General features: G+C 60.4%; 50 protein-coding genes, 2 tRNA genes, 1 rRNA gene and 1 pseudogene (1 of these 54 running past the window's edge). 33 read left to right on the forward strand and 21 right to left on the reverse strand.

The annotated features are described in order from the left end of the window. On the forward strand, nucleotides 1–261 hold a 261-nt coding region (locus WYS_RS16240; RefSeq protein WP_162137712.1), incomplete at its 5' end, for a hypothetical protein. On the opposite strand, the gene WYS_RS06785 is transcribed toward WYS_RS16240, so the two are convergent. Beyond that, on the reverse strand, nucleotides 258–830 hold the full coding sequence (locus tag WYS_RS06785; protein ID WP_019177416.1) for an endonuclease dU: 573 nt from the start codon (nucleotides 828–830) through the stop codon (nucleotides 258–260). The two genes, WYS_RS16240 and WYS_RS06785, sit on opposite strands and share 4 nt — an antisense overlap. A gap of 3 nt (nucleotides 831–833) precedes the next feature. Next, entirely contained in the window at nucleotides 834–1,193 is a 360-nt protein-coding gene (pth2, locus tag WYS_RS06790; RefSeq protein ID WP_019177417.1) for a peptidyl-tRNA hydrolase Pth2, read from the reverse strand. A 185-nt stretch (nucleotides 1,194–1,378) separates the two neighbouring features. Here pth2 and WYS_RS06795 point away from each other — a divergent pair, with 185 nt between their 5' ends. Then, nucleotides 1,379–2,857 (forward strand): hypothetical protein, encoded by a 1,479-nt coding sequence (locus tag WYS_RS06795; RefSeq protein ID WP_147654343.1) that lies wholly within the window; start codon nucleotides 1,379–1,381, stop codon nucleotides 2,855–2,857. Nucleotides 2,858–2,953: 96 nt separating this feature from the next. Beyond that, a complete protein-coding gene (locus WYS_RS06800) occupies nucleotides 2,954–3,268 on the forward strand; it encodes a hypothetical protein (RefSeq protein WP_019177419.1) in 315 nt (104 codons plus the stop codon). Nucleotides 3,269–3,438: 170 nt separating this feature from the next. Here WYS_RS06800 and WYS_RS06805 read toward each other — a convergent pair whose 3' ends face one another. From WYS_RS06805 to WYS_RS06820, 4 genes are all read right to left on the reverse strand, one after another. Continuing rightward, on the reverse strand, nucleotides 3,439–4,089 hold the full coding sequence (locus WYS_RS06805) for an ABC transporter permease (protein ID WP_019177420.1): 651 nt from the start codon (nucleotides 4,087–4,089) through the stop codon (nucleotides 3,439–3,441). Next, a complete protein-coding gene (locus WYS_RS14640) occupies nucleotides 4,086–5,018 on the reverse strand; it encodes an ABC transporter ATP-binding protein (protein WP_019177421.1) in 933 nt (310 codons plus the stop codon). The genes WYS_RS06805 and WYS_RS14640 overlap by 4 nt, the downstream gene beginning before the upstream one ends. A gap of 147 nt (nucleotides 5,019–5,165) precedes the next feature. After that, a complete protein-coding gene (locus tag WYS_RS06815) occupies nucleotides 5,166–6,065 on the reverse strand; it encodes an AsnC family transcriptional regulator (protein ID WP_019177422.1) in 900 nt (299 codons plus the stop codon). Nucleotides 6,066–6,122: 57 nt separating this feature from the next. After that, nucleotides 6,123–6,743 (reverse strand): class I SAM-dependent methyltransferase, encoded by a 621-nt coding sequence (locus WYS_RS06820; protein WP_019177423.1) that lies wholly within the window; start codon nucleotides 6,741–6,743, stop codon nucleotides 6,123–6,125. A gap of 343 nt (nucleotides 6,744–7,086) precedes the next feature. Between WYS_RS06820 and tgtA the strand changes: the two genes are divergently transcribed. After that, nucleotides 7,087–9,042 (forward strand): tRNA guanosine(15) transglycosylase TgtA, encoded by a 1,956-nt coding sequence (gene tgtA, locus WYS_RS06825; RefSeq protein WP_019177424.1) that lies wholly within the window; start codon nucleotides 7,087–7,089, stop codon nucleotides 9,040–9,042. Here the strand turns inward: tgtA and WYS_RS06830 are convergent, their stop codons facing one another. After that, entirely contained in the window at nucleotides 9,043–9,291 is a 249-nt protein-coding gene (locus tag WYS_RS06830; RefSeq protein ID WP_019177425.1) for a KEOPS complex subunit Pcc1, read from the reverse strand. An 83-nt stretch (nucleotides 9,292–9,374) separates the two neighbouring features. Here WYS_RS06830 and WYS_RS06835 point away from each other — a divergent pair, with 83 nt between their 5' ends. Together WYS_RS06835 and WYS_RS16645 are read left to right on the forward strand one after the other, a co-directional pair. Then, entirely contained in the window at nucleotides 9,375–9,881 is a 507-nt protein-coding gene (locus WYS_RS06835; RefSeq protein ID WP_019177426.1) for a nitroreductase family protein, read from the forward strand. Nucleotides 9,882–10,040: 159 nt separating this feature from the next. Next, nucleotides 10,041–10,112, forward strand: a pseudogene (locus WYS_RS16645) (hypothetical protein); the annotation flags it as partial. A gap of 145 nt (nucleotides 10,113–10,257) precedes the next feature. Here WYS_RS16645 and WYS_RS06840 read toward each other — a convergent pair. After that, nucleotides 10,258–10,330: transfer RNA gene (locus WYS_RS06840), tRNA-Gln, on the reverse strand. Between the two features lie 141 nt (nucleotides 10,331–10,471). Between WYS_RS06840 and WYS_RS06845 the strand changes: the two genes are divergently transcribed. Beyond that, nucleotides 10,472–11,461 carry an NAD(P)-dependent alcohol dehydrogenase gene (locus WYS_RS06845; protein ID WP_019177427.1) on the forward strand — a complete coding sequence of 330 codons (990 nt, stop codon included), beginning with the start codon at nucleotides 10,472–10,474 and terminating at the stop codon, nucleotides 11,459–11,461. Between the two features lie 10 nt (nucleotides 11,462–11,471). Here WYS_RS06845 and WYS_RS06850 read toward each other — a convergent pair whose 3' ends face one another. Both WYS_RS06850 and WYS_RS06855 read right to left on the reverse strand, forming a co-directional pair. Continuing rightward, the gene (locus WYS_RS06850) at nucleotides 11,472–12,710 is read right to left on the reverse strand and encodes a tRNA (N(6)-L-threonylcarbamoyladenosine(37)-C(2))-methylthiotransferase (protein ID WP_026068893.1); all 1,239 of its coding nucleotides are present in this window, start codon (nucleotides 12,708–12,710) and stop codon (nucleotides 11,472–11,474) included. 126 nt (nucleotides 12,711–12,836) lie between these two features. Continuing rightward, nucleotides 12,837–17,222, reverse strand: a complete 4,386-nt coding sequence (locus WYS_RS06855) for a carboxypeptidase regulatory-like domain-containing protein (protein ID WP_162137713.1) — start codon at nucleotides 17,220–17,222, stop codon at nucleotides 12,837–12,839. Between the two features lie 281 nt (nucleotides 17,223–17,503). Between WYS_RS06855 and WYS_RS14645 the strand changes: the two genes are divergently transcribed. Both WYS_RS14645 and WYS_RS06865 read left to right on the forward strand, forming a co-directional pair. Continuing rightward, complete coding sequence (locus WYS_RS14645) at nucleotides 17,504–19,771, forward strand: PAS domain-containing protein (RefSeq protein WP_019177430.1); 2,268 nt, start codon at nucleotides 17,504–17,506, stop codon at nucleotides 19,769–19,771. Between the two features lie 406 nt (nucleotides 19,772–20,177). Beyond that, nucleotides 20,178–20,624: a hypothetical protein gene (locus WYS_RS06865; protein WP_019177431.1), complete on the forward strand. Its 447-nt coding sequence runs from the start codon at nucleotides 20,178–20,180 to the stop codon at nucleotides 20,622–20,624. Between the two features lie 117 nt (nucleotides 20,625–20,741). Here the strand turns inward: WYS_RS06865 and WYS_RS06870 are convergent, their stop codons facing one another. Further along, nucleotides 20,742–21,359 carry a methyltransferase family protein gene (locus WYS_RS06870; RefSeq protein WP_201798831.1) on the reverse strand — a complete coding sequence of 206 codons (618 nt, stop codon included), beginning with the start codon at nucleotides 21,357–21,359 and terminating at the stop codon, nucleotides 20,742–20,744. A gap of 278 nt (nucleotides 21,360–21,637) precedes the next feature. Continuing rightward, complete coding sequence (locus WYS_RS14650; protein WP_019177434.1) at nucleotides 21,638–22,612, reverse strand: Lrp/AsnC family transcriptional regulator; 975 nt, start codon at nucleotides 22,610–22,612, stop codon at nucleotides 21,638–21,640. 276 nt (nucleotides 22,613–22,888) lie between these two features. Here WYS_RS14650 and WYS_RS06885 point away from each other — a divergent pair, with 276 nt between their 5' ends. Beyond that, complete coding sequence (locus tag WYS_RS06885) at nucleotides 22,889–23,905, forward strand: uroporphyrinogen decarboxylase family protein (protein ID WP_272898439.1); 1,017 nt, start codon at nucleotides 22,889–22,891, stop codon at nucleotides 23,903–23,905. A 289-nt stretch (nucleotides 23,906–24,194) separates the two neighbouring features. After that, nucleotides 24,195–25,202: a radical SAM protein gene (locus WYS_RS14655; RefSeq protein ID WP_019177436.1), complete on the forward strand. Its 1,008-nt coding sequence runs from the start codon at nucleotides 24,195–24,197 to the stop codon at nucleotides 25,200–25,202. A 637-nt stretch (nucleotides 25,203–25,839) separates the two neighbouring features. Here WYS_RS14655 and WYS_RS06905 read toward each other — a convergent pair. Beyond that, a tRNA-Ser gene (locus tag WYS_RS06905) sits at nucleotides 25,840–25,926 on the reverse strand. Between the two features lie 255 nt (nucleotides 25,927–26,181). On the opposite strand from WYS_RS06905, the gene WYS_RS06910 reads away from it, so the two are divergent. The 7 genes from WYS_RS06910 (at nucleotide 26,182) to WYS_RS06940 (ending at nucleotide 36,558) form a co-directional block, all read left to right on the forward strand. Then, a complete protein-coding gene (locus tag WYS_RS06910; protein ID WP_026068894.1) occupies nucleotides 26,182–26,985 on the forward strand; it encodes a ZIP family metal transporter in 804 nt (267 codons plus the stop codon). A gap of 765 nt (nucleotides 26,986–27,750) precedes the next feature. Beyond that, a 16S ribosomal RNA gene (locus tag WYS_RS06915) occupies nucleotides 27,751–29,218 on the forward strand. A gap of 228 nt (nucleotides 29,219–29,446) precedes the next feature. After that, nucleotides 29,447–31,075: a glutamine hydrolyzing CTP synthase gene (pyrG, locus tag WYS_RS06920; protein ID WP_026068895.1), complete on the forward strand. Its 1,629-nt coding sequence runs from the start codon at nucleotides 29,447–29,449 to the stop codon at nucleotides 31,073–31,075. Between the two features lie 236 nt (nucleotides 31,076–31,311). Next, nucleotides 31,312–32,415, forward strand: a complete 1,104-nt coding sequence (locus WYS_RS06925; RefSeq protein ID WP_026068896.1) for an MtaA/CmuA family methyltransferase — start codon at nucleotides 31,312–31,314, stop codon at nucleotides 32,413–32,415. Continuing rightward, nucleotides 32,412–33,245 (forward strand): cobalamin-dependent protein, encoded by an 834-nt coding sequence (locus tag WYS_RS06930; protein WP_019177442.1) that lies wholly within the window; start codon nucleotides 32,412–32,414, stop codon nucleotides 33,243–33,245. Before WYS_RS06925 ends, WYS_RS06930 begins: the two co-directional genes overlap by 4 nt. 45 nt (nucleotides 33,246–33,290) lie before the next feature. After that, nucleotides 33,291–34,841, forward strand: coding sequence for a hydantoinase/oxoprolinase family protein (locus WYS_RS06935; RefSeq protein WP_272898440.1), 1,551 nt, complete (start codon nucleotides 33,291–33,293; stop codon nucleotides 34,839–34,841). Nucleotides 34,842–34,983: 142 nt separating this feature from the next. Continuing rightward, on the forward strand, nucleotides 34,984–36,558 hold the full coding sequence (locus WYS_RS06940) for a methylamine methyltransferase corrinoid protein reductive activase (RefSeq protein ID WP_026068898.1): 1,575 nt from the start codon (nucleotides 34,984–34,986) through the stop codon (nucleotides 36,556–36,558). A 31-nt stretch (nucleotides 36,559–36,589) separates the two neighbouring features. Here WYS_RS06940 and WYS_RS06945 read toward each other — a convergent pair whose 3' ends face one another. Next, nucleotides 36,590–37,906: a carboxylate--amine ligase gene (locus WYS_RS06945; RefSeq protein ID WP_147654344.1), complete on the reverse strand. Its 1,317-nt coding sequence runs from the start codon at nucleotides 37,904–37,906 to the stop codon at nucleotides 36,590–36,592. Between the two features lie 139 nt (nucleotides 37,907–38,045). Between WYS_RS06945 and WYS_RS06955 the strand changes: the two genes are divergently transcribed. After that, nucleotides 38,046–38,678 (forward strand): translation initiation factor IF-2 subunit beta, encoded by a 633-nt coding sequence (locus tag WYS_RS06955; protein ID WP_019177445.1) that lies wholly within the window; start codon nucleotides 38,046–38,048, stop codon nucleotides 38,676–38,678. A gap of 71 nt (nucleotides 38,679–38,749) precedes the next feature. On the opposite strand, the gene WYS_RS06960 is transcribed toward WYS_RS06955, so the two are convergent. Beyond that, nucleotides 38,750–39,271 (reverse strand): hypothetical protein, encoded by a 522-nt coding sequence (locus tag WYS_RS06960; protein WP_019177446.1) that lies wholly within the window; start codon nucleotides 39,269–39,271, stop codon nucleotides 38,750–38,752. Between the two features lie 89 nt (nucleotides 39,272–39,360). Here WYS_RS06960 and WYS_RS14660 point away from each other — a divergent pair, with 89 nt between their 5' ends. From WYS_RS14660 to WYS_RS06980, 4 genes are all read left to right on the forward strand, one after another. Continuing rightward, nucleotides 39,361–40,281 (forward strand): presenilin family intramembrane aspartyl protease PSH, encoded by a 921-nt coding sequence (locus WYS_RS14660; RefSeq protein ID WP_019177447.1) that lies wholly within the window; start codon nucleotides 39,361–39,363, stop codon nucleotides 40,279–40,281. An 18-nt stretch (nucleotides 40,282–40,299) separates the two neighbouring features. After that, nucleotides 40,300–40,944, forward strand: coding sequence for a metallophosphoesterase family protein (locus WYS_RS06970; RefSeq protein WP_019177448.1), 645 nt, complete (start codon nucleotides 40,300–40,302; stop codon nucleotides 40,942–40,944). A 66-nt stretch (nucleotides 40,945–41,010) separates the two neighbouring features. Continuing rightward, a complete protein-coding gene (locus WYS_RS06975; RefSeq protein WP_026068900.1) occupies nucleotides 41,011–41,394 on the forward strand; it encodes a 30S ribosomal protein S8e in 384 nt (127 codons plus the stop codon). Between the two features lie 33 nt (nucleotides 41,395–41,427). Further along, nucleotides 41,428–41,730, forward strand: a complete 303-nt coding sequence (locus WYS_RS06980; RefSeq protein ID WP_019177450.1) for a signal recognition particle subunit SRP19/SEC65 family protein — start codon at nucleotides 41,428–41,430, stop codon at nucleotides 41,728–41,730. Between the two features lie 166 nt (nucleotides 41,731–41,896). Here WYS_RS06980 and WYS_RS06985 read toward each other — a convergent pair whose 3' ends face one another. Continuing rightward, a complete protein-coding gene (locus tag WYS_RS06985; RefSeq protein ID WP_026068901.1) occupies nucleotides 41,897–42,187 on the reverse strand; it encodes a DUF211 domain-containing protein in 291 nt (96 codons plus the stop codon). 795 nt (nucleotides 42,188–42,982) lie between these two features. On the opposite strand from WYS_RS06985, the gene WYS_RS06995 reads away from it, so the two are divergent. Genes WYS_RS06995 through WYS_RS07005 form a run of 3 tightly spaced genes read left to right on the forward strand, consistent with a single transcriptional unit; the run spans nucleotide 42,983 to nucleotide 45,981 of the window. Further along, on the forward strand, nucleotides 42,983–44,416 hold the full coding sequence (locus WYS_RS06995; protein ID WP_019177453.1) for a bifunctional ADP-dependent NAD(P)H-hydrate dehydratase/NAD(P)H-hydrate epimerase: 1,434 nt from the start codon (nucleotides 42,983–42,985) through the stop codon (nucleotides 44,414–44,416). 33 nt (nucleotides 44,417–44,449) lie between these two features. Then, entirely contained in the window at nucleotides 44,450–45,127 is a 678-nt protein-coding gene (locus WYS_RS07000) for a metallophosphoesterase family protein (protein WP_019177454.1), read from the forward strand. 50 nt (nucleotides 45,128–45,177) lie between these two features. Further along, a complete protein-coding gene (locus WYS_RS07005) occupies nucleotides 45,178–45,981 on the forward strand; it encodes a metallophosphoesterase (protein ID WP_019177455.1) in 804 nt (267 codons plus the stop codon). Here WYS_RS07005 and WYS_RS07010 read toward each other — a convergent pair. From WYS_RS07010 to WYS_RS07030, 5 genes are all read right to left on the reverse strand, one after another. Continuing rightward, entirely contained in the window at nucleotides 45,978–46,589 is a 612-nt protein-coding gene (locus tag WYS_RS07010) for a GyrI-like domain-containing protein (protein ID WP_026068903.1), read from the reverse strand. The genes WYS_RS07005 and WYS_RS07010 overlap by 4 nt on opposite strands. Nucleotides 46,590–46,683: 94 nt before the next feature. After that, the gene (locus WYS_RS07015; RefSeq protein ID WP_019177457.1) at nucleotides 46,684–48,198 is read right to left on the reverse strand and encodes a Ni/Fe hydrogenase subunit alpha; all 1,515 of its coding nucleotides are present in this window, start codon (nucleotides 48,196–48,198) and stop codon (nucleotides 46,684–46,686) included. Continuing rightward, complete coding sequence (locus tag WYS_RS07020) at nucleotides 48,195–49,205, reverse strand: NADH-quinone oxidoreductase subunit B family protein (RefSeq protein WP_026068904.1); 1,011 nt, start codon at nucleotides 49,203–49,205, stop codon at nucleotides 48,195–48,197. The genes WYS_RS07015 and WYS_RS07020 overlap by 4 nt, the downstream gene beginning before the upstream one ends. Before the next feature lie 19 nt (nucleotides 49,206–49,224). Continuing rightward, the gene (locus tag WYS_RS07025; RefSeq protein WP_019177459.1) at nucleotides 49,225–49,725 is read right to left on the reverse strand and encodes a hydrogenase iron-sulfur subunit; all 501 of its coding nucleotides are present in this window, start codon (nucleotides 49,723–49,725) and stop codon (nucleotides 49,225–49,227) included. A gap of 3 nt (nucleotides 49,726–49,728) precedes the next feature. After that, nucleotides 49,729–52,752 carry a CoB--CoM heterodisulfide reductase iron-sulfur subunit A family protein gene (locus WYS_RS07030; RefSeq protein WP_026068905.1) on the reverse strand — a complete coding sequence of 1,008 codons (3,024 nt, stop codon included), beginning with the start codon at nucleotides 52,750–52,752 and terminating at the stop codon, nucleotides 49,729–49,731. Between the two features lie 470 nt (nucleotides 52,753–53,222). Here WYS_RS07030 and WYS_RS07035 point away from each other — a divergent pair, with 470 nt between their 5' ends. From WYS_RS07035 to rrp42, 7 genes are all read left to right on the forward strand, one after another. Then, a complete protein-coding gene (locus WYS_RS07035) occupies nucleotides 53,223–53,987 on the forward strand; it encodes a double zinc ribbon domain-containing protein (protein ID WP_019177461.1) in 765 nt (254 codons plus the stop codon). A 69-nt stretch (nucleotides 53,988–54,056) separates the two neighbouring features. Further along, nucleotides 54,057–54,374 (forward strand): hypothetical protein, encoded by a 318-nt coding sequence (locus tag WYS_RS07040; protein WP_019177462.1) that lies wholly within the window; start codon nucleotides 54,057–54,059, stop codon nucleotides 54,372–54,374. Between the two features lie 115 nt (nucleotides 54,375–54,489). Further along, a complete protein-coding gene (gene psmA / locus WYS_RS07045; protein ID WP_026068906.1) occupies nucleotides 54,490–55,212 on the forward strand; it encodes an archaeal proteasome endopeptidase complex subunit alpha in 723 nt (240 codons plus the stop codon). 23 nt (nucleotides 55,213–55,235) lie between these two features. Further along, a complete protein-coding gene (locus WYS_RS07050; RefSeq protein ID WP_019177464.1) occupies nucleotides 55,236–55,940 on the forward strand; it encodes a ribosome assembly factor SBDS in 705 nt (234 codons plus the stop codon). 147 nt (nucleotides 55,941–56,087) lie between these two features. Continuing rightward, on the forward strand, nucleotides 56,088–56,750 hold the full coding sequence (gene rrp4, locus WYS_RS07055; RefSeq protein WP_236993868.1) for an exosome complex RNA-binding protein Rrp4: 663 nt from the start codon (nucleotides 56,088–56,090) through the stop codon (nucleotides 56,748–56,750). 10 nt (nucleotides 56,751–56,760) lie between these two features. Beyond that, nucleotides 56,761–57,534, forward strand: coding sequence for an exosome complex exonuclease Rrp41 (gene rrp41 / locus WYS_RS14665; protein WP_147654345.1), 774 nt, complete (start codon nucleotides 56,761–56,763; stop codon nucleotides 57,532–57,534). Nucleotides 57,535–57,536: 2 nt separating this feature from the next. Continuing rightward, nucleotides 57,537–57,671, forward strand: partial view of an exosome complex protein Rrp42 gene (rrp42, locus tag WYS_RS07065; RefSeq protein WP_026068908.1) — the beginning only. It continues 639 nt past the right edge of the window; only the first 135 of its 774 coding nucleotides appear in the window; its start codon is at nucleotides 57,537–57,539; its stop codon lies beyond the right edge, outside the window.

A 57,671-nucleotide genomic window follows, 5' to 3' on the forward strand; every position in this document is an offset into this window, starting at 1 on the left:
TTCGAGCACATGGACATCCGCTTCTATCACCGGCCCCGCGAGCGAACGGTGTCCGAGGTCCAGGGGTTCCTGGGCTCGCGGTCCGAGGGGTACGAGCTGAAGGAGGCCGGCAGGCGGACCACCGTGGTCCTGGCCAGGGCCAAGGTCACCATCACCGTGACCGCGCAGCCGGGGGGCGATTCCGAGGTCATCATCGAGTGCCTCGAGCCGGCCGGGACGGAGCTGTGCGACGAGCTGAAGAAGTGCCTGGACCGCCGTTAGGCCCGGCCGTGCGATTCCCCCAACACCATGGCGCCGGAGATCAGGTGGGCGATGCGCAGCGGCTCCGGCAGCGCGCCCTGCACCGTGCATTCCCTGATGATGTCATCGAGGGTGTCGCCGTCGATGCCCACCGCGGTCGCGTACAGCGACCTGTTCTTCGCGCCGACCCGGAACAGGGGGTTGCGCTTTATGACGGCGAGCCGGTCCCGCCAGTCCGGGAAATGAGCGCGGAGCGCGTCCTCCATCTTGAGGAAGTCGGGCATTTCCCGGGTCACGGTAGCGCACGGCACCCCGATGGCCTTGTGGATGCTGTCGATGTCGATCACGTTGAACCCGCCCACGGCCACGCCGTCGAACATGATGAGCTTCAGCTGCTCGGTGTACCGGGACCGCTCAAGCATGGCGATGACGGCGTCGTTGGCGTCACAGCCGTCCACGGCCACCTCGGTGCGCATGATGCCCTCGATGTACACGGGGAGGCGGGCCACCACCCCCACCACCAGGGCGCGCTCGGCGCGGAAAGAGAAGGGTGAATCGTCGATCCCGAGCACCCGCACCTGCTTTTTCATCGCCTACACCAGTTTGAGGTGGCCGGTCACCCTGTCCACGACGTCGTTCGGCCCGGGACCGATGCCCAGGCAGGTCACGGTGTTCGGGGGTATCTCGGTCATGCCCGCGTCCACTATCAGCGAGGTGGTTAGGCGAAGGTCCTCGGCTGACACCTTAAGCTCGAACAGCTCCTCCAGGTTCGGCACTTTCACCACCACCTTCCTCTGCCCCTCCGAGTACCACCGGTCGAACCACTCAGGGGTCTTCTTCTTGGCCGCCAGGGCGCAGTTGACCGCTGCGTGCGCGACCTGGGCCGCCATCTTGCCGGCGGACAGCCTTAGGTCCCACCGGACCGCTATGACCATCTTGTACGAGAAATCCATAATGATACCTGGATGGGGAAGGGACGGCTTTTCATGATTTAAAAGATGATGGATTGCATCCACGCTTCGGTCGGCGAGAACACGGCAATCGACGTGGGCGTTGATAATCAGCCCCAATAATCGGGACCATACCTACTATCACCCCTAAGAACGGTCCCCGTTCGACCCCGGAAGGGGCAAGCTATTTGGAGGGATGCATAATCGTAAGTAAAAAAATACCCAAGATAGCTGTAGCGCTGTCGGCACTGGCACTATTGCTGCCAGGGGTCTTCCTGGTGGGAGGCCCCGATACTGCCGCAGCGGCAACGTCAGCATCCGCCTATGGCCGGATATCGGTATCCGGCTCCGACATAACCGTCGATGGCGACGCGTCGGCGCAATTCTTCGGAGTGGTGGATACAACCGCCCTGCAGTTCGCGATCCTTGCGTACGTAGAGGGCGAGACCCAGTATGCGGGAAAGACCTCGGTGTTCAACGGCCCCGACACCTCTGACCAGGGCTACATATCGCAGAACGCCAACGCGGAGGAGTTCTGGAGCCAGTACTTCGCCTTGCTGGAATACTACGATTGCAACCTGGTCCGGATCGGCGCGGGGGACTCGTGGGGCAGCCAAATAGAGTACCGGGCATGGACCCAACACCACGATGCGTACCTATCCCTGCTGGAGACCATGCTGGAGCAGGCCGAGGCCCACAACGTGTGGGTAGTGCTGGTCCTGGCCGGATCGCAGGAATATCCCACCTACACATATGGCGGGAGCGGTTCGGTGTTCGACACCGGCTCGACGGCCTACGCGAACTACGTCGAGTACTGCAACGAGGTGATGGCGGCGCTGGAGGACTATGACGGCCTCGGGTGGTACGATCTCTTCAACGAGCCGGACCACAACAACTGCTACGCCAACTACTGGAGCTCCCACGGCGGCAAGACCGCGTTCCATGCCTGGGCCAGCGCGGTCGCCGCCGACACGGCGGACGCATCCACGCACCCCCGCAGCATGGGAGTGGCAGGCTATGGCAACATGTTCGGGTGGAGCCAGTCCGACTTCGACCTCGCCACCGGTACGGTGGGCTTTGAGATCGCCTCTCGGCACTACTATGCCTCGGCGAGCGACGCCAGCCTGTTCTCTACCCCCGAGCAGTGGGCCGAGAACGATAATATACCCCTGTTCTGGGGAGAACTGGCGTACAACGCGGTGTACCCCCTGACCAGGTGGACCTTTGGCGAGGAGGCCATCTACGCCAACGGCGGGCAGGCCATTGCATCGATGGTGCTGACCGGCACCTCTGGGTACCCGTACACTGGAGGGACCATAGTCGGCACCGGCGATGACGCCGATGACAGCGCCGACGACGGTACGACCGGGCCCGTGGACGAAACCCCCAGCGGCAACGACAGCTCCGTTCTTCCGACCGACAACGGGACGGGGAACGTCACCGGACCGACCGAGGGCACCCCCGGCGGCAATGAGACGGAGGGGCCCGGTCCCTCTGAGGGCAACGGCACCGCTCCGATAGGCGGGCCGTGCCAAGAGAGGCCGGACCGCTCGCCCCACCATGGCGATGCCTGGCATCACCATGGTAAGCGCTGGCACCACTTCGGAGCGCTTGACCGCTGGAGCGAGGGGGCATGGCATCAGGCCGGGAGGGCGCCCCGCTGCTGAGGCCAGAGCATCCCATCGGACCGACCCAAACCCATCCCTTTTTTATGCCGACCGTTCAGGGGGCTTGACGCATGAAACGATGAGAGGTGAACACACATGACCATGTTGATAGAGGAGCACACCTACATGCTGGGCGTTAGGGGAAAGACCGTAGAGAGGCTGAAAGCCGTCGACATCGAGACCCTGGAGGACCTGGCCGACGCGCCCATCGACCTCATTGTCAAGAACCTCCGGTGCACCGTCGAGCGGGCCAGGGTTTTGATCAACCGGGCCAAGAGGGCCGTCCGCATGAAGATGCCTGCCCGGCCTGCGGGCCGGGAGGATGGAACGAAAGCGCAGCGGACCGGCCGGGGCCGCGGTCCCCGGGAACGGGACGAGGAGCGGCCCGTGTTTTATGTGCGCGGCCCATAGACGGACCTGATCCGACAGCTCGCATGATGGGGCGTCCACTGAGGACTGTTCGGACACCGGAACGGCCGCCGTACCGAGCCGACGCGGTTGGGGCACTGCCGCAAAAAGCAGCCGAGAAAAAGTTCGAAGGCCGCCTCCGCGTGCCGTAGAGGCGGCCTCTGGCCCGGGGTTCACGAGCTCAGGCGGCGGTTGAAGATCGTTGTCGCCAGCCCGAGGATGACGATGGACAGTCCGATGCCGAGGGCCGCGGTGGCCTCCAGAGAGAACATGTTCTCCAGAGCTGGCAGGACCACGACGGCGGAGAGCTGGTTCCCGCCGTAGAGGGTCAAGATGACCCCGACCAGCACGGACCTGACCAAGCTGCCGAACAGCACCGCCGCGGCGGAGCAAAGGCAGGCCATGGTCAGGGTGACAAGCATCGGGCCCCGCAGCGCTCCAAGGTCCACCGTTCCGCTGACATACCAGTCATAGCCGTTCGCCAGCACCAGGGCGAGCGCGGCGGCCAGGACCACGCACGTCAGCACCGCGAGGTACTTCGCCAGCAGCAGATGCGACCGCTTCACCGGCCGCACCAGGAACAGGTCGAAGGCCCCCTGCGAGCGCTCGTTAATGATGCTGACCGCCAGCGTGGTCGAGGCCAGGAGGCCGGCGGTCGAGGATACCAACAAAGCGGTGAACGCGCCCAGGGGCATGCCCCCGAGATCCGGGGAGAGAATGTACATCAGCACTGCTATCGCAGGCAGCCCGACGAACAGGATGGCCATGACCTTGGAGCGGTAGAATCCGTTCAGCTCATCCTTGATGAGCAAGGCGAGGCTCATGCCGTACCCTCCACGCAGGCCATGTAGATATCCTCAAGCTTAGGGTCATGACGGTTAAAGGAGCGGACGTTGCACCCCGCTTTCATAAGCGCCTCGATGAGCCGGGGGGCCACGACATCCCATTGTCCCGGGTCGTTGATATGCGCCACCAGCAGGCCGGCGGACGGCTGCCTAAGGTCGATCCCGGGCATGTTGATGGACTTCCACTCTCCCTTGTCGTCGGCGAGCTCCACCACTAGCTCAGAGCGCAGGGAGACCAGCTTCTCCAGCCCCCTGATCGGCCCAGCATAGCGTACCTTCCCGCCCTGCAGCAGGCCGACCGAATCGGCTAGGTCCTCCACGTCGGAGAGTATGTGCGAGGAGAACAACACGGTCGTGCCCGACTCCCTCAGTTCCCGTACGATCTTCTTGAACAGGAAGCGGCTGGCGGGGTCCAGGGCGGCCATGGGCTCATCGAGGACCAGCACCGCCGGTTCATGCAATATCGCCTGGGCGAGGCCCAGCTTCTGCAAGGTCCCCCCGGAAAGCTTGTTGATCTTCCTTCCCCGGTACTCTTCGATCCCCAGCTGTCCCAGCACCTCGTCGATGCGCCGGCCGAGGCGCTCCCCTTCCAGCCCGGACAGCTTGCCCAGGGTCCTGAGGGCCTGCTCGGCGGTCCTCCATTCCTGGAAGGCGGCGCGCTGGGGCAGGTAGCCGACTCGGACCTTGCGACGCGCCTCCGGCGAGACCATGTCCATGCCCGACACCAGGACCTTGCCCCCGTCGCGGGGGACCAGGCCCAGGAGGGAACGGATGATGGTCGATTTACCGGCGCCGTTGGGGCCGATGAGACCGAACACCGCCCCCTCGTCCACTCGGAGGCTGGCGTGGTCGACTGCCAGGACCTCCCCGTATTTCTTGACCAGCTCTTCGATGATTATAGCTTCCATGGTATTGCACCTTGCATGGAAGTGTACGGCCCTGTGTGCCTTGAGCTGATGTTCCCGTCCGAGATGAGGGAACGGCCTCTATTCATGATTTCTTATCCCATTTATTCCCAGGGAGGGGGACGAAAAGGCCATCGGCCTCCGGGCCAGTCATTTCGACCGGTCGGAGATGAGCTTGTCCATCCATGTCGGGTAGAGGCGCATGTCGTAGAACAGGTTGGAGTACAAAGACTCGAAATCTTCGTTGGCGTTGAGGGATGCCTCCGCGTCCCGCAGCTCCTTCAGGTCCCGGGCCCACATCGACAACAACAGCAGATCGGGCTCGACGTTCGATGCAGATACGCCGAGAATGTGGGGATTCCTGCTGTTGAATAGTGCGAGGGCGGCGTCCTGAAGCGACCGGCCGCCCCGTTTTAACTTGGCGTGCACGATGGATGTGAGGCCACCCGACGAACAGGGGCCCCCGTCGAGCATATAGTACACGAACTTCTGCTCCTCCAGGGCTTCCAACCTCCTCTTCACTGTCTTAGCCGTGGAGCCCACATCCTTGGCCACATCCTGGAGCGGACGACGACAATCGTCCCACAGCGCCTTGACGATGCGATAGTCCGTTCTGGTCAGGGGGTCCTTGGCCGGAGGTTGACCGATCATGACCATGGCCAGAGCCCTCAGGTCGTCGATGCGGCCGACATTTCGCACGAACGCTTGATAATCCAGCATTTCCTGGTGGGACCGGACCCAGGCGTCCACATACAGGAACTGCCCGCCCGCGGCGACGATGCGCGAGGTGCATTCGTGCTCGCCGATCCTCTCCATCGTCGCCAGGAAGTCATTGGCCGTCGACCGCCCGTATAGGTTCAGGAACCCCCCGCCAGTCACCTGAGGGGCAAGTCGGGTCCTGAAGCCCATGATGATCCCTTTGGCGATGAGCTGCTGGATGCGCTTGTGCACCCCGTTCACAGAAAGGGACAGGCGGTCAGCCAGGTCCCGATAGGGCCGACGGGGGTCCACGGCCAGTTCCTTGATGATGAGGATGTCCGTCTCGTCCATGGGCGGTCCCCTAACATGTCTCAGGTTTAAAAAACGTCATCCTCGAACGCGCCCCGCTCACTTTATGGCGTAGAAGCCAGCCTGCAGCTTGGAACGCCAGAACAGCTCCGCAGTTCTGAAACCGGTGCGACGCAACAGCTCCAGGTGCTCCTCCACGGTGATGGGAAAGCATTCCACGTCGAGCCTGGCCAGGAGCTGGGCGATCCCCGCTGAGGTCATACTGTTCCGGGCCCAGTAACGTCCCCACAGCCTCTTCCCGATCTCATACCCCTCGGCCGTGGTGGGACGGACATTCTCGAAAGCGATGAACGTGCCGCCCTCAGGCAGCATATCGTAACATGTCCTCACCGCCTCCGCCCTGCCCTCCGGGGGCATGTAGTGGTGGCACAGGACCGCGGTGATGATGTCGGGGCGCTCGCCCACCTTGCCCAGCAGCTCATTGGTGTGCAGGGGCGGGAGGAACCGGACCCGCTCCGCATTGGCCAGCCTGGCTTTGGCCAGGTCCAACATGCCCGAGAACGGGTCGCTCAGAACGAACTTCGTGCTGGGCAGCTGGTCCACGGCGCGCTGCACCAAAGCCCCCGTGCCGCAGCCAGTGTCCAGCCAGACCCGCGGCGGGTGGTCCAGGCATAGGGCCAGGTCAATGATCTCCTGGTGCATTGCCCCGTAGTACGGCATAGTCGTACGGATCTGGACATCATAATCCTCGCTTTTTAGCGGGGTCCTGTTCGATTCCGCGGGCACACCCCGGGGATGCGCTTGAAGGACTATAATTCATTATCTCGCTCTCGCTTCCACCAATGGATGATGAGATGGGCGCATTGTCATCGTTCCACGTCAGCTTGACCGGGAGATCGCACACTCTTCAAAGATCAATTTCAGGCGCACATCGCCATGATAGAAAGAGGATATGGCAATAGTATCGTCCTGGTCATATGACTATTTCATACGATGAGGCGGAGGGCGCCCTGGCCTCTCGGTGCGATAAAGGCTTATCTATCCCCCCGTCATCCCATTGAACATGTTCGAGCTAACGAGAAGGGACGGCCTGGCTAGGATCGGCAAGCTGGAGACGCCGCACGGTGTCCTGGAAACCCCCGCCCTCCTGCCGGTGGTGAACCCCCGGCTGGTCACCGTCCCCCCGCGCGAGCTATATGATCGCTTCGGCTTCCGCGCGCTCATCACCAACTCATATATCATACGCAACGACCCCAAGCTGAACGAGGCGGCCAGGCGGGACGGCCTGCATGCCATGCTCGACTTCCCCGGGGTCATCATGACCGACTCCGGCACCTTCCAGTCGCACATGTACGGCGAGGTGGAGGTGAAGAACGAGGAGATCGTATCGTTCCAGCGGGACATCGGCACCGATATCGGGACGGTGCTGGACATCTTCACCGAGCCGGACTGGAGCAAGGAGAGGACCGCCGAGGCGGTGGACGTAACGCTGGACCGGACCCAGGACGCCGCTTCCATCAAGGGCGGCATGCTCCTCGCTGGGGTGGTCCAGGGCTCCATATTCCCTGATCTACGGGAGAATTGCGCCCGGAGGCTGGCCCTCATCGACGTGGACGTGCACCCCATCGGGGGAGTGGTCCCGCTCATGGAGCAGTATCGCTTCGCCGAGCTTGTCGATGTTATTGTCGCGTCCAAGAAGGGACTGGACCCCAGCAGGCCGGTGCACCTGTTCGGCGCCGGCCACCCCATGGTGTTCGCCTTGGCCGCTCTGCTGGGCTGCGACATGTTCGACTCCGCCTCGTACGCCAAGTTCGCGCGGGACGACCGCTTCATGTTCCCGGAGGGCACCGCGAGCCTCTCGGACATGAAAGGGATCCACTGCCACTGCCCCGCCTGCGCCTCCCACACGTACGAGGAGATCTCCAAGATGGCGCCGGCGGAACGGACCGCGCTCATCGCCCGCCACAACCTGTGGGTTTCTCTTGAGGAGATCGAGAGGGTGAAGCGCGCCATTTTGGAGGGGGACCTGTGGGAGCTGGTGGAGAGGAGATGCCGCGCCCACCCCGCCCTGCTCAGCGCACTGAGGAGGCTGGCCGACCACAAGGGATACCTGGAAAGGTTCGAGCCGCTCAGCCGGGACAACTCCCTGCTGTACACCGGCATCGAGACCCTCGATCGGCCCGTCCTCCTGCGCTACGAGAAGCGGTTCTTCGATCGCTATCAGTACCCGGACCACGAGATCATGGTGGTGTTCGAGGACGACGGCGGCAAGCCGTTCGCCCGCCACTACGCTCCTCAGATCAGGGAGATGCTGGAGAAGTACGACACTCACTTCTTCGTCGCCTCTCCCATCGGGCCGGTGCCGATCGAACTGGACGAGATGTACCCCATAGCGCAGTCGCTGTTCCCGGACCGCCCCGACCTGGAGACCAAGGAGCGCATCAAGGAGCAGATGGAGCACATGTCCCACGAGCAGACCTACTCCGTGGGCATGGCGTACGACGGGGAGGCGACCATGCAGGCGCTGGAGATGATGAGCCAGAGGCCGCCTTCGTTCGACATCGACCTCGCTCGGGTGAAGGCCGTGGCGGACTACCAGTTCGGAAGGGGCGCGTCGGCCGTCCTGCTGGACGGGAAGGTCAAGTTGGTGAAGTCCGAGAACACCGGCAAGATCCGCAATGTGTTGGTGGACGGGGAGCACATCCTTTCCATGAGGGCCAACGACGGCTTCTTCACGCTGAGGCCTCCCGGAGCGTTCCGCCTGCTGAAAGGGTTCCCCGCACCGCACATGAGAGTGGTGGTGAAGGACGACGCCATCCCGTTCAACCGGGAAGGGAAGAACGTGTTCTGCGCCTTCGTGGAGGAGTGCGACCCCGATGTCGTGCCGATGGACGAGGTCCTGGTAGTGAGCTCGAAGGACGAGCTGGTGGCGATAGGGCGGGCCATGATGGTGAGGGACGATATGCTGGCCTTCCGCACCGGCATCGCCGTCAAGGTCAGGGAAGGGATCAAGAAGTAATCACTTGGCGGCCTGGACCACTTCCTCGGCCACCTTGACGCAGGCGAGAAGGTCCTCCATGGTGTGAAGCATCTGGGGAGCGGTCCCGGACCTGGAGCGGACGATGACCTTGCTGCCGTCCAGCTCGGCCTCGGCGTAAGGTTCGTTGTCCGGAGATATTGCCGCCAGCACCGCTGCCGCTTCCTCCGGCGTGGCATATTCCAGCTCGATGACGCAGTCCACGGTCACGGTGCCGCAGATGCCGCTCATGGAAAAAAAGGTTGTCATTTTCGGACAGGGAAACATTATACGGCCGCAACTCGATGATTTCCACAAGTGTTTGCATGGAACTTATGAAGTGCATCGAAAAAAGGCACAGCGTACGCGGCTATACCGACGAGCCTGTGCCGGACAGCGTAGTGGAGGAAGCGCTGAAGGCGGCGATACTGGCGCCGTCAGCGGGGAACCTCCAGGCCCGCGATTTCGTAGTGGTGAGGAGCGCGGAGACCAAGAAGAAACTGGCGGGGGCGGCGAACCAGCCGTTCATCGGGGACGCTCCCGCCATCATCGTGTGCTGCGTCAACTACGACCGCATCGCCAGGTATGGGCAGCGGGGGCATGACCTGTACTGCCTTCAGGATGTGGCGGCCTCGGTGGAGAACATGCTTCTTTACGCCGCCTCGAAGGGCTACGGCACCTGCTGGATAGGGGCGTTCGACGAGGACAAGGTGAAGGCCGCGCTGGGCCTGCCGCCTAACATACGCGCGGTGTCCATGGTCCCCATCGGAAAGGCCAAGAAAGAGGGGAAGCAGCCTCCGCGGCTGAAGTTGGAGGAAGTGGTCCACCGGGAGAGTTGGTGAAGCTCAGATCCACGCAAGCCGTTCCCGTAGGCGGTGAACGGGTTGCTTCGTGGGATAGACCACGTAGCGCTGACCGTTTCGGACATGTAACGCTCGATCGATTTCTACCGATCGCTGGGCTTCAGGGTCACGGCGCGGTGGATGGTGAGGGACGCGGGCATGGCGCATCTGTGCCTGGCGACCGATGACCTGGATGCCGGGGTGGCAAGGCTGAGTGATATTGGCATCGCGGTCAGCGAGGCGCCGCACAAGGTCGGAGGGGACGCCTTCGACATCGTCGCCACGGACCCACGGTACCTGATCAAGAGAGGGCTGCACCGCGCGACCCTTGCCGGCCCAGACAACGTGGTGATCGAGCTGTTGGAGATGAAAAAGGTAGCCCCGGGCAGATTCGAACTGCCGTCGCTGGCTCCAAAGGCCGGCATGATTGACCACTACACTACGGGGCTGTGTCTGACCACATAATGCTTCTGATATTTAATCCCGAAGAGGGCCGCCGGTCCCGCTGCAACCATGTGTGTTCATAAGTGCTCGCTTCCAATATATTCAAGGGCCGCGCTAGTTCGGTACCGAGGGAACGAGCGGGTCCGATGGAAGCGAGCGGAATGATGAGGGCAATCGTCAGCACCAGGTACGGCAACCCCGAGACGCTCCAGCTCATGGAGGTGGAGAGACCGGTCCCCGTGAACAATGAAGTGCTGGTCAAGGTGCACGCGGCATCCCTGAACAAGTCCGACTGGTACATGATGACCGGAAAACCGTTCCTGGTCCGGATGATGGCAGGAGGGCGGCAGAAGAAGGGGATGCGGGGCATCGGCTCCGACCTGGCTGGCGTTGTCGAGGCGGTCGGGGAGAACGCTCGCCGGTTCAAGCTAGGGAACGAGGTGTTCGGGAACACGTCGGTGGAACGGCTTGGCAGCTGCGCGGAGTACGTGTGCGTTCCGGAAGAACAGCTGGCCCCGAAGCCTTGCAATATCTCGCTCGAGGAGGCGGCGGCCGCACCCCTGGCGGGGATGACCGCACTGCAGGGGCTTCGAGGCATGGGACACATCGGGCCTGGGAAGAAGGTGTTGGTCCATGGGGCATCGGGCGGCGTGGGCACCTTCGCGGTGCAGATCGCCAGGGCGTTCGGCGCGGAGGTCGACGCCGTCACCAGCCCAAGACATGTGGATGCCGCGAGGCATCTGGGAGCGGGCAGGGTCATCGACTATACCAGGGAGGATTTCACCGCAGACCCGCGTAAGTACGACATCGTCTTCGTGGCCAACGGTTCTCGCTCCGTCTTCGACTACTGGCGCGCCCTAAACCCAGGCGGCGTGTGCATAGTGTCAGGGGGATCCATGGCCCAGTTCGCCCAGGCCGGCGTCCTGGGGCCTTTCGCCTCGCTCGGGAACAGGAAGATAAGGCTGCTCAGCGAGAAGAACTCCCAGGAGGACCTGGCCATGCTGAAGGATATGCTCGAGGAGGGGGCGGTGGTCTCGATCATAGACAAGAGCTACCTTTTGAGCGAGGTCCCCCAGGCCATGACATACCTCGGCCAGGGGCATTCCGGCGGCAAGATCGTCATCACCGTGCCGTGAGCGGGCCGATTCACAGCACCCTGCCGAGAAGATAGGTCGGCGCGGCCTCGGTGATCTCCACCTCGACCTTGGAGCCCAGGGGGAGCTTCTGTTGCACCGCCACCGGGCGGTATGAGGAGGTCCGCCCGATGACGCTGCCGGGCTTCCCGACCTCGATGATGAGGATCCGCTCCCTCCTTCCGATCATGGCCTGGTGCAGTTCCTCGGCGATGGCGAAGCGAAGCTTGGTCAGCTCCCTGGAACGCTCCTTGGACACCCAGCCGGGGATCTGGTTCTTGGCCTTGGCCGCCGGGGTGCCGGGGCGGGGGGAGTAGCGCGTGACATTGACGGTGTCCGGGCGCATCTCCTCGATGAGCTTCACGGTGGCGCGGTGGTCCTCCTCGGTCTCGCCGGGGAACCCAGTGATCACATCAGTGGACAGGGTCATGTTCGGGCACGCCTCACGAAGTTTCGAGACCAGGGCGGCGAACTCGTCGGCCTTGTAGCCGCGGTTCATGGCATCGAGCACGTCGTCGCTCCCGCTCTGCACCGGGAGATGAATGAACTTGTACACCTTGGGATGCATCCAGGCGGGGATGAGGTCGTCGATCACCCTGGCGAGATTGTCGGGGTTCATCATGCCCACCCGGACCATGAAGTCCCCGGGGATCTCGACCAGAGAGCTGAGCACCGATGACAGGTTCTTGCCCGAGTCGAATCCATAGCAGGCGGTGTCCTGGGCGGTGACCAGGATCTCCCTGGAGCCGCTGTCGATGTGCTTCCGGGCCGAGGCCACCAGGTCCTCGATAGGATAGCTGGCGAGAGTGCCCCGGGCCGCCTTGGTTATGCAATATGAGCACGCCCCCACGCAGCCCTGGGAGATGGGCAAGGTGGCCGAGATCGGGGCCGGGCGGAAGAGAGGTATCAGATCGGCCCTGCCTACGCTGCTCTCTATCAGTTCGGTGAACGACCCATAATCGCGCGGGGCGATTATCATCGCGTTCGGCGCCTTCTTGACGATGGCGTCGGCCTGGATGGCGGCCATGCATCCCGAGACGACCAGGTGCTTGCGCTGAGAGGATATCTCGCCCATGCGCTTGAGCATGCGGTTCTCCGTCTCGCTGATGACCGTGCAGGTGTTGAGGACCACCAGGTCGGCCGCGGCGGGGTCGTCCACGACCTCATGGCCCAGCGACGTGAGCATGCTTTCCAGCATGGCGCCCTCGCCCTGGTTCATGGTGCATCCATACGTCTCTACGCACACCTTCACGCCGCACACCATTCTCATCCGATAATTAATGGTTTTTGTCAAAAAGGCCACCATGTTGCGGGTACGGGAGGCTGCGCTGGAGGAGAATGAAAAAGAAAGATGAGGCTGGAGGTCTCTATTCCGGGCTCACTTCTTCTTGCGCAGGAAGGTGAAGCCTCCGACGGCCGCGATGGCGATGACGGCCACGATCACCAAGTAGATCCAGGGGTCGTTCCCAGGAGCATCATCCTCGCCTGCGGCGTGCCCGTGGTCGACCTCTTCGGCTTCCAGGCTCAATATCCCGATGTCCTCCTGACCCTCCGCATCGACCGTGACGCTTCTGGTCATTGCCTCATAGCCGCCCTTCTCTATCGTTAGCGTGTATGTGTTGAAGATGGCGTTCTCGAAGACGAAATGACCGGTCCCATTGGTCAGCGCAGACACGGTGCTGTTGAGCCTTACCGTGGCGCCGGCGATGGGGTTGCCGTCATTGTCCTTGACGATGCCGGTGATGGAGCCGAAACCGGTGTTGCTCTCAGGAGGACCGACGACAGCGGCCTCCAACTGCACAGAATAGATCGTATAGGATCCTGCGACGCCAGCCAAGGGATAGTACGTGTTGGTAGCATAGCCACTTTTCGCTATGGTTATGGTGTATATCCCCGAAGCGACAGGATAGAACTCATAGTATCCCGTAGAGCTGGTCGTCCCGGTCATGCCGTTGCTGAGCGTGACGGCGGCACCGGCGATGGGAGATCCGGCACTGTTCGTTATCGTCCCATAGATCCGGCCCTCGTTCTTCAGCGTTGTGAAGGCCCAGGACGCTGTTGTCAGTTCGTTCCCCGAAAGGTCCTTACCATTCACGGTGACCGTGTATTGTGCGTTGTATGCCATGTTTGCAGATGGATTGAACGTGGCGGTTTTCCCGTCAGTGCTCCAGCTTATAGATCCGATCACACCGCCGGTGACGGCAATGGTTACCGAGCTCTGGTCCATCACCTCGTTGAAGGTCACCACGATGTTGCTGGTGACGGCCTCATTGGTGTTCGTGGGCGACTTTGTGATGATGGTCGGAGCGTCGGTGTCCGGAACGAGGGCGACCAGGACCAATGAGCCGTAGCCGACGCCGCTTCCCGGAGGCGCCGACAAACGCTTCGACACCGCCTCGTAGCCAGGCTTGCTCGCTGTCACGGTATAGTAGGAATCGTACTGGTCAGCCGGGTACCTGAAGGCGGGGGCCCCGTGGAATGAGAAGTACCCGGTCCCGTCCGTCAGGGTGGAGTATACGGTCGATGAGTGGTCCTCTCTCGCCGTGACAAGGACCCCGGGCATCGGGTTGCCCGCCTCGTCGACGACAGTGCCGCCCAGTGCAACTTCTTGAACCAGGAAGTTCCATGTCGAGAAGGTCCAGCTCGTTGCCCCGCTTAGGGAATTGCCTGCCAGATCCTCTCCGCCTACGGTTACAGTGTAGCTATTCGAAGCAAGCAGGAACAGCATCTTGGACGTCGCAGTGTTACCACTCCAGGAGCTTACTTCGATCCCTATACCATTCAATCTGAGCATCACTGAATCATGATTCATGGCCTCGGAGAAAGTGACTACGACAAACGCGACTGATCCCTCGTCCGATCCTGAGGGGGACATGACAGCGATGGTGGGAGCGATGGTCTCGTCCGGTATCGCCACCATGGTCAGCATGCCGCGGCTGTTGTTCGCTCCGAGAGCGACGACGATGCCGCTCTGCGCCATGGGGATGTGGCCTCCCTTGATCACAGTCATGGAGTATGTTCCGGCGTCCAGGTTCTCAATCTTGAAGCGACCGTCAACGCCAGTGATGAACCACTTCCCATTGCTCAGGGACACGTTGGCCCCGTAAGTGGGGGTCCCATAGGCGTCTACGATGGTCCCATTTATGGCCCCTCCCAGCTGGGTCTTGAAGTTCCAGGAGGTGGTGGGCATGACATTGCCGATGAGGTCCCTCCCGCCGCTCACGGTGACAGTGTAAGTGGTGTTGTAAGCCAGCGGCGATGTAGGCAGGGTCACTGTCGCAGTGTTCCCGTTCCAGGATATCCCCGTCCCTTCGACCGTCGTTGAGCCTTTCTTGACGGAGATGATGACGGTGCTCTGGTCCACTGGCTCGGAGAAGGTGATGGTGATGGTGCTGCCGATCGGCACGCTGGTCCCCTCGGGCTCCTTGGACGAAACGATCGGACGGACCTTGTCGGAGGCGGTAATCTCAAGAGTGTAAAGATCGTGGGTCTGTCCCGTCGATATGGAAACAGCCCTGGTGAAGACGTCGTAGTTCTCCTTCGTGATGGTCAGTGTGTACTCGCCGCCGGTCAAGTCACCCAGCTGGAAGTAGCCATTCGCATCCGTGGTCGTGGACGCCCCATTGCTCAGCGAGACCACGGCTCCTGCGATGTACCGGTCAAAGTTGTCCTGGACCCGGCCGGTGAACTTGGTGTCCGCCTTCGTCCAGAAGGACCAGCTGTTGGTCCCCGTCAGCTCGTTCCCGGCGAGGTCCTTTCCGCTCACGGTGACGGTGTAGTAGGTGCTGTATGCCAGTGGAGAGCTCGGGGTGAACGTTGCGGTGTTCCCGCTCCAGGCTATCGTTCCGTCGACGCCGTTGGCGTCGATGACCACGGAGGTCTGGTCCATCGCTTCTGAGAAGGTTATGTTGATGATGCTGCTGGGCCCTATCTGAAGATCCGAGCTGGTAGGTGACTGGGCCTTTATCGTGGGACCTCCGGTCTCTACGACGAACCTTGCCGTCACAGTCTCGGTGCTGTCTCCGTTACTGACGACCGTGAGAACTACGATGTACATGCCATCGGGGAGAGGAGCAGAGGTAAGGTCATCATCGAGGGATTGCATGTTCTGACTGGTAACTGTGGTCGTACCATACTGCGGTTCGCCCATAATGCCCATTTTAGAGTGTGAGATGGCGCTATCCCCCGCCAGGACGGACCAATGGAGATACCCTGTGCCGGTGGTATTGACCTCGCCATCGTATGATGGGTAGGTGAACGTCACGCCCAGGGGAATGACCTCGATGACATCCGAAGGCCGGCCATTGCCATCGTCATCATTGTATCCCACCACGGTGAGTTCGTAGGTCTGGCCAATGGTCAGGCCTTCTAGGGTCGCGGTGTTGGAGCCGACGGTAGCAAGGACCGTGGTACCCATGAGCACCTTGTAGCCATCGATGCTCGGCTCGCCAATGTAGAGCGGGTCGTCCCAGGTCAGGGTCGCATTGCTCAGGCCGGTAGCCGCATCGTAACTGGTGGTAACGACCACGTTTAAAGGCTCGAGGATCTGCAGTTCCAGAATGTAGGTCTTCATTCCGCTCCAGGTGCCGCCGGAGGTGGTGGGGAAGCCGGTCGCGGCCTGGTGACGATAGGCTATCGGCGCACCGAGACCGCCCGAGCTGAACAGGTAGCCGTCCGCCACCGTGGGCGCGTTCCCATGGAATATTATGGTTTCTATCCTGCTACTGCTGGAGAACGCGCCCGACCCAATGGTGTTGATCCCGCTGCCGAAGATCATGTGGTTCAGGCGGCTGCACGACGAGAATGCGTTGTCGCCTATCGTGGTGACGCTGTCGGGCATCTCGATAAAAAGCAGCCATGAGGCAGACTGGAACGCCCCCTCTGCGATGTGGATTACGCCGTCGGGCACGGTGAACGATTCGTTCGTTCTTCCATTGGGGTACTTCAGGAGCTCCGTTTTGTCATGGTTGTAAAGAACCCCTTCCTCGCTGGAGAAATTCATATTGCGTTCGTCGACCTTGATCTCGGCCAACTGGAAGATGTTGAGCGCGCTGGTGTCTATGGACGCCACACTGGCGCCAATAGTAATCGAGTTCAGGCCGATAAGGCCCGAGAACGCGCTCGCCCCAATGGCGATGATCTTGTCGTTCAGGACAATGGACGAGGGGGAGCGGAGATACTCGAAGGCGCCGTCCCCGATGGCCTCGATGCTCTCAGGGATGATATATGGGCCTGTAGCTCCAGGGGGGCAAAGGATCAGCGTCGTGCCAGCCTTGTCGCACAGAGCCCCTTCCACGCTGCTGTAGTACGGATTGGCGGCGTTGACGACGAACTCGATAATGTTAGTGACTTCGAACGCGCCTTCCCCAATGGCGGCGACCCCGCTGCCCAGGGTCACGGACCGGAGAGAAGTGAACCAGGAGAATGCACTAGTCCCGATCGTAGTGACGCTCGAGGGGATGATAATGTGATAGATGGAGTTCTTGTTTGTGAACTGCAGGTTGCTCGCCAGCGCGGTGACGGGTATATCCGCATCACCCACAAGGATAGAGCCGGGGATCGCCACGGTATTACCGAGACCGGTGTTGTCATATCCCGTGTAACCCGTGATCGTAGCCTCGTCGCCGTCGACATTAAGATCGTATTGCCAGCCATCAGAGGTCTGGGCGGCGGTCGTGGTGCCGGTCGGCACGATGGCCATGGCGATCGCGGACGTTATCATCATTAAAGCCAGGATCAAAAAGGGCAGCTTGGTCCGGTCCATCATAGCACCTATTTCCCAACAATGGGGAGGATTTTTCACGCATCGCTCGTGAATGTATATCAACGGAACGTTCTGGTTCACTCTGGTCCAGAATAATCCTCAGGAGGGATCCGAGAGGCCGTGGCACGTGTGGCTATCCTCCGCTCCCGGTGGTCGGGAGAACGTGCCATAAAAATCCAATTCCATGGAAATAATGATGCCAACATAGTTACATAATCAAGCCGTGACCATCTGCCATTCGCGGATGGCCATCAGGCCGGACGAACGGGGAACGGAGCGACATGCGGAGCGAGGACATGGAAGCGCTGGCCGATGAGGAGAGGGACCTGAAGAAGTGCCGCGAACTCTACGAGCGCGCGCCGGTGGGAATACTGGCCATCGGACCGGACCTGACCATCACGGAGGCGAACCGGACCGCCACCGAGGTCCTTGGGCTCGACAGAGCCACCCTGATGGGCTCCCACCTCTCCGACCTCGTCGACCCTGCCTCTCTGAAGGCGATGGAGCGGCACTTCCACGATCTTGGCCGCGAGGTCGGGAGGGGGATCGAAGTCCTCAAGCTTAGATCAGAAGGCGGCCGGAAGCGCATCATCCGCCTTGAGAGCGTTAGAAGGGAGGATGGTGCGGACAAGGGGTTCATCAGCGCCGTCAGCGATGTCACTGAAAGGAAGGGGGGAAAACCCACCGGGCCGGACGAACGGTTCCGCAAGTTGGTGGAGAGCGCGACGGTCGCCATCAGCCTTGCCAAGGACGGTGTCATCACCTACGTGAACCCTGAGTACCTCAGGATGTTCGGCTACGATGGGGAGGAAGAGCTGCTGGGACGCCACATCAGGGAGCTGTTCGTCTCCCAGCACTATGAGCTGGGGAAGGAGCGCTATTCCCGCATCGAGCAGGGAATGCCTGAAGCGCTGGAGAGCGAGTTCATAGGATTCAGGAAGGATGGCACCACCTTCCCGTTCCACGTCGCCGTCGCCAGGGTCGAGCTGGCCGACGGAACGTCCATCGCCGGGTTCATCACCGACATCACCGAGAGCAAGAGGACCGAGGACGCGCTGAAGGAGAGCGAGGCCAAATACCGGGGCCTGTTCGAGAACATGCAGGATTCGGTGGTCATCTTCAGGTACGTGCTGAACGACCAAGGGGACGTGGTCGATTGGATCCTCGAGGATGCCAACCCCACCGTTCTGAGGTACCTGGGGAGAAGCTCGATAGAAGAGATCAGAGGGAAGAGGGCGAGCGAGGTCTTCGACCGGGAGGCGATGAGCACCGAGCTGCCCATCATAAACCAGATCAAGAAGGGATGGACCCCTTTCACGATCGACCAGCATATCGAGCCGAGCTCCCGGGACTACATATTGGCGTTCATACCGCTGGACGAGGAGCGGTTCATCTTCACGGCCACGGAGATCACCGAGAGGGTCAAGGACAAGAGGAACATCGAGAGGGAGCATGCCCGTCTCCGGGCCATCATGGATACCATGCCGGTGGGGGTCGCCATCGCCGACCCCAGCGGCCGCATCGTGGAGGTGAACAGGATAGCGGACAGGATCTGGGGCATCAGCACCGCTGACATCGAGATGACCGCCGAGGGCTTCAAGGGCCTCACGCCGGAGGCGGAGAGGCGGCTCAGGGAGAGCGATCGCGTCCTGGCCGCGGCGTTCAGGGGCGAAAGGACCATCAACGAGGAGCGAGAGATCGAGCGCGCCGACGGCACCAGGGCGACGGTCCTTGCCTCCGCCGCTCCCATCAAGGACCTCCAGGGGAACGTCATAGGCGCGCTGTCGACGGCGGTCGACATCACCGAGAGGAAGAGCCTGGAGAGGGATGTGGCCGAGGCGAGGTCAAGGGCGGAGATGTACCTTGACCTTCTGACCCATGACATCAGCAACTACAACACCGCCGCCATGGGGTATCTGCAGCTGGCGGAGATGAGGATGCGGCTGGAGGAGAGCGATAAGAAGTACATCACCAAGCCGCTCCAGGTACTGAGGGACAGCTCCGAGCTAATTGCCAATGTAAGGGACCTGCAGAAAGTGGAGGCGGGAAGGGAGAAGGCGGAGATGGTCAACGTCTGTCAGATCCTGAAGGAGGTAAAGGAGGCGTACGAGAACCCGCCCGGAAGGGATGTGCTGATCGATCTCGACGCGCCCGGGCAGTGCCAGGTGTACGCTTCGGCCCTGCTGAGGGATGCATTCTCCAACGTCGTGGGCAACGCCATCAAGCACTCCGCCGGCCCGGTCACCGTCAGAATAGCCCTGAGGACGTTCTCAGACAAGGGCGTGGAGAGCGCCCGCATATCCATCGAGGACAACGGACCGGGCATTCCCGATGACAGGAAGAAGGCCATCTTCGACCGGAGCCTGATGGGATTGGCCAAACCGGTGAGCAGGGGGCTCGGCCTGTACCTGGTGAAAAGGCTGGTGGAGGAGTACGGCGGTTCTGTGTGGGTGGAGGACCGCGTGCCCGGGGACCACACCAAGGGATCGAGGTTCGTGATCGTCCTCCCCACGGCGTTCGGCGGCTGGAGCGAGCACATCCCATATTGAAGAGGCCGCGCTTCGCATCATACTGGAAGTGAATGTGCTCCTGCGGGACGAGCCTACCAGCAGCCTCGACGTGAATATCTGATGGAGATCATGAAGGCCATCAGGAACCAGGTTAGGCCCGAAGGCATGAGGCCATCGCGGGTGTGCACGATCTGAACCCGGCGATGCAGTTCTGCGACAAGGTCGTGCTGCTCAGCGGGGGGGGGTCCTGGCGGCAGGAGCTATCGAAGAGTATCTGGACCCTGAAGACAAAAAGCCGCCTACGGCGTGGGCCCCATCGTCGAACACATCCATGGCCGGGCACATTATGGTTCAGAGGACTCACCTCCGCAGTTTTATTCTATAAGTTTTCTATCACCTCGCAGTGATTTTAATGGATGGTCAAGAACCAGTTCAAGAGCCAGTATTGGTCCCATACGAGAAGCCGGCGGCTCAGAAACCGCCCCAGAAAAAGTGGGATCTGAAAGGGATGTTCGGGCTGAGGGGGGCCGAGAAGAAGATCGTGATCGGCTGCCTGGTTATCATCGTCGTCGCCCTTCTCCTGGTAACAGCCGGTGGGCTGGTGAGCGGCGGGAGCGGCAAGAGCGTCAGGGTCGTGATCGAGACCGACGGCGAGTGGGATGCTACGATGGTCTCCGGCGAAGACGGCCCTGAATCCAGGACCGGCACGGGAGATCGGTCCTTCGTTTACTCCAGGCCTTCGACCGAGGACTCAGTGGCGGTCACCGTATATTCGACCCGCCCAATGACCGTGAAGATCGTTTCAATGGACGGCGAGGTGCTCGACGAGGAAACGGGATACTATTACTACGGAAGCTATTACGCCTCCGCCACATGGACCCCTGCGAAATGATCGTCCTTCCGGCCCCGCTTTTAGGGCCGACATTTGATTTTTATTCTTTTTAATTCACACACCAATAAAAGAAAGAGGCCGCTGAGCCTCGTTGGTGGACCGCACGCGTCCGGCGTCTCAGTACACATAGGGGATGAACATTTTCGTCCTCTTTCGGTACATCGAATATTCCTCACCGAACTCGTTCTCCATGTCGCGCTCCTCTCTCTTGGCCAGGCGCACGTAGAGGAACAGCAGCAGGGCGTAGAGACCTATCAGCGGCAGGGTGGCCCAGCCGATCATCATCCCGAGGGTTATCAGGAAGAAGCCGGCGTACTGGGGGTGGCGGATGGCGCTGTAGATGCCTCCGGTCACCAGCCTCCCCCTGCCCGCTTCCTTGCTCCAATAGTTCTTGTGGATGGACCTCCACCCCATTACCACTAGGGCTGCACCCGCCAGGGACACCAAAGCGCCGATCCAGCTCCCGGCATCACCGAGGTACTGCTGCAGAGTATGCCCCCAGAATATGCCCTCGGGGAGCTGCGTTCCGAGCGCCCAGCCGATAGCGTACATGCTGAAGGGCACCCCGAACATCTCGATCGCGAACGCCACGACGAAGGCGGCGAAGGTTCCCGCCGGCTTCCACTGGCTTTTCTTGTAGAACGGTATGAACAGTATGAACACACCGTAGATGGCGATCCACGCCACCACGGCCCACCACATACCAAAATGAGACCATACATCCTCTCCGATCATGTCTATATCTCCTTGCGACGGTTCGTTCCGTACTTCAGTGGCCCTCCCAGGACCGTCATTCCTTAGGAGCGTTTGATCGGGCATAAGCTCGCGTTAGAGGGTTGGCTGAAAAACGGTCCTCCCAAGAGGGAAAAAGTGGCGTTTTTTCTCCGGCGGAGCATAAAGACGGCCATGCGCCCGCTGGCCCTGCTGGCCGTTCTCGACACCCCGGAGAAGGGGTTCTGCTTTGAGGGCCTTCCTCGCGGAGATAAACTCCGGCAATAGGTGCCGCTGCGGACCTACTCCGGACCAGGAGAACCATCCCGGACATTCCTGGACAGGATGCTTCGGACCCTCTCGGCCAGTAGCCGGTCCCTCCAAGTTCCGAAATATTGCTGATAGAGGATGACGTCGTGCGAGATCTTGACCACGCCCTCGATCTTCCTGACCTGATGAAGGAGATCCTTGAGCTCGCTCAGGTTCTGGGTGAACAGTACGAACATTATCAGGTCAGGCTCGTTGGAGAAACTGAGGTCCTCGTCGATGAAGTCCCCGGGAAGGTCGCGGACCTTCCGTATGACGCTCTGCCTCGGGGCGTCCGGGCCGATGCGCAGGTGGAGCACGGTCATAAGGTCCTCGTCCAGATTGGGCAAGGCCATGACATGGAAATCGATCGCCCCGCTTTCCACCATCCGGCCAAGTCTGCGGCTCACGGTCTTCGAGGAGATCCCGATGTCTTCCGCCACGTCCGATATGGACCTGCGGGCGTTCTTGTGCAGGGCCCATATGATCCGGAGGTCCAGGGCGGTGAGGTCGGACAACTGCGGCTCGCCTCCCGCGCCTCCGCCCCTGGTGCAGGTTATGTCCGATCCCGGAGTGACCATAAGGACCTCGGGGTCCGGCACCTTCCCTACTTCCCGAATGTACGACACTATGGTGTCCAGTTCGGACAGGTCCCGAAGGAAGACGCCGATCACCAGGTCGTTCTGGTTCCCGCACATCACGGTCATGACCGAGTCGCTCTTGCCCAGCTCGTCGACCACGTCCGGGGCGAAGTCTGCCTCGGATCTGCCCTGGATGACGACCATGGAGCCGCCCAGCGCCAGGAGGCTGATATGAGCAGAATAGCCGAGGATGCGACCGGACCCCTCCAGAGATACCATCCTCTTCTGGACCGAGGGTATGGATATGCCGAGCTTTTCCGACAGCTCTCGGTAGGTTATCCTGGCATCCCTTTCCAATATCCTCAGGAGTTTTCTGTCCAGCTGGTCCATGTGTCCTCAGTCCTTCGACCATCGGTCGTGTTTCTTGCATATCTGCCATATCTATAAAGAGTGGTCATATGGCCTCGCCCCACATCCATGATATGTTCGTGGACGACGAATCATCATGCGGCAAGGTTATTAACGACCGTCAGTGATTTCCACCAACAGTCCCAGGGATGGCTGAACGCCACTGGCGCGGTTCGCGGCAGGTCCGCAAGCACCCGACCACATGGTAGTCGAAGGGGGCTGGTCTATTAGGCCCGAAGGCCTGGAGGGATAGCTATCATTTCATCAAAGGAACTTGTCCAGGCGGCCGTAAGGAGAGAGGAAGTGGACAGGGTGCCCGTGGCCCCGCCATTCCAGGGATACTGGGCCCTCGCTTTGGCAGGCGTCAAGGTGAAGGAGTCCATCGATAATCCGATCAGAGCGGCCAGAGCTCAGATACAGGCGGTGGGGGCGTGCGGCTTCGATGCCATGGGGGTCATGTGGGACTGGCTGGCGCCGGCCGAGGCCCTTGGTTGCGAGGTGAAAGTACCGGAGCATGGCACCATAATGACCTGGACCCCCGTCGTGGAGGACCGTAGCTCCCTGGACCGGCTGAGGATACCGGACCCCGGAGAGGATTACCGTCTGAAGGCGGCTTTCGAGACCTCCGAGCTCCTCATTAACGAGCTGGGAAAGGAAAAGTATCTGATGGCGTCGCTCGCTGCCCCCTTCACCCTGGCCGGGGAGCTGCGCGGCGTGGGGAAACTGATGATGGACACCATACTGGACCCTGACATGGCCAGGGACGTCATCAACTTCTCCACGGAAACGACCATAGTGTACCTGGAAGAAATGGTCAAAAAGGACATCGACGCGATAATCCTGTCCGACCCCACCGCTTCGGGGGCCCTGGTCTCCAAGGAGGACTTCGGAAGGTTCTCCCAGCCGTACCTGAAGGAGTGCGGCAAAAGGATCAAGAACTCCGGGAAGCACTTCATCGTACACATATGCGGGGATACCGGCGACCGCTTGGAACATGTAGCGGACGTTGGAGCGGATGTCTTCTCTGTCGACTACCAGCTCGACATCGCCACGGCGATGAGGGCCCTCGGGTCCAGGCAGGCCATACTGGGGAACGTCAAGCCGGCCCAGACCCTGCTTGGCGGGACTCCGGAGGACGTCCGGCGGGAATCTCTGGAATGCATCCAGAAAGGAGGGAGGAGAGGGTTCATCCTCGGCGCAGGCTGCGACATTGCATTGGGCACCCCGCTGGAGAACGTGCGGGTGTGGCATGACGTAGTGAGGCGGGCCAGATAAACAATCCGAATGCCGACAGACATAAATTTCGATATACGGTGGAAATGGCGAGAAGGGTGGGCGGGGAGATTTGCCCGGACCCTAACTACGCCCGGACGGGGGCCTGCCATGCAGGGGTTGTCGCCTCCGAAGTCGAAACGGTGGTGCAGCGTCGGGCATGAAATAGCACGGCGAGAACTGGAGATTTATTCAGCTAAATCAATTGAGGATAGAGATCTAACGACTCGATTATTTAATCACATAGTTAATTATAATATCATAAACTCAAATCCATGTCACCGGTGAGGCTATGGACACAGACGCGTTGTTGGAACAGGTGCTTGATGGGCGAAGCATTTCTAGGGGCGAGGCCCTGGCTCTAATCAATGGAGTCAAGGTCGGAACGAAAGAGATGTATCTGCTAATGCATGCTGCGGACAGCCTGACCCGAATGACGTTCGACAACCGAGGCGAGGTGCATGCCCAAATAGGCGTGAATATAGGTCCATGCCCCAAGAACTGCGGGTTCTGCGTCTTTGGGGAGAGACACGGTCTGGCACCTAAGCCCGTCGAGCTCTCTCCCGAGGAGGTGGTAAAAAGAGCAAGGACAGCCCAGAAAGAAGGGGCGAACGCCATCTACCTGATGACTACCGCGGACTACGATATAGATCGCTTCCTCTCTACCGGCCGTGAGGTTAGGAATGCTATCGACGTCAAGATGCCCCTGGTGGCGAACATCGGCGATTTCAACACGGAGGAAGCGAACGAGCTGGTGGATGCAGGCTTCACCGCCGTCTATCATGTGGTACGGTTGCGCGAGGGCGTGGACACTGAGGTTGATCCAGAGGAGCGATTGAGGTCTATAGCCGCGGCCAAGGCCGCAGAGCTGGACATTAGCTACTGTGTAGAACCGATCGGCCCCGAACATTCGTCCGAGGAGATCATGGAATCGATGTTCCGGGGCCGGGACCTCGGCGTGGCAATCCAGGCGACCATGCGTCGCATCCCCATAGCCGGTACGCCGCTCTTCGGGAACGGACAAATCTCAGAGATCGAGCAGGCCAAGGTCACTGCGGTAGCAAGGCTGGCGATGAAGGACATCTACGCCATGGGCGTGCACGAACCGAATGCGCCCTCCTTGCTCTCCGGCGCCAACATGATCTACGCAGAGACCGGCTCAAACCCTCGCGATATCGCCGAGGACACCAGGGAGGGAAGGGGACGGTCCGTGGCAGCGTGCAAGCGGATGCTTCAGGAGGCTGGCTTCAAGACCTTCGACGGCCCCGCCCCCTCGCTGCAGGGTTGGCTGAGAGAGTAAGCGTTTCGGACAGATCAAACAGCACCGCGCAGATCGTGGAGCTATCGCGAGCCGTGGAGTGAACCGTTCGAACGCATCTTTCCACAAGCTCGCCCAGATCTTAGGATGAGCATACCTCCGAGAGCACAACATGCTCAAAGACAGCCTGGACCAGCACCTGGACTTGGTAGAGGAGACCAGGAGGGCGGAGGTCGAGGAAGCGATCGACGGTTTCACCTATCGTCACAACTTCGACAGCCCAAATTGATATCCTCATGCGTGACCAAAACAACAGCCACACTCTGGGCAGCCCAGGTAAGTTGTGGCCACAGAGCCATCGCCACAGTGGTGGGTACCTTCATTCAGGCCTTCTTTGTACAGCATAGCACCGCAGTCGGACAGGTGTACTAGATTCCATACTTCACATTCCCACCATCGGGGTGGGTGAATCGGCTCCGCCCCGGTCGGCTGGAACATGTTGCTGGCCGCAGCTATGGCCACGGCAACAATGACGATCGCTACCATGCCTAGCAGGATAGCGTGGTCTCGCTTCATTTCCGTTCCACATATCAGCTGAAAAATATAAAAGGAAGAGGTTTTGCACATCGATGAAATACCCTCGACTTAACAGGCGTTAACGACATACTGGACAAAAGAGTGGCGCGAAGGGTGGGATTTGAACCCACGAGACCAGACGGTCACAGGATTAGCAATCCTGCGCCTTACCGGGCTGGGCCACCTCCGCTTTGCGCCTCACAATATCAAGCCACACTTAAACCTTTTCGTATGCTGACGCATGGTCAGGTATGAAGGGCATCCAATCATCTGCATTCCCCAGGAGTCCGTGACCGACTGGAGAGGATCTCAGGGATTCGGACGGGTTCTCGCGCATAGGAAGGAATGACAGTTCGTACGAGGTCCATCGAGAAAACCTTCCAGATCAATGATTTAGGATGACCTAAATTTTAATAGTGCGACACCATTTGTCCTGAGGACGACCATCATGATTGACCTCTACGGACTGGACCCGATCGTATTGGCACTGCTTGCCAGCTTGTTCACATGGGGCATGACCGCCCTTGGGGCCGCCGCGGTGTTCCTGGTACGTGACATGAACCGCCGCAAGCTGGATATCATGCTGGGGTTCGCCGCGGGCGTCATGATAGCTGCCAGCTTCTGGTCGCTGCTCCTCCCGGCCCTGGAGATGACGGGGGCCGAGGGATTCCAGGCCTGCGTGCCCGTGGTCATCGGGTTCCTGGCGGGAGGCTTTACGCTGTATGGGCTCAACCGGGCCCTCCCTCACATGCATATCGGCGACGGGGAGCCGAGGGTCGAGGGGCCCAGGTCACATCTCAGAAGGACGACCCTCCTGGTGATCGCCATCACCATGCACAACGTCCCCGAGGGGCTGGCGGTCGGAGTGGCCTTCGGCGCGATCGTTTCGGGGGACGGGATGGGAGCCGCCATCGCCCTGGCCATGGGCATAGGGATACAGAACTTTCCAGAGGGGTTTGCCGTTTCCGCCCCGTTGCACGGGGAAGGATGCTCTAAGCTGAAGAGCTTCTGGTACGGCCAGCTCTCGGGCATGGTCGAGCCGATCGCCGCGGTGGCGGGAGCGGTCCTGGTGATAGCTGCCCAGCCAATACTCCCCTACGCTCTGGCCTTTGCGGCGGGCGCGATGATATTTGTGGTCGGCGAGGAGGTCATACCCGAATCCCGCCTGCATGGAAGCTCGGACCTGCCGACGATAAGCCTACTAATAGGGTTCGTGATCATGATGATGCTGGACGTCACGTTCAGCTGAATGTGGCCATCACTGAGTTCGGCCAGGTCCTCCTTTCGATCCAGGACGGCAACACCGCCACAGTTGCGGCCCCGGCGGATCTTCGTCGCGGAGGACGGGGGCCGTCCCCCGCCTTTGACGGCCCAGTGGGCCGGCCGGGGCGCCCGCCGACGTTCCGAAACCGCTCAAGAAGGTGGATTTCTTGCATCAAACAACCTCTAGGGCGGGTCTTTCCAGAGAGATTTATTCGGAGTCGTCATCAGTCGCGACATATTGTATATATACATTGGAAAGCGTTCTGCCAGATGAGATATAGGCCCGGATGTGCTGGCTTTCTAACCCTGAGAAAAGCACATCTGGATATGACATCAGAAACGGTTAAATAGGACATCCGATTTAGTAGGAAATACCGGAAGATGTGGGAGCATATGAGTACACATCTGTTCGGATGAATGCAGTATAGGGGCGTGCAAACGCTTATATACAACCTCTGTATTTGAGGGAAAGCTGCGTTCAACAGCAACCAACGCTGCGAAACGGTCCAGAGCGACGGTCGAAAGGCCGGCAATGATGCGATCGTATCCAAAGCGCTTGGACAAAAGACATGGAGAACTAAGATCTCCGCGTATCATCACGCGTGCACTCTTGGTTCTGACGTTCGATGCAAGTAACCCAAATCAAAGCAAAACAAGATAATATCAGCGTGGTTACGCTGGTGAAACTTGGAAATCCTGCCAATCTTTAAAGTGTGTTGTCCTTCGGCAACTTCTGTTGCTTAAGGAATGGATTCCGGTTGATCCTGCCGGCGGCCACCGCTATTGGAATACGATTAAGACATGCGAGTCGAGAGACGTAAGGTCTCGGCAGACCGCTCAGTAACACGTGGATAACATGCCCTAAGGTGGGGGATAATCTCGGGAAACTGAGGATAATACCCCATAGGTCTAGCATGCTGGAATGCTACTAGGCCGAAAACTCCGGTGCCTTAGGATTGGTCTGCGGTCTATCAGGCAGTAGTGGGTGTAATGGACCCACTAGCCCGTGACGGATATGGGCCTTGAGAGAGGGAGCCCAGAGATGGACTCTGAGACATGAGTCCAGGCCCTACGGGGCGCAGCAGTCGCGAAAACTTCGCAATGGGGGAAACCCCGACGAGGGAATTCCAAGTGCCAGCACTTTGTGTTGGCTGTTCTTCTGTCTAAAAAACAGGAGAAGTAAGGGGCGGGTAAGACGGGTGCCAGCCGCCGCGGTAATACCCGCGCCCCAAGTGGTGGTCGATATTATTGAGCCTAAAACGTCCGTAGCCGGTCTTCTAAATCCTTGGGTAAATCGGGCAGCTCAACTGTCCGAATTCCGGGGAGACTGGGAGACTTGGGACCGGGAGAGGTCAGAGGTACTTCTGGGGTAGGGGTAAAATCCTGTAATCCTGGAAGGACCACCGGTGGCGAAGGCGTCTGACTAGAACGGATCCGACGGTGAGGGACGAAGCCCTGGGGCGCAAACGGGATTAGATACCCCGGTAGTCCAGGGTGTAAACGCTGCGGGCTTGGTGTTGGGGGTCCTTAGTGGGCGCCCAGTGCCGGAGAGAAGTTGTTAAGCCTGCTGCTTGGGGAGTATGTCCGCAAGGATGAAACTTAAAGGAATTGGCGGGGGAGCACCGCAACGGGAGGAGCGTGCGGTTCAATTGGATTCAACGCCGAAAAACTCACCAGGAGCGACGGATATATGAAGGTCAAGCCGATGACTTTACCTGATTTTCCGAGAGGTGGTGCATGGCCGTCGTCAGTTCGTACCGTAAGGCGTTCTCTTAAGTGAGATAACGAACGAGACCCTCACCATTAATTGCTAGTCCCTTCTCCGGAGGGGGCGCACATTAATGGGACCGCTGGCGCTAAGTCAGAGGAAGGAGAGGTCAACGGTAGGTCCGTATGCCCCGAATCCCCTGGGCAACACGCGCGCTACAAAGGACGGGACAATGGGCTTCGACACCGAAAGGTGGAGACAATCCTGAAACCCGTCCATAGTTCGGATTGGGGGCTGTAACCCGCCCCCATGAAGCTGGATTCCGTAGTAATCGCTTGTCAACATCAAGCGGTGAATATGCCCCTGCTCCTTGCACACACCGCCCGTCAAACCACCCGAGTTGGGTTTCAGTGAGGATGTTTCTTATTGGGGCTTTCGAACTGAGATTCAGCAAGGAGGGTTAAGTCGTAACAAGGTATCTGTAGGGGAACCTGCAGATGGATCACCTCCTACGTAATCAACAAGCAAGGAGAGGCCCTAGTGCCTTTTCCTGCCCAATTCCTAGGTAGGATTCCAAGCACCAAAATGCATCGAACGTCATTGTCTAGTTTTTTATTATTCTAGATATCCAGCGGAAGCTGGGTTCTACAGTTGTCCAGCACTTATCGTTCTGGACATCATCCAGCCATTCGGAAACGCTAAATACTCCACAGCATTATTGGCCAATCCCATGGAGACGATGAAATATATTTTCGTCACTGGGGGTGTCATTTCCGGATTGGGAAAGGGCATCACCGCTTCTTCGATCGGCCGGCTTCTCAAATCCCGCGGCCTGAGGGTCACGGCCATCAAGATCGATCCCTACCTGAACATTGACGCCGGCACCATGAACCCGTTCGAGCACGGGGAGGTCTATGTCCTCAACGACGGCGGCGAGGTGGACCTGGACCTAGGCAACTACGAGAGGTTCCTGGACATCGAGGTCAGCAGCGATCATAATCTCACCACCGGCAAGGTCTACCGATCCGTCATAGAGAAGGAGAGGATCGGGGAGTACCTCGGCAAGACGGTGCAGATCATCCCGCACATCACCAACGAGATCAAGGGACATATCATCAGGGTGGCGGAGGGCACCGGGGCCGACGTGTGCATCGTCGAGCTCGGCGGCACGGTGGGCGACATTGAGTCTATGCCTTTCCTGGAAGCGGTCCGGCAGATGAACACCGACATGGGGAGGGGGGCCAACTGCATCTATGTCCACACCACCCTCGTGCCCATGCTGGGGACCGTCGGCGAGCAGAAAACGAAGCCAACCCAGCACTCGGTGAAGGAGCTGCGGGCCATCGGCATACAGCCGGACATCATCGTGGCCAGGGCCTGTGAGCCATTGGAATATTCCATAAAGCGCAAGATATCCTTGTTCTGCGACGTTCCGCTCGAAGCGGTGGTGTCCTGTCCCGACGCCAAGTCCATCTACGAGGTCCCGGTCATACTGGAGGAGCAGGGTCTGACCGACTATATCCTGAAGCGCCTGAGCTTGGAAGCGCAGACCAAGGACCTCCGGGACTGGAGGGAGTTCCTGGACCGCATCCTGTACCCGGCCAACACCGTAAGGGTCGCCATCGTGGGAAAGTACACCCACTTGGCCGACGCCTATCTCTCGCATCTTGAGGCGTTCCACCACGCCGGCGCCGAACTGGGGACCAGAGTGGAATGCAGGTTCTTCGATTCCGAGAAGGTAGAGCAGGACGGCATCAGCAAGGAGCTGGCCTCGGCTGACGCCATCCTCATCCCCGGAGGCTTCGGCAGCCGCGGGATAGAGGGCAAGATCATCACCGCGAGGTACGCCAGGGAGAACAGCATCCCCTATCTGGGGGTGTGCCTGGGGTTCCAGATCGCGACCATCGAGATCGCCCGGGACGTGCTGGGCATGGCCGGTGCGCACTCCACCGAGCTGGACCCCGATACGCCGTACCCTGTCGTCGACCTGCTTCCCGAGCAGAAGGGCGTGACCAGCAAGGGCGCGTCCATGCGCCTGGGCGCCCAGAAGGTGCTGGTGGCCGAGGATTCCAAGGCCCATGAACTGTACGACAGCACCGAGATATGGGAGAGGCACCGCCACCGCTTCGAGGTGAACCCGGAGTTCATCCCCGCCCTGGAGTCGTGCGGCTGGAAGTTTACCGGTCGCTCCGAGGACGGCGTCAAGATGGAGATCGGGGAGATGGAGGGGCATCCCTACTTCGTGGCCTCGCAGTTCCACCCCGAGTTCAAGTCCCGCCCGGGGAAGCCGTCCCCGTTGCACCTGGGCCTGGTCAAGGCCGCCCTGAAGCACAGGGCCAAGTGCGCTGAGAAGACCAACGGCTTCTGATCCGGTCCCGTGAACACGCGGGCGGCGCATTAACAGCGGCGCAGGCCTTCGGGAGCCTCTATCCGATTTGCCCAACGGGATGAAGGGATGCTTCCGACCCCCCCTTCTTTTTTCTTCCTTAAAGGTTACGCAGACAGGTAGTAATTAGATATAAATATCGTCACAGGCCAATGAAATAGCTGGGCCGTAAGCAATATTCTAAAACGCATAACGGCCCCAGACAGGGAGGAGAGAATGTGGCTTCGGAAATGACACCAACGCGGAGAGCGCTCTCCGCAGTATTGGGTGGCAGGGTGGATTATGTCCCTCCTGCCAATCCGCTTGCTCAGACGACCATGGAGTTGATGAAATTCGCTGATGCGAAGTGGCCAAATGCACACTATGATTCCAAGATGATGGCAGATCTGGCCGCCGCCCCGTTCGAAGTGTGCGGCATCGAAGCGGCCAGGCCTCAATTCGATATTTCGCTGGAAGCGGAGGTCCTGGGCTGCAAGCTGGATTGGAACAAGCCTGACCGGCCGCCGGTCACAGGTCCGGCCTATACCGATCCCAAAGATATCACCTGGCCAGACAATCTCGAGGAGACGGGACGGATCCCCGTTGTCCTCGGCGCCATCGACATATTGAGGAAGCGCTACGACGGAAACCTTCCCATAATTCCCGTGCTAACGGCCCCGTTCACCGTGGCGGGGCACATAGCAGGGGTGGAGAACCTGGTGATGATGACCGTGACCGATCCAGACAAGGCGCACAAGTTCATCTCCGCCGCCACCGACTTCTGCATCGAGTACGGCAGGCTGCAGACCGCTTACGGGGCCCACATCCTCTTCCCCGCTGACCCGTCTGCCTCGGGGGACCTCATCTCCGGTGAGACGTACAAGGAATTCGTCCTGCCCTACCATCAGAAGATGGCGTCCAGCATCAGCTGCCCCCAGATCCTGCACATCTGCGGGAACACCAGGGCGCTGCTGCCATACATCCGGGAGAGCAATCTTGACTGCTTCTCCTTCGACAACGTGCCCGCCTGGTACGTGCGCAAGGCCCTGGGGAACAGGATGTCCATCTTGGGCAGCCTTGACGTCATCGACCTGATGCCCAACGGCACCCCGGAGCAGGTGTACGCCCGCACCGTGGAGTGTATAAAGCAGGGCGTGGACGTGGTCGGCTCCGCCTGTGACGTATCCTATGGCACCCCCTTGGAGAACCTGAAGGCATACGTCAGGGCGTGCAGGGAAACACCCATCCCGGACTACGATGACATCGAGGACATGGTCCGCGAGATCGGCGCCGGCAAGGCTCGCCAGATGAAGACAGAGAGCGTGGGGGGCAGCATTCAATGACGAGGCACTTGGGCCTGCTGGCGGAAGAGATGCTGGAGATGAGAACGAAAGACCCGGAGAGGTACCGGCGGCTTATCAACGAAGGCATGCTGGCCGAGCTTGGATACAATGCATCGAACAGGTCCTCCAAACAAGCCAGCATCGATGATATTAGGAACAAACACCGCCCCCGGGAGGCATCCTACGCGGCGATCTCTGATGCGGTCATCTCCGGCAAAAGGCAGCGGGTGAAGGAGCTCGTGGAGGCCTCTCTAAAGCAGGGAAAAGACCCTGTGAACCTGGTAACGAACGCCCTCATGCCCGGCATCCAGACGCTCTGCGAGCTGTATGATCAGGGGAAAGCATTCGTGCCGGAAATCCTCATGTCCAACGATGCCATGCTGGGCGGCATATCCCTTTGCCAGGACAAGCTCGGCGATGTACCCAGGAAGGGCAAGGTAGCGACGTTCGTGGCCGAAGGCGATCTGCATGACATCGGCAAGAACATCGTCGTGGCCATCCTCAGGGCCAACGGGTTCGAGGTCATGGACCTGGGGAGGGACGTACCCGTGGCGAAGGTCGTCGCCGCTGCCAAGGAGCATGGCCTCGATATGATTAGCGGCTCGACATTGATGAGCACCACCAAAAGTGGGCTCAAGAGGACCGCCGAGACGCTGGAGGAAGAGGGGATCAGGGCACCCATCGCCTGCGGCGGGGCAGCGGTCTCCAAGAACTTCGTGGAGACCTTCGGCCACGCCATATATGGCCGTTCTCCCCTGGATGCCGTGAAGATCGCCACGGAGGTCTGCTCGGGCAAGGATTGGAAGGAGGTACGGGAAAAGCTCCGTTGAACAAACCCCTTTTTCTTTACGGGAGGTGTCCTCATCAAGCTGGGGATCGACGTCGGAGGGACCTGTACAGACGGTGTCTTGGTCGAAGACAAGAGCGGAGAGATCGTCAGAAAGGCAAAAGTCCGAACGGTGAAAGGGGACGTAGCGGGGAGCGTGATGCGGTGCTATTCCGCCCTCCATGTTCCGTCTCCTGCGATACTGTCGAACTTTTGCGTCTCCACCACGCTGGCTACCAATGCCATGGTGGAGGGGACCGAGAAGGATGTATGCGCGATAAGCATCGGTCTGACCCCCTCCCGATCGGTGGACTATGCGTCAGAGACCTTGGTGATCGCAGGCAGACATGATCCTATGGGGGAGGAGACGTGTCCCGTCGACATGGATACCCTCAGGTCCAAATTGAACGGCACGAGGATGCGCTCGTTCGCCGTCTCCGGGTACTTTGGATCGAGGAACCCCGAGCACGAGAAACTGGTGGCGGAGGAGGTCATCAGGATGCTACCTGGGGCCACGGTAGTTAGAGGGAGCGACCTTGCCGGGACGCTCGGGGCTGAAGAGAGGCTGTTCCTGGCGGCAAAGAACGCCGAGCTCATGCACCTGATGAGCGCGTTCATAGAGGGTATCGAGGACGCCACTGGTGTCCCTGACACCATCACTTACGCATTGAGGGGGGATGGAACCCTTGTGTCGACCGAGGAGGCGCGCCTGCGGCCGATATTTACCGTCCTTTCCGGCCCAGCCGCGAGCGCGATGGGAGCGACCGCGCTTGCTGGGACCAGGGACGCTCTGGTCATTGACATCGGAGGGACCACCACGGACGTCGCCGTGGTGAGGAAAGGGAGGGTGAGGATCGCTTCAGAGGGAGCGCGAGTAGGAGGGTCCCGCCTCAGGACAGGATCGCTGGACCTTCGCACCATAGCACTGGGAGGCGATACGGAGATCTTCTGCGAGGACGGGCGCGCGATGCTGGGCTCACGGGCGGTCCAGCCACTGTGCCTCGCCCCTGACGCCAATGCGATGCTTCGGGACCGCTCGTTCCTTTATCAGGATAATGAGCGTACCGTCGGCATCACTCCCACCGACCTCTTCCGCGACCAGGGTAAGAGCGATTTTGGGGATGCGGCGATCGCTCGGGCCGCCCTTGAGGCTCTGGCAAGGGTGTGCGAACGGCCCATCGCCTCCCTTCGCGCTGACATCGAAGAGATGATCCGCGCCAGGCTGTTGAGGGTCGTCCTGAGCGCAGCCTTGGGCAAGGACCTGCCGGAGGGGTCAGATGACCTTATAAAAGGCGGCGGGCTCCTAAGCACGAAGTTTACCATCGCCCTACCAATTGTTGGCATAGGGGCGCCGGTCCGCAATTTTCTAGACCTAATTGCCGAACGGGTGTGCTCAGAAATCATCATTCCCCATGATCATGATGTGGGGAACGCTGTCGGGGCCGTCAGCACCGGCGTCTACGGCAGGAAGGATGTTATCGTCAGGAGCGAGGTTAAGTACGTCGATGGGGACGAGGAGCGGTTCTTTCATGTCACCACTGAGGAGGGGTGCGGGTCTTCCGCGACAAGGACGAGGCCGTCGCCTTCGCCTCCGACATAGGCAAAGCCGCCCTGTGCGATTATATGGATCGAAGCAGAGTGAGAAGATACGATCTAGTCACGGAAACAAGAGAGGTAACATATCTGGAACATGACCAAGAGAACCATGTGGAAACGGTGGTGACCATAACGGCGGAGGGAGCTTGACGCACGCGATATCGTTGGACATCGGTACGAGCGGGTTAAGGGGGCAATTGCTTGACCTGCAGCGCAAGAAGGTCCTGCGGACGTTCATCCTCTCTCGCAACCCGCTCCCCGGCGCCAATGTCATGGACCACCTTAGCTTTGCCATAGAACAGGGTCAGGAACTGGCCCACGGGATCATGGCGCAGGCCGTGGAGCAGGTGGTCGATATGCTTGCGCCGGTGGATCTGGAGAGGGTCGCCGTTTGCGGCAACCCGATCCAGCTCTCCATCTTCGAGGGGATCGAGATCAGGGACCTGGCTTATGCCGGGAAAAACCTCCTGGCATCCAGCGGCGTGGCGGCCCCGGACCGAAAGGGGCACGTGATCCGGGGGGATGCCGTCGGCCTGAGCGTTGATGTCGATGTCATCATTCCGCCTTCGGTGAGGCACGAGGTAGGCGCGGACGCTCTGGCCATGATGATCAAATCGGGGTTTCTGTCCGATGATGTGTGCATGGTAACGGACTACGGCACCAACGCGGAGATGGCCCTGAAGGTCGGCGACGACATCTTCAGTGGATCGGCCGCTGCGGGACCGGCCATGGAGGGACAGCACATCCAGGCAGGCTTGCTTGCATCCCCGGGAGCTATCAGCGATCTGGTGCAGACCTCAGAAGGCTGGCGGACCATGGTGTTGAACGAGGCGTTCGAACCGCAGACAGGCTCCATGGTGAGCTTGAGAGGCGACACATGCAAGTGTCAGGGCCTGAAGGCCAGAGGCATCACCGGCACGGGGGTGATGGCCCTAATTTATGCCGGCATGCAGTGCGAGAGGATACACCCTCCCCGCATCACCGGCGGGGAGATCCGCCTGGACAGAAGGATAAGGTTCACTGAGCAGGACCTCAATGAAGCTGGCAAAGCAATCGGAGCGATACGTGCGGGGCAATTGACCCTGCTCCATGAGGCGGGCATAGGGTCCGATGAACTGCAGAGGATGTACATGGCCGGGGCCAGCGGAACATATGTGGACGCCGTGAAGGCCCGCTCGATAGGGCTGGTGCCGGCCAAAGTCCGGAACATCGTACAGATCGGCAATACCTCTCTTGAGCTGGCCAAAGACCTTGCCCTCGAGCCCGATCTGATCGACGAGCTGAACACTATGAGCGCAGACCTGGCTTCCCACCACGTCATGTTCGCATCATCCGCAACGTTTTCCGGCATATATGTCCAGGAATTGGGGTACTGGACCGAAGGAATGCCGTGGGAGACCTATCTAAGCAACATTGCCGCAATGGGGATATCGATACCGGGAGGGTCCGATGCCGATGTGACGGTGGAGAAGCGCCACCGCACCGATATTTGGGACATCGGCGGCTCATTGAAGATGATGGAGCCCGACGTGCACCTGAGGGGAAGCTGGGATTGCGCACGCTGCCTTCTCTGCATGCGAGCTTGTCCGGAGAACGCGCTATCCGCATCCGACGGTGATTTCACGGTTGATTCAGGAAGGTGCCTTGGTACTGCCTGCCGGAGGTGTGAGGAGGCTTGCCCGGACAGCGTGTTCCATTATAGACGATTGGTCCTCAAGTAAGCTGATGGCCACTGAGGACATCCTGTGCTCATTATGTCGGACCTTTCGCCGAGCCGGCATCGGTCACGCTATTTTCAACCTTGATGTCCGCCGCATACGGCGTTCCCTGGACGGCCGGGGACGGGGACGACCCGATTCGGGCGGTCACGTCATCTTCGTCGACCTTCATTCTCATGAGATATATCGCCAGCTTCGCCAGGTTGACGCCGAAGCGGACCCGATAGAGCACCGGCCGGAGGTCGTCAGAGGCATAGTGAGAATGAATGTCCGAACCGAGCCAGGAGCGGAGCCATTGGACGGTGGTGATGGCCCCCCTGCGGCGCAACCGCCAGAACGAATCGGTGTCGCTCATCCCGTCCCACCATCGGACCCCATCGCGGAAGTCTTTCAGTTCGGGCTTCGGCAAACCTGCCAGGTCAAGATATTGCAGGTAGATGAGGGGCAGTCCCGCCCCATCGGACAGCTCGTGCGCCATCCAGGTGCGCGCGTTCAGCTCGATAAGCTTCCATCCGCCGTCCCGTTCGTCCATCTTGAAGCCCACTGAGGCTATCCCCTGGTAGCCCAGCCCCCTCATGAACTTCATGCCGAGCTCGGCCACCTCGGGCTGGTGGCAGCTCATTGCCAGCGAGGCGACCCCAAAGTTGGGGGGATATTGCCTGACCTTCTGCCAGGTGAGCACCGGTGAGACGTACCCGTTCCGGCCTATGTAGGCCCCCGCGTTATAGAACCCCTTTCCGGGAGGCCATATGATGTCCTGGACCATGACCTCCTGGCCTTTGTCCAGTATCGCCGCCATCTTCTCCCGGAGCTCCTCGGCGTCCTTGATCACGAAGCCTTTGTTGCCGAAGATCGGGTACCACAGGTGCGAGTACAGCGGCTTTATGAACGCGGGGAAGCGCAGCCTCCGCATACCCTCCTCGAGCTCATCCATCGAGCGAGGATAGAAGGTCTCGGTCATGGGTATGCCCAATCGCACCGCCTCCTCATACTGCAGGCGCTTGTTGATCATGGACTCCACCACCTTCTCGGGCGGGGCGATAAGCTCGAATCGCTGGGCCAGCTTGTTCCGGTTCCTGGAAATGAACAGTACGGCGGGGTCCGAAGCGGCGAAGAGGACCGGCCTCTCGCCAAGCCTCTCTCCTTCCTCCAGGATCTCCTCGAGGACCGTATCCGGCTCCTTCACTATGCTCCCGCACAACAGCGGCCTCACGAACTTGGAGTGCATGCCCGGCAGATCCGGACGATGGTCTACTCCGACCACGCGAATGCCTCTGCGCCCCAGCATCCTAGCCATGCCTAGTCCGTTGGTCTCCATGTTGAGAACGAATGCGCTCGGTAACTGGTTCACGAGTATTCTCCCCACTGATAATAATTCATCGAACCCGATGGTTAAATAGCCTTGTATGCTGAGGGCAGGAAGGACGCCATAGCCACAGCAGTAATGGCTAGGTTTATATCAGCGGAGCAACTTGAGAGGAGGGATTACCATGCCTGATGACGATTACCTATCACTTCTGGAGCGGGCCAAGGTCAGCCTGCCCGAGACCATTGAAAAGCATGAGAGGTTCAAGGTGCCGGAGCCGGACATCTTCCTGGAGGGGAAGATCACCGTAGTGAGGAACTTCGGCGCCATCATCGATGCGCTGCGGCGAGAGCCGGAGCACCTGCTCCAGTACCTGTTGCGCGAGCTCGGCACCCCCGGCTTCATTGAGGGGCAGAGACTGGTCCTCAAGGCCAAGCTCACCCCGGCCCAGGTCGCCGACAGGATCATGGGCTACACCGATACGTTCGTTCTGTGCTCCGAGTGCGGCCGCCCTGACACCCGAATAGTCAAGGAAGGGCGCATCCTCGTTCTGGAGTGCGACGCCTGCGGCGCCCACCGCCCGGTCCATGTCAGAAGGTCCGTGAGGACCTCCGAGGACGAGGGCATCAAGGAAGGCGGAGTGTACGAGGTCATGGTCGAGGACGTCGGCCGCAAGGGAGATGGGGTGGCGAAGCTGGACAAGTATGTCATATACGTCCCCGGCGCCGCCAGGGGAGCGCGCGTGAAGGTCAAGATCCAGAAGATCTCCGGAAACGTGGCCTTCGCGGTGCAGTCCCAGGAAGACGTCACCAAGTGAATTCCTTCGGGCCTCTGGCCCGCATAACCCTATTTTTAAAAAGAGGGGCGCTCCGCGCCCGAGAAAAGGCCTCAGAAGATATAGTTGCAGCTGGAGCGGTCAAACCCCTTCACCAGCTCGAAGTCGTGCCCCTCCGACGGCGCCGTGGGGACAGGATAGGTGAGGTACGGGAAGAACTGCCCGATGTCCGCGGCCATCCTGGTGGCGAGGTGGTCCCTGCCGAACAGCGCCTCGCTGATCTCCAGCGCGAGGCGGCGGGTCAGCGCCTCGTCCATGTACCCCACCGAGTGTATGAACTCGTGCAGGAGGATGTGGAAGACGTACGGCTTGTACAGCTCCGGCTGTTCCGAAGCGATGCGGGCCATGGGCCCCTTGTTCATGACGATGACGTTGGACGCCACCGGGTACAGCCCCCCGATCCAGGAACGGGGGTCGCCGCCCAGCTCGGCGAGGCCGAGCATCAGGCCCGCCCGCGACAGTCCCAGCTGCGCCTGGACCGCATCCTTGACTATCTCGAAGATGTCCGCCAGGTCCTTGGCCTTCTCCAGCCTGGCCGGATAATCTAATGCCTTAGTTGTTAACCCTGCGTTCACGAGTTCAACTTACGGCGGTCCGCTAGATAATATTATGCCTCGAATCATCGTGAGAACGGTTATCTACCTCGGAGGACATGGTTCCGGCGATGCGAAAGTACCTGCCGATGGTGGCCATGGCCGCTTTCTATATCTTCGTCCAGGCCGCCGCGGTACTGCTGGCCCCGCTGTTCCTGCCAGAGTACGCCGCGTTCCCCGACCCCAACAACGTGGTGAACCCGCTCATATACGTGTTCCTGGTGCTGGTGGTCACGGGGATCATCCTCATCCTCATCAAGTTCGGCCGGGAGAGGATCGTGCAGGCCATCTTCTTCGTCAGCGTCTTCATCACCATCATGTACGTGTTCCTGCCGCTGTTCCTGCTGGTAGACCACGAAGGCTACATCGCGCTCATCGCCTCGCTTGCACTGGCGGGAGGGATGATCTATGCGCTGGCCAAGAGCGGGGAATGGTACATCATCAACGCCGTCGGCCTCGTCCTGGCCATAGGCGTCACCGCCATCCTGGGCATGTCCCTGGGCATCCTGCCGGTGATCATACTGCTGGTGATCATGGCGGTGTACGACGCCATCTCGGTGTACAAGACCAAGCACATGGTCGCCCTCGCCGAGGGCGTGGCCCCCCTGCGCCTGCCGGTGCTGTTTGTCATACCCAAGGACCGCGGCTTCAAGATGGATTCCGTCTCCGAACGGGGTCTGTCGCCCCCCGAGGGCGGGGAAAGGGAGGCGTTCTTCATGGGGCTGGGCGACACCGTCATCCCGGGCATCCTGGTGGTGTCAGCCTCGATGTTCCTTCCCGAGACCCCTTCGCTCCTGTTCACCGCGAACATCTGGGTGGCCATCGGGACTATTGTCGGCGGCCTGCTGGGCTACCTCCTGCTCATGCGCTTCGTGCTGAGGGGGCGCCCCCAGGCCGGGTTGCCCTTCCTGAACACCGGGGCGATATTGGGATATCTTGCTACGTACATCCTGGTGTTCCAGAGCCTAGGCCTGCAGATGTTGGGCCTGTGACGATGAGGAGTTGACGATATGAAGTTCCTGGTGCTCTCGGACATCCACGGGCGGGACAAGGTGGCCGCCTGGGCCAATAAGCTGGCGAAGGAATATAAAGTGGATGGCATCATCATCCTCGGCGACATCACCCATTTCGGGCCGGGGAGCTGGGCCGGGGAGTTCCTGGCCAAGCTCGAGCACCCCATCTACGCCGTGGCCGGCAACTGCGATCCCCCGGAGTGGGTGAACAAGGAGATCGAGGCCCACGGGACCCTGCTGCACCGCCGCAAGGAGGTGATGGGAGGGTACACCTTCATCGGGCTGGGAGGATCGAACCCAACTATCTTCGAGACGCCCTTCGAGATGGAGGAGAGCGAGATAGAGTCGTACCTCCGCCCGCTCATGGAGAGGGACGCAGTGATGGTGCTCCATGCCCCGCCCAAGGGGTTCAATGACACCATACCGAACGGGATGCATGTCGGTAGCGATGCGATACTGAAGCTCGTACAGGAGTTCCGCCCGCTGGTGGTGCTCTCCGGCCACATCCATGAGGCTAGGGGCATGGTGGAGAAGGATGGCACCCTGTTCATGAACCCCGGCCCGGCCAGGGACGGATATTCCGCCCTGCTGGAGATCGACGGCGAGATAAAGGGAACGCTGCTGGACAAAGCGGAGGAATGAGCCCGAGCGAGCCAGCGGCCTAGGAAAGCTTTTATATTCGGGTTATTTTAGTGGCAGAGGATTAGTATGGCACTTTGGCAAGGCAAATCACAGCGGAAGCCCAGCGGCGGCCGCCTCATCAGAAGCAGAAAGAAGCGGCGTTTCGAGATTGGACGCGAGCCCATGTTCACCAACTTGGGCGAGGAGAACCTCAAGAAGTACCGCACCATGGGCGGCAACTCCAAGGTCAAGATGCTCAGCGCCTCTTTCGCCAACGTCGTGGACCCCAAGACCAACCAGGTCAAGAGGGTCAAGATCGTCACGGTGAAGAGCAACACCGCCAACCCCAACTATGTCCAGCGTAACATCATGAACCGCGGGGCCACCATCCAGACCGAGCTCGGGGTTGCCAAGATCACCTCGAGGCCGGGGCAGGACGGCACCATCAACGCCGTGCTGATCTCCGAGTGAAACCATTTATATCCTTAACTGGATTGACCGACCATGGCCTTCGACGCGGACAAAGCGTGGGTGCTGTGGCCGGAATATTTTGATATTTCCAGAACAAGGGCGCAGGGACGCCGGGTCAAGAAGGGCCTGGCCGTCCCGGAGCCCCAGATAGCATCCATGGTCAAAGCGGTGGAGAAGCTCGGCCTCAGCTGGAAGATCGAGGAAGGGAAGTCCTACCCCGGGGCGTGGTGGAACAAGCAGGGCCTCCTGCTGGTAGAGAACAACATGCCCAAATCAGAGCTCCTGAACAAGGTCGCCGCGCACCTCAAGCAGATGCCGCACGTCCCCAAGCAATGAGGGGGCCGGCAAAGCTTCGTGCGCCAGCGTTCGGGTACTGCCACGATATGCCGGCACATGCAGCGTCATCCTCGCGCATTTTCCCGATCTGAATTGTCAATTAAAACCGCACGCGCGGGGAGGCCGAGAGGCCCTCGGCCACAGGGGCCCCGTGCCGGCCGGTGCCTCAGCGGTCCTGGCCCGTTTCCGCTTCCTCGACCAGCCTCTTGCCCGCAGACACGCTGTCCACCGAGTGGATCACCGCCCCAGTCTCGGAGATGGCCGTTTCCACGTCATCGAACTCTATGGCGTTGCCTTCGATGGTGATCTTCACCGTCTCGGTATCCTGGTCGACCTCTATGATAGTAATATTCACTCCCGAGATCCCCTCCAGCACGCTGATGCGCTGGGACAGCTCCACGATGGAGGGGTGGTGCGGCTTCAGCACGTCCAGCACGACTCTCTTTATTTCACTCAAAGGCCGGTCACTTCCCCTTCCATCTAACGATGGCGAGAGTATAAATCCTTGACCATGAGGGGCGCTCTAGAGGCCGACTACGAAGCCAATGAACTAATTGGATGAACCCTTCTCTTTCCATCCGGCCGATACCTGGCCCCGCGTTTGACGCGCTGGAGTTCATGGATCTTAAGTTTGATCCAAGAAATAGCCGTACTGAATGCTCCGCTTTTCTATGTAAAAAAGTAACATTCCCTCGACTGCGTTAGACCTGGCTCTAGAAGCAAACGGGGTACCCTTAGTTTGGCTTCACCGCGGCTTAATAATCCAGAGGGGGATATCCGCTGTGCGACGCACCCTATCAGGCACGCCTATTCCTGGACCTGACTGCGAACCATATGATGCCGACGACGGCAACGATCGATATTCCCAGGATTAGGAGGTCCAGGGCAGGGTGGCCGGAATTGCTAGACGAGCTTGTCAAAATTGAAAACTTCGCCGTGCCCAGTCCTGCAATGGTCTGCATGACCGGCCCATGAACTGGGATCCTCTCCATTGGCACCGCTGCAGAGGCCACCACGGTGTACAGATAGAGGATCCAGGCAAATAAATCAATCCATGCTTGTGCTCTGCCGAGATCGTCACCGAGGCGAACGGCGCCCCTCACCTGGCGTTGGCCGTCCGCAAAGAGCTTGAAGTGACCTCGACGAGGTCACTTCGGGCCGACGTTACATCACTGTTCCGACCCCGGAGATGATGAACTCCACGGGGCAGCGTTCCCAAAAGATTAATCCCATAACTTGGATACTCCGGGCCATGCTCCCCTTTAAGGAGGTGCGGGTGCTCGACATCAACTCCGAGCACCTCGGCGTCCCCATGGACGCTCTGATGGACAACGCCGGCGAGGCCACGGCCGAGGTCATCCTCACCGAGATCGGCACCGGCAAGAAGATCGCGGTGGTCTGCGGAGTGGGCAACAACGCCGGGGACGGGTTCGTGGCGGCAAGGAACCTGACCCGCCACAATGATGTGACGGTATTGTTGGCCCACCCTCCTTCGGAGATCCGTACGGAGTCGGCAAAGAGAGCGTACGAGAGGGTCAAACATATCGCCTCCTCTTCCGTGGGGGTGCCCCTTTCCAAGTTCGATGTGATCGTGGATGCTCTCCTGGGCACTGGGAATTACACCGAGGTAAGGGAGCCGTACCGAACGCTCATCAACCGCATCAACGGCTCCAAGACCAAGGTCGTATCCATCGACGTGCCCTCCGGCCTGGGCACCGATCTGGCCGTGGAACCCGACATCACCGTCACTTTCACCGAGATGAAGGAGGGCATGACCCCGGAGAATTCCGGCAAGATCTTCGTGCAGGACATCGGTATTCCCGCCGACGCCCACAGGTATGTGGGGCCGGGGGAGTTCGCGTACTACCCCATAAGGGGAGCGGAGTCCCACAAGGGGCAGAACGGACGGATACTGGTTATCGGCGGAGGGCCCTTCACCGGAGCGCCGGCCCTGGCCGGCCTGGCCGCGTACCGCATGGGCGTGGACCTGGTGCACATCGCCACCCCCGCGCCGTCCTTCGGGCCCATCTCATCATATTCGCCCAACCTCATAGTGCACGGGTTGGTCGACGAAACCCTGAACGCCAAGGACATCAAGCCGGTCCAGCAGCTCATCGGCATGGTGGACGCGGTGCTCATCGGCCCCGGGCTGGGATTGGGAAGAGGGACCCAGGAGGCGGTAAGGAAGATCGTCAAGGCCTGCGACAAGCCCCTGGTCATCGACGCCGACGCCATCGCCGCGGTGGCCGAGGACCTCTCCGTGCTGGAGGGTAAGACCGCCGTCATCACTCCGCACGCCAAAGAGTTCGAGACGCTCACCGGGGAAAGCCTGCCGAAGGACCTGGAGGAAAGGGCCAAGGCGGTCGAGGAAGCGGCCAGGAAGCTGGGGGTGGTACTTCTGGCCAAGGGGCACATCGACGTCGTTTCCGACGGCCATCTCACCAAGTTGAACCGCACCGGGAACCCCGGGATGAGCGTCGGAGGCACCGGCGACGTGCTCGCCGGCGAGGTCGTGGCGCTGCTGTCCAAGGGGACCACCGCCTACAACGCGGCCAGGATCTCGGCGTTCACCAACGGCAAGGCCGGCGACCTGGCCTTCGAGAAGCTGGGCTACAGCCTCATGGCCACCGACGTCATCGACAATGTGCCGGAGGTCCTGCGCCGGTACCTGAAGCGGCTGCAGTAAGGCATTATTAGGCCGCGGGGGCATGGGCGTGGGATGAAACTTGCCCTGATCTCCGATGTCCACGCCAACGTTGTCGCGCTAGAGGCGGTGCTGGACGACATCGAGGCCAGGGGCGCGGACATGGTACTGAGCGCGGGGGATGTGGTGGGCTACTACCCGTATCCCAACGAAACGGTGGAGCTGTTCCGGGCACGAGGGATAATATCGATACGGGGGAACCATGATCGGGCGGTTCTGCGGGCCGACCCCCGGGGAATGAGCCCAGTGGCCGGGGACGCGATCATGTGGACCGCCTTCCATCTCACCGCCTCCTCGCTCCAGTATCTCAGGTCCCTGCCGCCCCGCGCCCAGCTCCATGCGGACCGCATCGCGGTGGGGCTGTACCACGGCTCCCCGCGCGACGATGACGAGTACGTGTACGAGGGACAGGCCTGCAAGGAGCTTCTGATCATGTCGCATAGCCAACTGGTGGTGCTGGGGCATACCCACATCCCATATGTGAAGAAGTATCCTAGGGGCATCATCGTCAACCCAGGCTCGGTGGGCCAGCCCCGGGACGGGTTCCCCGAGGCCTCCTATTCGGTGTTCGACATCGACACGAATGAGGCGACCAACCACAGGGTCGCCTACGATATCGAAAAGGTGGCGGAGGCTACCAGGGACGCGGGCCTCCCTGATCGTCTGGCCGACCGGCTTTTCAACGGGTTGTGAGCAAAACCTTTTAAATTACCCACGCTTAGAATGGACCGCAAGGAACCGAGATGAGCGAGACAGTGAGCCCCATACCGGACCACCTGGCCCTGGAGGTCCGCAGCAGCGACAGTGGCATCATTGTAGTAGGAGACCTGCACGTCGGAATCGAGTCCGAGCTGAGGTCAAAGGGGGTCCACGTTCCGTCGCAGACCCACCGCATGGAACGCGAGCTCGTATCCCTCAGCCCCGGCCGCGATCGCATCGTCCTCCTGGGGGACATCAAGAACAAGGTTCCTGGGTCGACCCACCAGGAGTACGCCGAGCTGCCGGGGTTCTTCCGCGCGCTGAAACGGCACTACAAAGTAGTGGACATCGTCAGGGGCAACCACGACACCAACATCGAGGAGTTCCTGCCCGACGGCATCAATGTCCATCCGTCCACCGGCTTCGTCATCGGCAGCGTGGGGTTCGTTCACGGCCACACTTGGCCGTCACCCGAGGTCATGTCCTGCAGGACCCTGTGCATAGCGCACAACCACCCCACCATCGCGCTGGAGGACTCCCTGGGCAACGTGAGCAAGGAGCAGTGCTGGGTCCGGTTCAAGCTCAAGGAGAAGGTATACAAGCGGTACGTGGAGGTCCCGGAGGAGGTCATCATGGTCCCCGCCTTCAACCGCTCGCTGGGGGGGTCGCCGGTGAACATACGCTCCGCCAAGCTCCTGGGCCCGCTCTTCACCGAAGGCATGGCTGACATCGATGAGGCGAGGGTGTACCTGCCGGACGGGATCTATCTGGGCACGGTGGGCTCGCTGATGATCGGCAAGGACCGGCGCATCCGCACCACTCCCAACCCGCGCAGCCACGTCTATTAGGCCTTCTCCACCGGCTGCCTGATGATGGTCTTCAGCTTCTCGGGGGCGGCCCTCCGGGGGTCGCCCATGTAGATCTCGTGGTGCTTGCCCCTCAGCCGGCAGCCCTGCTCCCCGATGAAGCGGTGGAGCCTGGCGATGGCGGGCCCCTCGTCCTTGTAGGGGCCGACATACGGGAGCTGGGCGCTCAGGCCTTCCTCCCACCGCTCCAGTCGGACATTGGACAGGGCGGGCGGGTCCTTCTTCCTCTTAAGCTCGGAGGCTGCGCTGTCGAAGTCGGCCCGGGTCACCAGATCGGGCAGCATTATCATGGCGGTCCACAGCCACTCGTCCTTTCGGCCGGCTGCGAAGTTCTCCATGTCCTCGGCCCACCACAGGCCTTCCAGGGGGCCGACCTTGAACTCCTCTCCCCGGGACTTCTTGATGGCGAACTTCATGGTGTAGGCGAGGCCGTAGAGCGCCTCGATGGCCTGCGCGTACTCGGCGGCCGTATTGGGGTCCCCCTTCCCGTCCACCATCATGTAGCTCATCTCCGGCACCGTGACGAGCGCCGGCTCCTTCTTCGGCTTAAGAAGCGCCTCGATCTCCTTGCTGAACCCCGCCATGGTCATGAAGAGCGCATCGCCGCGGGGACGCATAAAGCATGCGTTCTCCCCCCAGATAGGGATGAAAAACAAAAAAAGGAAAAGGTTGTTGGAAAGGGGTTTAGAAGTTCTGGATCTCCTGGAATATCTCGCCGTTGGGCTTCCTGATCACTGCCTTGAGGGGCATCTGACCGGGCAGGGTGTGGGTAGCGCAGGAGTTGCAGGGGTCGTAGGCGCGATAGGCCATCTCGACCTCGTTCAGGATACCCGGGGATACCTGCCAGTTCTTGATAAGTCCCTTGGCCGCCTGCCTGACGGACAGGTTGATCGGCGCGTTGTTGTTGGTGGTGCCGACCACCAGGTTCACGTCGGTGGTGATGCCGTTCTCGTCCGCCACGTAGTGGTGGATGAGCACGCCGCGAGGCGCTTCCAGGCATCCGATGCCCTCACCGGGGGTCTTGGTCGGGGACTTGATGTCCTTGCTGGTGATCATGGGGTCCTGGGAAAGCTCAAGCAGCCACTCGGAGGCGTGCATCAGCTCGATGACCCTGGCCCAGTGGTAGATCATGGTGTGGTGGATAGGTCCCTCCACGCCCAGACCCTTGAAGAAGTCCTTCAGTTGCTCGTACCCCTTCTGCGCCTCGGGGGTGGTGAAACCCGTGGAGGCGTTGACCCTGGCCAGAGGAGCGCACCGGTAGATGCCGCTCTGCGGGCCGTCGGTGAAGCCGTTCCAGCCGATCTTCTTCAGGAAGCAGAACTTCTCGTAGGTCCACGGCTCCACGTGCTCGCCGATGTGGTCGAGGTACTTGGAGGGATGGAACTTCTCGACCTCCTTCCCCTTCTGGTCGACCACCCTGAGGTCGCCGTCGTAGAAGTTGATCTTGTTGTTCTTGTCCACCAGGCCCATGTAGTAGGTCTCGTTGTAGTAGATGCCGGGGTCCTTGATGAGATCCAGGTAGGCCTCGTTCTTCAGAACGACGTCGCCCAGGAGGCCCATGGTGAACTTGGAGAACTCCACGCAGGACTTGGCCCACTCCTCGATCTGCTTCCTCTCATCCTCGTTGATGGGCTTGCTCATGCCGCCGGGGATGCCGCACACCGGGTGGGTAGCCTTCCCGCCGAGCATCTCCTGGACTTTCTGAGCATAGGAACGGTGCTTTATGACCTCAGAGCCTATGTTCACGCCGACCGCGTCCACGACGCCCAGGATGTTCCTCTTCTCCGCCGGGGCTGCCGGTCCGAGAACGAAGTCAGCAGCGGCCAGGGCGTAGAAGTGGGCGATATGGCTGTGGATGTAGTGCGCGGCGTAGAAGAGCTCGCGGAGCTTCCTTCCGGCCTCTGGGGGCTCGGCCTGGAACACACCGTCCAGCGCCTTGGTGGAGCACAGGTGGTGCGCGCCGGGGCACACACCGCACAGGCGGGGCGTGATCTTGTTGAGCTCGTCGACCGACCGACCGATGCAGAACTTCTCGAATCCGCGAAGCTCGGGCACCTGCCAGTAGGCGTTGGCCACGTTCCCCTCGTCGTTCAGGAAGATCTCGATCTTCCCGTGGCCTTCCAGCCTGGTGATGGGGTCGATGGTTATTCTCTTAGACTCGGACTTGGTGGTCGGTTCGCTTATGATTGGTCCACTCATTGCTTAACCCCCGCTTTCTTCTCCTTGACCTTCCTCTTGATGATGGACTTGGGCATGGTGAACGCATAGAACGTCCCCAGCGGGTCCTTGACCTGGGTCATCAGCTTCAGGATCTCGTCCTCGGAGAGCTGGGTCTCGTTGTCGGCGGTCCTGAAGATGGACGCCAGCGCGCTCAGCATGGAACCGCCCTGGTCCTCCACCGCGGCGGTGGGGCCCATGCATCCACGGCAGGGCTGGTTGGCGTTCAGGCACTTGGCGCCGCAGCCGGCCCTGGTGGCCGGACCGAGGCATATGACGCCCTGCTCCAGCATGCACTTCTTGGGGTCGATCTCGATGTCATAGGGCATGTTGATCTTGTCGATGGTCTTGACCTCTTTGGTCCTGCCGCACTCGTCGCACAGGGTCTTCTGGGAGGCGATGACCGAGCCCTTGGGGGGCAGGGGGGCGCCTTCCTTGACGTGCTTCTCCACTACGCCGAGGAACTGGTTGATCAGGTCGGTGGTGGGCGGGCAGCCAGGCATGAAGTAGTCAACGTCCACGATGTCATCCAGGGTCAGAACGGTGTCGTACATCACCGGCAGCTCAAGCTCGCCCTCGGGGGCCTGATACTTGGGCTGGGGGATGACATGGTTCGGGTTGACGCTGGAGAAGGTGTGGTTGTACACATAGTCCTGGAGGTCCTTCTTGTTGGTCACGTTGGCCAGGCCGGGAATGCCGCCGAAGCAGGCGCAGGAGCCGAAGGAGACCATGATGGCCGACTTCTGCCTGAGCAGCTTGGCAACGTGCTCGTTCTCGCTGTTCCTTATGGCGCCGTTGTAGAGCGTGACGGTGATGCTCTTGTCGGGCATGGCCTCGACATCCTTGAGCTTGGCGTCCACAGCGATGGGCCAGAACACAATGTCCGCCATCTCAGCCACGCCGAGGATCTTCTCATCGATGTCCAGGAGCGCCACGTCGCATCCTCCGCATCCGGCTCCCCAATATTGTGCTATCTTGACTTTTGCCATGATTCCACCTCTTTCCTCCTTAGTGGTGCGCCTCGGCACGGGTCTTCTCGCTTTCCGCCTCGGCCTCCTTGAGCGGGTTGGGGCCCATCTCGCGGACCTTCTCGGTGAACTCCTTTATGGTCGCCTGGAACCTGACCCCTTCGGAAGCGGACACCCACTCGAGGTGCAGGCGCTCCGGGTCGATGCCGTACTGCTCCAGCAGCATCTTCAGCAGGGCGATTCTCCGGCGGGTACGATAGTTGCCGCCGATGTAGTGGCAGTCCGCGGGGTGGCATCCCAGGACAAGTACTCCGTCAGCGCCCTTGGCGAAGGCACGGAGCACGTGTTCGGGGTCCACCCTGGCAGAGCACATCGCCCTTATGACCAGGAAGTTGGTCGGCATCTGCAGCCTCGACACTCCCGCCAGGTCGGCCCCGGCGTAGGAGCACCAGTTGCAGCAGAAGGCTATGATCTTGGGCTCGAAGCGGCCCTCTTCCGCGGGGGCGGAAGGGGCGGCCTGAGCGCTTGCGTGTGCTGACATGTTTCACTCACTCTCCTCAAGGGCCGCATCGATCGCAGCGATGATCTGCTGGTTCTTGAAGCCCCTTTGCTCCATCGCGCCGGACGGACAGGCCGCCACGCAGCACCCGCATCCCTTGCAAAGGCCCTCGTTGACGCTGACCTTCTTCTTCTCGGGGTTCTTGGAGTCCTGCACGATGGTGATGGCCTTGTACTCGCAGACCGGCTCGCAGATGGCGCATCCGTCGCAGAGGTCCTCGTTGACCGCCGCGATGACGCCTTCGCTCTTCAGTTCGGGCTTCGAGATGATGGTTATGGCCCTGGCGGCGGCACCGGAAGCCTGGGCGATGGCCTCGTCGGTGAACTTGGGCCAGTGGGCCAGGCCAGCGAGGTACACGCCGTTGGTGGCGAAGTCGACCGGCCTCAGCTTCATGTGCGCCTCGAGGAAGAACTTGTCCTTGCTGAGCGGGACCTTCAGCATCTTGGCCAGCTCCTCGTTGTCGTGGTGCGGGCGAATGCCAGTGCTCAGGACCACCTTCGAGGGCTTGAGGACCAGGTCCTCGCCGAGGATGGTATCGTAGGCAGTGATCTTCAGGCCTCCGTCGCTGGTGACCACTGGGGGCTTGTCCTCGGGGACCCTGACGAACTTGACGCCGGCCTGGCCGGCCTCCTTGTACAGGTCCTCGCGGAAGCCGTAGGTCCTGATGTCCTTGTGGAACACGTACACATCAGCCTTGGGGCTGGCCTTCTTGGCCGCGATGGCGTTCTTGATGGCGTTGGCGCAGCACACCCTGCTGCAATAGGGGGCCTCGGTGTTCCTGGAGCCGACGCACTGGATCATGGCGATGGTGCCGTCGACAGGGCCCTTCTGGAGCAGGTCCTCGAACTCAAGCTGGGTGACCACATTCTTGTCCGCGCCGTACAGGAACTCCTTGTCCTTGGGCTTGTACTCATCGGCGCCGACCGCAACAACGATGCTGCCGGTCTCCAGCTCACCGTCCTTGATCTTCACCTTGAAGTTGCCGACGAAGCCGCCGACATCCTCAGCGGGGGTGTCCAGGTGAACGGTGATGTTCTTGTTGTTCCTAACGCGGGTGATGAGCTCCTTGGCGAACTCGCGCACCTTGCGGCCGTCCTCCTCGTGGTGGATCTTCATGGCGTTCCCGCCGAGCTCGCTGGTCTTCTCCAGGAGGTCGACATGGAAGCCCTGGGCGGCGATGTCCAGGGCGGCGGACATGCCAGAGATACCCCCGCCGATAACCACAGCGGAGTGGGTAACGGGCAGCTTGCTCTCGTACAGAGGCTCCAGCAGCCTGGCCTTGGCCACGGCCATCCTGACCAGGTCCTTGGCCTTCTTGGTGGCCTTCTCAGGCTCGCCCATGTGGATCCAGGAGCACTGGTCCCTGATGTTGGCCATCTCGAACAGGTATGGGTTCAGGCCAGCTTCCTTCAGGGTGCTCTGGAAGAGAGGCTCGTGAGTACGGGGGGTGCAAGACGCGACCACGACCCTGTTGAGCTTCTCCTTCTTGATGACGTCCTTGATCCTCTGCTGGGAGTCGGCCGAGCAGGTGTACTTGCCCTCCTCGGTGTACACGACATTGGCCAGTCCCTTGGCGTAGTCCACGACCTTGGGCACATTGACGGTGCCGGCGATGTTGATGCCGCAGTCGCAGACGAACACGCCGATCCTAGGCTCCTGGCCCTCGACGTTGATCTCCTCTACCTTGACCTCTTCAAGAACGCCTCTCTTGTCGGCGATGAACGCGCCGGCCTTGGCCGCGGCACCGGAAGCCTCGGCCACGGATGTGGGGATGTCCTTGGGGGCGGCGAACGCACCGGTCACGAAGACACCGGGGCGGGACGCGTTGAGGGGGCTGTAGACGTTGGTTCCGGCGAACCCGGCCTTGTTCAGGTTGATACCAAAGGTCTTGGCGAGGTTCTTGGCGCCGGTGGGGGGCTCCAGGCCGACGGACAGGACCACCAGGTCGAACTCCTCCTCGGTGACCTCGTTGGTGTTAGGGTCGGAGTAGCGGAGGATGAGGTTCTTGGTAGTGGGGTCCTCGATAATGTTGGCGACCCTGGACGCGCGGTGCATCTTGATGCTGTATTCCTTCTCCGCGCGGGCCCGGTAGTCCTCGAACTCCTTGCCGAAAGCCCTGATGTCCATGAAGAATATGCTGGGCTCCAGTCCGGCGGTGTGCTCGCCGGCGATGATGGCCTGCTTCATGGCGTACATGCAGCAGACGGACGAGCAGTAGGTGTTCCCTACCTTCTCATCCCTGGACCCTACGCACTGCAGCCAGGCGACCTTCTTGGGGGCCTTCTGGTCGGAAGGCCTGAGCACGTGGCCGCCATAGGGGCCAGTAGCGCTCAGGAACCTCTCGAACTCCAGGGAGTTGACGACGTTGGGGTACTCCCCGTAGCCATACTCCTTCTTCAGCCTGGCGTCGAAGACGGAGAAGCCGGGAGCGAGGATGATGGAACCGACATCGAGGGTCTCCTCGACCGCCTTGTCCTCGTAGTTGACCGCACCGGCGGGGCAGTTCTTCTCGCACAGCCCGCAGCGGCCCTTGGTGAGCTTCAGGCACTTGGTCGCGTCGATGGAATACTTCAGCGGGACCGCCTGAGCGAAGGGGATGTAGATGGCCTTCCTGACGATCAGGTTGGCATCATACTCGTTGGGCACCTTCACCGGGCACTTCTCGGCGCAAATGCCGCAACCCACGCACTTGCTCATGTCAACGTACCTGGGGTTGTGCCTTACCTTGACCTGGAAGTTGGGCGCCTCGCCCTCGACCCCGACCACCTCGGTCATGGTCATCAAATTGATCAAGGGGTGTCTAGCAGCTTCGACGAGCTTCGGGGATAGAATGCACATCGAACAATCGTTCGTCGGGAAGGTCTTGTCCAGCTGGGACATCACTCCACCGATGCTTGGCTTCTTTTCGACCAGATACACCCGGAACCCGGACTCGGCCAGGTCCAGAGCGGTCTGTACGCCGGAGATACCTCCTCCGACGACCATGACTGCACCCATTTTGTCAGACATTTTAGGCTCCTCCTACTTTTTCCTTACAAAATGATTCGTACTTCAAAGGCTCACCACATGCGCGTTCCTGCTCGATGCTGTTCCTATCCCTTGGGGCGTCTTTGCATGGCGTCCGAACATTCATCCTCCGATCGCCGGACCAATGATGGGAAAGGATATTGGACCCGTTGGAACGGGTCAACGGCCCGGACAAAGAGCTTCCTCCAGCCACGAATGGACGATTCATCGATAGTGAACATGTTCCATGGCATGGGTGCTTTTCTGGGTGAATGGGATGTCTGTATATTAACATATCGAGCAATGCCCCCTTTCCTGCCTTAATGACCCCCTTTTTAGCGGGATTGCTTAAAAACCTTTCGATGTCGAAAAAGCCTTGGAACGAACGTTCGTAAAGTGCCTATGGGGATGCGGTCAACGAGCAATATCGTCCGAAGGCAAGCCTTTACATTGGGTACGGCATATCGTCCGGCGTGTTCGAGCTGCTTCCCCTAGCCGCCCTATTGGGAGCCTCCGGTTTCGGCGAGCTCATCAATAGGTATAAACAAGTACTAATTAGGAAAAGGGGGAGCAGGGAGGAGGGGGCGGCCCGGGGAAGGCCGAAGATACAGATCACCGGCCCCAAGGTGCAGCCGCTGGTCTGCCAGATCTGTCTGGGCAGGATCAAGGAAGGGACCGAATACGTAAAATGCGGCACTGGAAAGGTGTTCCACTCGGTGTGCCTGGCGAGGACGGGGACCTGCCCGTTCTGCCAGAGGACCGTGGCCATCAAGGGGATGGAGAGCACCACCTCGGTACCTCATTCCCTGCAGTTCGTGTTCCTGCCGCCGGAGAAGGTTCCTGAGCAGCCCCCTATGCCTGAGCCGGAGGCCCCGCCCGAGCCGGCCGCCCCCGAAGAAGGAAGAACGTTCGTGTGCGTGAGCTGCGGTGCCGTTCTGGAGGCCGGCACGGCCTCCTGTGCCTGCGGGGCCATCTTCGCGGACCCCGGCGGGTCCTTCGAATGCCCGGAGTGCGGGGCGGAGGTGCGCGAGGCCGATCGCTCCTGCGCGGTCTGCGGGGCGGTCTTCGAGCCGCTGGGGCCGCTTATCTGTCCGGGATGCGGGAAGGAGGTTGCCCCCGATGCGGACGTGTGCGAGTGCGGGGTGCTCCTCTCGGACAAATGCCCGGAGTGCGGGGCTCACCTGCGCGAGAGCGACATGGCCTGCGCGGTCTGCGGGGCCGAGTTCGGCCATTTGTGAGCTAAAGGTCTCGCAAGCCTAATATGGGGGCGGCATATAGGACCGTGAGCTGAGCACGCGGTAGATCCCATGGTCGTGAAATCGAAGAGAGGAAGGAGGAGGTACATAGCGTTCCGGGTCAGGGGAGGGGAGGCGCTGAGCGACGAGGACCTCCTGTCGGCACTGAACCCGTCCTTCGCGTCGGCGAAGCTGAAGCCCCCCAAGGTGATACAGTTCGACGGGAGCATGGGAATCGTCAGGGTGGGAGGGGGCGAGTACCGGAAGGCCGTCGACCTCATCAACTCTGGCGGCGAGGGCGCGCTGGAGACCCTGAGGGCCTCCGGCACCCTGCGGACCCTCCGGGAAAGGTATTTCCCAGCACCCCGACGCCCGGGCCGCCGGGCGTGACTGGCGTCAGCTTTGCCCGAGGTGCATCATTTTATATTCGGGCACATTAAGATATATATCGCAGTAGCGCTTTAGAGAGCTTCGCGTAGATATCTAGGAAGTTAGGAGTGATTTGATGCAACCAGGACAAATGGCATATGACAGGGCCATCACCGTGTTCTCGCCCGACGGAAGGCTGTTCCAAGTAGAGTATGCGAGGGAAGCTGTAAAACGTGGGACCACCACCGTCGGCCTCAAGTTCAAGGACGGAGCGGTGCTCATCGTGGACAAGCGCATCGCCAGCAGGCTCATGGAGCCGAAGTCCATCGAGAAGATATTCCAGATCGACGAGCACATCGGGTGCGCGACCTCCGGCCTGGTGGCCGACGCCAGGGTCCTAGTGGACCAGGCCAGGGTCACCGCCCAGGTGAGCAAGATCACCTACGACGAGAACATCAGCGTGGAGATGCTGGTCAAGAAAATCTGCGACTACAAGCAGAACTACACTCAGTACGGCGGCGTCCGTCCCTTCGGCACCGCGCTGCTGGTGGCCGGTGTGGACGACCAGGGCGTCCACCTGTTCGAGACCGACCCCTCCGGCGCGCTGGTATCATACAAGGCCGGTAGCATCGGGGCCGGCCGCAATGTGGTCATGGAGGCCTTCGAGGAACAGTACCAGGAGGGCATGGAGCAGGAGGACGCCATCGTTCTCGGCCTCAAGGCGCTGAAGAAGGCCACCGAGGAGGAGAAGCTCAACCCCAAGTCCGTGGAGATCGGAGTGGTCAGGAAGGACGCTGACTTCCGCAGGCTCGACGATGATGAGGTCGAGGCCGTCGTGGAGAAGGCCAACTCCGGCTGAGCCCGTGCCAGGCCTGTGATGGAATGGTCGACATCGAGGACGCGATCATCGCCCGGCTGGAGTCTCATGGGGAGACCTTCGAGATCCTCATCGATCCCAAGGTAGCCAATATCCTGAGGGAAGGCAAGGAGGTCGATCTTTCCGACCACATGGTCATCGACGAGATCTTCCGCAACGCCCACAAGGGCACCCGGCCGGAAGAGAAGAAGGTCATGGAGGTCTTCGGGACCGTCGATCCCACTGATGTAGCGAAGCAGATCATCCTCAAGGGCGAGGTACAGCTCACCACCCAGCAGCGCAAGGAGATGCAGGAGTCCAAGCGAAAACGCATCATAGCGGAGATCGCGCGGAACGCCATCAACCCTCAGACCGGCGGACCGCATCCCCCCGCGCGCATAGAGCTGGCCATGGAAGAGGCCCGCGTCCATATCGATCCTTTCAAATCAGTGGAGTCCCAGATAGAGCCGGTCCTCAAGGCCCTGAGGCCCTTGATACCCATACGCTTCGACAAGGTCCGCATCGCCGTCCGCCTTACCGGCGACCAGTACGGGAAGTGCTACGAGTACATTTCCCAGGTCGGCAAGGTATCCAGGGAGGAGTGGTCGAGCACCGGCGCATGGATCGGCGTGGTGGAGCTCCCCGCGGGCATGAGAGACGATTTCCTGGGAAAATTGGCGGAAAGGACCAAGGGCGAGGTCGAGACCAAGATCTTAAAGGGGACTATTTGAACTGAAGTAATTTTTAAGTTCATAAATATGTTTCACGGGCAAAGGCATTTAAGAAAAGAGAATATGAGCAACCATTGATTCGGATACGTTCATAGGAGATAAGAGATGAACAATAATGAAGTTTCAAGACAGCCACGGGAGATCGTTATGCCGGGCGACCTCCTCGATGGAGATAAATTAAAACCAGGCGCGGGGACCTATGTTTCTGGCGGCAATATTTATGCCGCCGTTCTCGGTATAAAGTCTGTAAAGTCGAACTATGTGAACATCATCCCCCTTGGCGGCAGGTACATCCCTTGCGTCGGCGACAGCGTCATCGGTAAGGTGGAGGATATTGGCCCTTCCAACTGGCTCATCGACATCAACTCTCCCTATCCCGCTCCTTTGCATGTTAACGAGGTGCCGTGGAGGGTAGAGTTCGGCGACACCGCCCGCTACATGAACGTCGGCGACGTGATATTGGCCAAGGTGCTCATGGTGGACGAGACCATGAGGGTCCAGGTGACGATGAAGGACCAGGGCCTCAGGAAGCTGACGGGAGGACAGATAGTGGAGATAGCCCACAGCAAGGTGCCGAGGGTGATTGGCAAGAGCGGTTCGATGATACAGATGATAAAAGGATACACGAACTGCCGCATCTTCGTGGGCCAGAACGGAAGGATATGGCTGGACGGCGAGGTCGACAATATCATGCACGCCATCAAGGCCATACAGATGATCGACGAGGACGCCCATTCCTTCGGTCTCACCGAAAAGGTGAAGGCGTACCTGGAGACAGTGCCCGCCCAGGCGGAGCAGAAGACGGAATGAGGTGAGACACATGTCCGGAATGACCACTGATATTGATCTGATAGATGACAACGGCATAAGGATAGACGGCAGGAAGGCGGACGAGATCCGTCCCCTGAAGATAGAAGCGGGCGTGCTGAAACGCGCCGACGGATCCGCGTACGTGGAATGGGGCAAGAACAAGGTCCTGGCCGCTGTGTACGGGCCCCGGGAATGCCACCCCCGGCATATGCAGAACCCTGCTAAGGCGATCGTCCAATGCAAGTACAACATGCTCTCCTTCTCCGTGTCCGACCGCAAGAGACCGGGCCCGGACCGCCGGTCCGTGGAGATCTCCAAGATCATCTCCGAGGCACTGGAGTATGTAGTGTTCACCGAGAACTTCCCCCGAACCTCCATCGACGTGTACATCGAGATCTTGCAGGCCAATGCCGGCACCAGATGCGCCGGCCTGACCGCTGCCTCGGTGGCACTGGCCGACGCAGGTATCCCAATGAAGGACCTGGTGCCCGCAGTAGCCATCGGCAAGGCTGACGGCCAGATCGTCCTGGACCTGAACAAGGAAGAGGACAACTACGGCAACGCCGACCTGCCCATCGCCATGATCCCCCGTACCGGGGAAATTCTCCTGATGCAGATGGACGGACACATGACCATGGAAGAGTTCGACCGGGCCATGGAGTACGGGAAGAAGGCCTGCGAGATGGTCTACGACGTGCAGAAGGACGCCTTGAGGCGCCGCTATGCCCAGCAGGGCGCCGCGATGGCGCCCGAGGACGAGGGCGCCAACGGAACGGAGGCCTGAACATGTCCGAACCGGTAATGTCCGAGATCAAGAAGGGGCACATCCACAAGCTCCTGTCCACCGGAAAGCGCGTGGACGCCAGGGCCTATGACGAATACAGGCCCATATCCATAGAGACGAACTACATCGAGAGCGCC

Source organism: Methanomassiliicoccus luminyensis B10, from assembly GCF_000308215.1.
GTDB lineage: Archaea > Thermoplasmatota > Thermoplasmata > Methanomassiliicoccales > Methanomassiliicoccaceae > Methanomassiliicoccus > Methanomassiliicoccus luminyensis.

Excerpts from the sequence above, each read along its gene's own strand:
- WYS_RS06785 (WP_019177416.1), bottom strand. The coding sequence starts at position 830 with ATGAAAAAGCAGGTGCGGGTGCTCGGGATCGACGATTCACCCTTCTCT.
- pth2 (WP_019177417.1), bottom strand. The coding sequence starts at position 1,193 with ATGGATTTCTCGTACAAGATGGTCATAGCGGTCCGGTGGGACCTAAGG.
- WYS_RS06800 (WP_019177419.1), top strand. The coding sequence starts at position 2,954 with ATGACCATGTTGATAGAGGAGCACACCTACATGCTGGGCGTTAGGGGA.
- WYS_RS06805 (WP_019177420.1), bottom strand. The coding sequence starts at position 4,089 with ATGAGCCTCGCCTTGCTCATCAAGGATGAGCTGAACGGATTCTACCGC.
- WYS_RS14640 (WP_019177421.1), bottom strand. The coding sequence starts at position 5,018 with ATGGAAGCTATAATCATCGAAGAGCTGGTCAAGAAATACGGGGAGGTC.
- WYS_RS06815 (WP_019177422.1), bottom strand. The coding sequence starts at position 6,065 with ATGGACGAGACGGACATCCTCATCATCAAGGAACTGGCCGTGGACCCC.
- WYS_RS06820 (WP_019177423.1), bottom strand. The coding sequence starts at position 6,743 with ATGCCGTACTACGGGGCAATGCACCAGGAGATCATTGACCTGGCCCTA.
- tgtA (WP_019177424.1), top strand. The coding sequence starts at position 7,087 with ATGTTCGAGCTAACGAGAAGGGACGGCCTGGCTAGGATCGGCAAGCTG.
- WYS_RS06830 (WP_019177425.1), bottom strand. The coding sequence starts at position 9,291 with ATGAGCGGCATCTGCGGCACCGTGACCGTGGACTGCGTCATCGAGCTG.
- WYS_RS06835 (WP_019177426.1), top strand. The coding sequence starts at position 9,375 with ATGAAGTGCATCGAAAAAAGGCACAGCGTACGCGGCTATACCGACGAG.
- WYS_RS06845 (WP_019177427.1), top strand. The coding sequence starts at position 10,472 with ATGGAAGCGAGCGGAATGATGAGGGCAATCGTCAGCACCAGGTACGGC.
- WYS_RS06855 (WP_162137713.1), bottom strand. The coding sequence starts at position 17,222 with ATGGACCGGACCAAGCTGCCCTTTTTGATCCTGGCTTTAATGATGATA.
- WYS_RS14645 (WP_019177430.1), top strand. The coding sequence starts at position 17,504 with ATGCGGAGCGAGGACATGGAAGCGCTGGCCGATGAGGAGAGGGACCTG.
- WYS_RS06870 (WP_201798831.1), bottom strand. The coding sequence starts at position 21,359 with ATGATCGGAGAGGATGTATGGTCTCATTTTGGTATGTGGTGGGCCGTG.
- WYS_RS14650 (WP_019177434.1), bottom strand. The coding sequence starts at position 22,612 with ATGGACCAGCTGGACAGAAAACTCCTGAGGATATTGGAAAGGGATGCC.
- WYS_RS14655 (WP_019177436.1), top strand. The coding sequence starts at position 24,195 with ATGGACACAGACGCGTTGTTGGAACAGGTGCTTGATGGGCGAAGCATT.
- pyrG (WP_026068895.1), top strand. The coding sequence starts at position 29,447 with ATGAAATATATTTTCGTCACTGGGGGTGTCATTTCCGGATTGGGAAAG.
- WYS_RS06930 (WP_019177442.1), top strand. The coding sequence starts at position 32,412 with ATGACGAGGCACTTGGGCCTGCTGGCGGAAGAGATGCTGGAGATGAGA.
- WYS_RS06955 (WP_019177445.1), top strand. The coding sequence starts at position 38,046 with ATGCCTGATGACGATTACCTATCACTTCTGGAGCGGGCCAAGGTCAGC.
- WYS_RS14660 (WP_019177447.1), top strand. The coding sequence starts at position 39,361 with ATGCGAAAGTACCTGCCGATGGTGGCCATGGCCGCTTTCTATATCTTC.
- WYS_RS06970 (WP_019177448.1), top strand. The coding sequence starts at position 40,300 with ATGAAGTTCCTGGTGCTCTCGGACATCCACGGGCGGGACAAGGTGGCC.
- WYS_RS06975 (WP_026068900.1), top strand. The coding sequence starts at position 41,011 with ATGGCACTTTGGCAAGGCAAATCACAGCGGAAGCCCAGCGGCGGCCGC.
- WYS_RS06980 (WP_019177450.1), top strand. The coding sequence starts at position 41,428 with ATGGCCTTCGACGCGGACAAAGCGTGGGTGCTGTGGCCGGAATATTTT.
- WYS_RS06995 (WP_019177453.1), top strand. The coding sequence starts at position 42,983 with ATGCTCCCCTTTAAGGAGGTGCGGGTGCTCGACATCAACTCCGAGCAC.
- WYS_RS07000 (WP_019177454.1), top strand. The coding sequence starts at position 44,450 with ATGAAACTTGCCCTGATCTCCGATGTCCACGCCAACGTTGTCGCGCTA.
- WYS_RS07005 (WP_019177455.1), top strand. The coding sequence starts at position 45,178 with ATGAGCGAGACAGTGAGCCCCATACCGGACCACCTGGCCCTGGAGGTC.
- WYS_RS07010 (WP_026068903.1), bottom strand. The coding sequence starts at position 46,589 with ATGACCATGGCGGGGTTCAGCAAGGAGATCGAGGCGCTTCTTAAGCCG.
- WYS_RS07015 (WP_019177457.1), bottom strand. The coding sequence starts at position 48,198 with ATGAGTGGACCAATCATAAGCGAACCGACCACCAAGTCCGAGTCTAAG.
- WYS_RS07020 (WP_026068904.1), bottom strand. The coding sequence starts at position 49,205 with ATGGCAAAAGTCAAGATAGCACAATATTGGGGAGCCGGATGCGGAGGA.
- WYS_RS07025 (WP_019177459.1), bottom strand. The coding sequence starts at position 49,725 with ATGTCAGCACACGCAAGCGCTCAGGCCGCCCCTTCCGCCCCCGCGGAA.
- WYS_RS07030 (WP_026068905.1), bottom strand. The coding sequence starts at position 52,752 with ATGTCTGACAAAATGGGTGCAGTCATGGTCGTCGGAGGAGGTATCTCC.
- WYS_RS07040 (WP_019177462.1), top strand. The coding sequence starts at position 54,057 with ATGGTCGTGAAATCGAAGAGAGGAAGGAGGAGGTACATAGCGTTCCGG.
- psmA (WP_026068906.1), top strand. The coding sequence starts at position 54,490 with ATGCAACCAGGACAAATGGCATATGACAGGGCCATCACCGTGTTCTCG.
- WYS_RS07050 (WP_019177464.1), top strand. The coding sequence starts at position 55,236 with ATGGTCGACATCGAGGACGCGATCATCGCCCGGCTGGAGTCTCATGGG.
- rrp4 (WP_236993868.1), top strand. The coding sequence starts at position 56,088 with ATGCCGGGCGACCTCCTCGATGGAGATAAATTAAAACCAGGCGCGGGG.
- rrp41 (WP_147654345.1), top strand. The coding sequence starts at position 56,761 with ATGTCCGGAATGACCACTGATATTGATCTGATAGATGACAACGGCATA.